The 57671-nt window shown below is 32.6% G+C and carries 58 protein-coding genes, 1 pseudogene and 1 other annotated feature; of the genes and pseudogenes, 53 read left to right on the top strand and 6 right to left on the bottom strand.

Going from position 1 to position 57671, the window contains the following annotated elements:
• The first annotated feature begins 170 nt into the window (after nucleotides 1-170).
• The 12 genes from EP747_RS20780 to EP747_RS20725 all read left to right on the top strand — a co-directional run bounded on the left by EP747_RS20780 (nucleotide 171) and on the right by EP747_RS20725 (nucleotide 13855).
• The gene (locus EP747_RS20780) at nucleotides 171-2444 is read left to right on the top strand and encodes an AAA domain-containing protein (protein ID WP_129691971.1); all 2274 of its coding nucleotides are present in this window, start codon (nucleotides 171-173) and stop codon (nucleotides 2442-2444) included.
• 96 nt (nucleotides 2445-2540) lie between these two features.
• The gene (locus EP747_RS20775) at nucleotides 2541-3716 is read left to right on the top strand and encodes an amino acid deaminase/aldolase (RefSeq protein WP_129691970.1); all 1176 of its coding nucleotides are present in this window, start codon (nucleotides 2541-2543) and stop codon (nucleotides 3714-3716) included.
• Complete coding sequence (locus EP747_RS20770; protein ID WP_129691969.1) at nucleotides 3704-5011, top strand: D-arabinono-1,4-lactone oxidase; 1308 nt, start codon at nucleotides 3704-3706, stop codon at nucleotides 5009-5011. The genes EP747_RS20775 and EP747_RS20770 overlap by 13 nt, the downstream gene beginning before the upstream one ends.
• Before the next feature lie 416 nt (nucleotides 5012-5427).
• Complete coding sequence (efeO, locus tag EP747_RS20765; protein WP_129691968.1) at nucleotides 5428-6276, top strand: iron uptake system protein EfeO; 849 nt, start codon at nucleotides 5428-5430, stop codon at nucleotides 6274-6276.
• A gap of 1 nt (nucleotide 6277) precedes the next feature.
• Nucleotides 6278-7528: an iron uptake transporter deferrochelatase/peroxidase subunit gene (gene efeB, locus EP747_RS20760; protein WP_129691967.1), complete on the top strand. Its 1251-nt coding sequence runs from the start codon at nucleotides 6278-6280 to the stop codon at nucleotides 7526-7528.
• Between the two features lie 9 nt (nucleotides 7529-7537).
• Nucleotides 7538-9250: an FTR1 family iron permease gene (locus EP747_RS20755; protein WP_129691966.1), complete on the top strand. Its 1713-nt coding sequence runs from the start codon at nucleotides 7538-7540 to the stop codon at nucleotides 9248-9250.
• Between the two features lie 243 nt (nucleotides 9251-9493).
• On the top strand, nucleotides 9494-10012 hold the full coding sequence (gene msrA / locus EP747_RS20750; protein ID WP_129691974.1) for a peptide-methionine (S)-S-oxide reductase MsrA: 519 nt from the start codon (nucleotides 9494-9496) through the stop codon (nucleotides 10010-10012).
• A 116-nt stretch (nucleotides 10013-10128) separates the two neighbouring features.
• A complete protein-coding gene (locus tag EP747_RS20745) occupies nucleotides 10129-11568 on the top strand; it encodes an MDR family MFS transporter (protein ID WP_129691965.1) in 1440 nt (479 codons plus the stop codon).
• Nucleotides 11569-11593: 25 nt separating this feature from the next.
• Nucleotides 11594-12529: an EamA family transporter RarD gene (gene rarD / locus EP747_RS20740; RefSeq protein ID WP_129691964.1), complete on the top strand. Its 936-nt coding sequence runs from the start codon at nucleotides 11594-11596 to the stop codon at nucleotides 12527-12529.
• A 36-nt stretch (nucleotides 12530-12565) separates the two neighbouring features.
• On the top strand, nucleotides 12566-13042 hold the full coding sequence (gene ybaK, locus EP747_RS20735) for a Cys-tRNA(Pro) deacylase (RefSeq protein ID WP_129691963.1): 477 nt from the start codon (nucleotides 12566-12568) through the stop codon (nucleotides 13040-13042).
• Nucleotides 13043-13064: 22 nt separating this feature from the next.
• Nucleotides 13065-13325, top strand: coding sequence for a DUF1294 domain-containing protein (locus EP747_RS20730; protein ID WP_097977681.1), 261 nt, complete (start codon nucleotides 13065-13067; stop codon nucleotides 13323-13325).
• 230 nt (nucleotides 13326-13555) lie between these two features.
• Nucleotides 13556-13855: an SMI1/KNR4 family protein gene (locus EP747_RS20725; protein ID WP_129691962.1), complete on the top strand. Its 300-nt coding sequence runs from the start codon at nucleotides 13556-13558 to the stop codon at nucleotides 13853-13855.
• Nucleotides 13856-14123: 268 nt separating this feature from the next.
• Here EP747_RS20725 and EP747_RS20720 read toward each other — a convergent pair whose 3' ends face one another.
• On the bottom strand, nucleotides 14124-15347 hold the full coding sequence (locus EP747_RS20720) for an MFS transporter (protein ID WP_129691961.1): 1224 nt from the start codon (nucleotides 15345-15347) through the stop codon (nucleotides 14124-14126).
• Nucleotides 15348-15659: 312 nt separating this feature from the next.
• Between EP747_RS20720 and EP747_RS20715 the strand changes: the two genes are divergently transcribed.
• The 6 genes from EP747_RS20715 to arsC all read left to right on the top strand — a co-directional run bounded on the left by EP747_RS20715 (nucleotide 15660) and on the right by arsC (nucleotide 18214).
• Complete coding sequence (locus EP747_RS20715; protein ID WP_129691960.1) at nucleotides 15660-16259, top strand: GNAT family N-acetyltransferase; 600 nt, start codon at nucleotides 15660-15662, stop codon at nucleotides 16257-16259.
• Nucleotides 16260-16524: 265 nt separating this feature from the next.
• A complete protein-coding gene (locus EP747_RS20710) occupies nucleotides 16525-16842 on the top strand; it encodes an ArsR/SmtB family transcription factor (RefSeq protein WP_129691973.1) in 318 nt (105 codons plus the stop codon).
• 59 nt (nucleotides 16843-16901) lie between these two features.
• Complete coding sequence (locus tag EP747_RS20705) at nucleotides 16902-17336, top strand: ArsI/CadI family heavy metal resistance metalloenzyme (protein ID WP_129691959.1); 435 nt, start codon at nucleotides 16902-16904, stop codon at nucleotides 17334-17336.
• Nucleotides 17337-17363: 27 nt separating this feature from the next.
• Nucleotides 17364-17633: an aquaporin gene (locus EP747_RS24980; protein ID WP_235832955.1), complete on the top strand. Its 270-nt coding sequence runs from the start codon at nucleotides 17364-17366 to the stop codon at nucleotides 17631-17633.
• Between the two features lie 4 nt (nucleotides 17634-17637).
• Nucleotides 17638-17799, top strand: coding sequence for an aquaporin (locus EP747_RS24975; protein WP_235832954.1), 162 nt, complete (start codon nucleotides 17638-17640; stop codon nucleotides 17797-17799).
• A 13-nt stretch (nucleotides 17800-17812) separates the two neighbouring features.
• Nucleotides 17813-18214: an arsenate reductase (thioredoxin) gene (arsC, locus tag EP747_RS20695; protein WP_129691958.1), complete on the top strand. Its 402-nt coding sequence runs from the start codon at nucleotides 17813-17815 to the stop codon at nucleotides 18212-18214.
• Nucleotides 18215-18271: 57 nt separating this feature from the next.
• Here the strand turns inward: arsC and EP747_RS20690 are convergent, their stop codons facing one another.
• Nucleotides 18272-18469, bottom strand: coding sequence for a cupredoxin domain-containing protein (locus tag EP747_RS20690; RefSeq protein ID WP_129691957.1), 198 nt, complete (start codon nucleotides 18467-18469; stop codon nucleotides 18272-18274).
• 133 nt (nucleotides 18470-18602) lie between these two features.
• Between EP747_RS20690 and EP747_RS20685 the strand changes: the two genes are divergently transcribed.
• The 13 genes from EP747_RS20685 (at nucleotide 18603) to EP747_RS20625 (ending at nucleotide 28367) form a co-directional block, all read left to right on the top strand.
• Nucleotides 18603-19019, top strand: coding sequence for a tetratricopeptide repeat protein (locus tag EP747_RS20685; protein ID WP_129691956.1), 417 nt, complete (start codon nucleotides 18603-18605; stop codon nucleotides 19017-19019).
• A 12-nt stretch (nucleotides 19020-19031) separates the two neighbouring features.
• Entirely contained in the window at nucleotides 19032-19451 is a 420-nt protein-coding gene (locus EP747_RS20680; protein WP_129691955.1) for a hypothetical protein, read from the top strand.
• A 180-nt stretch (nucleotides 19452-19631) separates the two neighbouring features.
• A complete protein-coding gene (locus tag EP747_RS20675) occupies nucleotides 19632-20024 on the top strand; it encodes an Imm50 family immunity protein (RefSeq protein WP_129691954.1) in 393 nt (130 codons plus the stop codon).
• Nucleotides 20025-20194: 170 nt separating this feature from the next.
• A complete protein-coding gene (locus EP747_RS20670) occupies nucleotides 20195-20383 on the top strand; it encodes a DUF4304 domain-containing protein (RefSeq protein ID WP_165347188.1) in 189 nt (62 codons plus the stop codon).
• Nucleotides 20384-21099: 716 nt separating this feature from the next.
• Nucleotides 21100-23058, top strand: coding sequence for a fructose-1,6-bisphosphatase (locus EP747_RS20665; protein WP_129691952.1), 1959 nt, complete (start codon nucleotides 21100-21102; stop codon nucleotides 23056-23058).
• A gap of 358 nt (nucleotides 23059-23416) precedes the next feature.
• Nucleotides 23417-23812, top strand: coding sequence for a transcriptional regulator SpxA (spxA, locus tag EP747_RS20660; RefSeq protein ID WP_129691951.1), 396 nt, complete (start codon nucleotides 23417-23419; stop codon nucleotides 23810-23812).
• 124 nt (nucleotides 23813-23936) lie between these two features.
• Complete coding sequence (locus tag EP747_RS20655; protein WP_129691950.1) at nucleotides 23937-24350, top strand: RrF2 family transcriptional regulator; 414 nt, start codon at nucleotides 23937-23939, stop codon at nucleotides 24348-24350.
• A gap of 126 nt (nucleotides 24351-24476) precedes the next feature.
• Nucleotides 24477-24812, top strand: a complete 336-nt coding sequence (locus tag EP747_RS20650) for an IDEAL domain-containing protein (RefSeq protein ID WP_129691949.1) — start codon at nucleotides 24477-24479, stop codon at nucleotides 24810-24812.
• Between the two features lie 261 nt (nucleotides 24813-25073).
• Complete coding sequence (locus EP747_RS20645; RefSeq protein WP_129691948.1) at nucleotides 25074-25574, top strand: GNAT family N-acetyltransferase; 501 nt, start codon at nucleotides 25074-25076, stop codon at nucleotides 25572-25574.
• Nucleotides 25575-25720: 146 nt separating this feature from the next.
• Nucleotides 25721-26014, top strand: coding sequence for an antibiotic biosynthesis monooxygenase family protein (locus EP747_RS20640; protein WP_129691947.1), 294 nt, complete (start codon nucleotides 25721-25723; stop codon nucleotides 26012-26014).
• Nucleotides 26015-26214: 200 nt separating this feature from the next.
• Nucleotides 26215-26688: an SMI1/KNR4 family protein gene (locus EP747_RS20635; RefSeq protein WP_129691946.1), complete on the top strand. Its 474-nt coding sequence runs from the start codon at nucleotides 26215-26217 to the stop codon at nucleotides 26686-26688.
• Nucleotides 26689-26803: 115 nt separating this feature from the next.
• Entirely contained in the window at nucleotides 26804-27607 is an 804-nt protein-coding gene (locus EP747_RS20630; protein ID WP_129691945.1) for a nucleotidyltransferase domain-containing protein, read from the top strand.
• Nucleotides 27608-27872: 265 nt separating this feature from the next.
• Complete coding sequence (locus tag EP747_RS20625) at nucleotides 27873-28367, top strand: GNAT family N-acetyltransferase (protein WP_129691944.1); 495 nt, start codon at nucleotides 27873-27875, stop codon at nucleotides 28365-28367.
• A gap of 98 nt (nucleotides 28368-28465) precedes the next feature.
• Here EP747_RS20625 and EP747_RS20620 read toward each other — a convergent pair whose 3' ends face one another.
• Nucleotides 28466-29638 carry an alanyl-tRNA editing protein gene (locus EP747_RS20620; RefSeq protein WP_129691943.1) on the bottom strand — a complete coding sequence of 391 codons (1173 nt, stop codon included), beginning with the start codon at nucleotides 29636-29638 and terminating at the stop codon, nucleotides 28466-28468.
• A gap of 172 nt (nucleotides 29639-29810) precedes the next feature.
• Here EP747_RS20620 and EP747_RS20615 point away from each other — a divergent pair, with 172 nt between their 5' ends.
• The 4 genes from EP747_RS20615 (at nucleotide 29811) to EP747_RS20600 (ending at nucleotide 33066) form a co-directional block, all read left to right on the top strand.
• On the top strand, nucleotides 29811-30071 hold the full coding sequence (locus EP747_RS20615; protein ID WP_069032479.1) for an autorepressor SdpR family transcription factor: 261 nt from the start codon (nucleotides 29811-29813) through the stop codon (nucleotides 30069-30071).
• Nucleotides 30072-30084: 13 nt separating this feature from the next.
• Entirely contained in the window at nucleotides 30085-30723 is a 639-nt protein-coding gene (locus EP747_RS20610; RefSeq protein ID WP_129691942.1) for an SdpI family protein, read from the top strand.
• Between the two features lie 124 nt (nucleotides 30724-30847).
• Nucleotides 30848-32470 (top strand): ABC-F family ATP-binding cassette domain-containing protein, encoded by a 1623-nt coding sequence (locus EP747_RS20605; RefSeq protein WP_129691941.1) that lies wholly within the window; start codon nucleotides 30848-30850, stop codon nucleotides 32468-32470.
• A gap of 137 nt (nucleotides 32471-32607) precedes the next feature.
• Complete coding sequence (locus tag EP747_RS20600; RefSeq protein ID WP_129691940.1) at nucleotides 32608-33066, top strand: YkvA family protein; 459 nt, start codon at nucleotides 32608-32610, stop codon at nucleotides 33064-33066.
• Nucleotides 33067-33133: 67 nt separating this feature from the next.
• On the opposite strand, the gene EP747_RS20595 is transcribed toward EP747_RS20600, so the two are convergent.
• Complete coding sequence (locus tag EP747_RS20595) at nucleotides 33134-33610, bottom strand: nucleoside deaminase (RefSeq protein ID WP_129691939.1); 477 nt, start codon at nucleotides 33608-33610, stop codon at nucleotides 33134-33136.
• A 408-nt stretch (nucleotides 33611-34018) separates the two neighbouring features.
• Between EP747_RS20595 and EP747_RS20590 the strand changes: the two genes are divergently transcribed.
• Nucleotides 34019-35191, top strand: coding sequence for an alpha-hydroxy-acid oxidizing protein (locus tag EP747_RS20590; protein ID WP_129691938.1), 1173 nt, complete (start codon nucleotides 34019-34021; stop codon nucleotides 35189-35191).
• A gap of 68 nt (nucleotides 35192-35259) precedes the next feature.
• On the opposite strand, the gene brnQ is transcribed toward EP747_RS20590, so the two are convergent.
• A complete protein-coding gene (brnQ, locus tag EP747_RS20585; protein WP_129691937.1) occupies nucleotides 35260-36594 on the bottom strand; it encodes a branched-chain amino acid transport system II carrier protein in 1335 nt (444 codons plus the stop codon).
• Nucleotides 36595-36806: 212 nt separating this feature from the next.
• Here brnQ and EP747_RS20580 point away from each other — a divergent pair, with 212 nt between their 5' ends.
• Both EP747_RS20580 and EP747_RS20575 read left to right on the top strand, forming a co-directional pair.
• Nucleotides 36807-37559, top strand: coding sequence for an ABC transporter ATP-binding protein (locus EP747_RS20580; protein WP_129691936.1), 753 nt, complete (start codon nucleotides 36807-36809; stop codon nucleotides 37557-37559).
• 1 nt (nucleotide 37560) lies between these two features.
• Nucleotides 37561-39087: an ABC transporter permease/substrate-binding protein gene (locus tag EP747_RS20575; RefSeq protein WP_129691935.1), complete on the top strand. Its 1527-nt coding sequence runs from the start codon at nucleotides 37561-37563 to the stop codon at nucleotides 39085-39087.
• Nucleotides 39088-39535: 448 nt separating this feature from the next.
• On the opposite strand, the gene EP747_RS20570 is transcribed toward EP747_RS20575, so the two are convergent.
• On the bottom strand, nucleotides 39536-39724 hold the full coding sequence (locus tag EP747_RS20570) for a hypothetical protein (RefSeq protein ID WP_129691934.1): 189 nt from the start codon (nucleotides 39722-39724) through the stop codon (nucleotides 39536-39538).
• Between the two features lie 262 nt (nucleotides 39725-39986).
• Between EP747_RS20570 and ilvE the strand changes: the two genes are divergently transcribed.
• From ilvE to EP747_RS20495, 15 genes and pseudogenes are all read left to right on the top strand, one after another.
• Nucleotides 39987-40877, top strand: coding sequence for a branched-chain-amino-acid transaminase (ilvE, locus tag EP747_RS20565; RefSeq protein WP_129691933.1), 891 nt, complete (start codon nucleotides 39987-39989; stop codon nucleotides 40875-40877).
• Nucleotides 40878-40883: 6 nt separating this feature from the next.
• Complete coding sequence (gene ilvD, locus EP747_RS20560) at nucleotides 40884-42551, top strand: dihydroxy-acid dehydratase (protein ID WP_129691932.1); 1668 nt, start codon at nucleotides 40884-40886, stop codon at nucleotides 42549-42551.
• Nucleotides 42550-42786, top strand: a binding site (T-box leader). (Overlaps the previous gene by 2 nt.)
• An 84-nt stretch (nucleotides 42787-42870) precedes the next feature.
• Nucleotides 42871-44574 (top strand): acetolactate synthase large subunit, encoded by a 1704-nt coding sequence (ilvB, locus tag EP747_RS20555; RefSeq protein WP_129691931.1) that lies wholly within the window; start codon nucleotides 42871-42873, stop codon nucleotides 44572-44574.
• Entirely contained in the window at nucleotides 44574-45089 is a 516-nt protein-coding gene (gene ilvN / locus EP747_RS20550) for an acetolactate synthase small subunit (RefSeq protein WP_025671139.1), read from the top strand. The genes ilvB and ilvN overlap by 1 nt, the downstream gene beginning before the upstream one ends.
• A gap of 39 nt (nucleotides 45090-45128) precedes the next feature.
• Complete coding sequence (gene ilvC / locus EP747_RS20545) at nucleotides 45129-46139, top strand: ketol-acid reductoisomerase (protein WP_129691930.1); 1011 nt, start codon at nucleotides 45129-45131, stop codon at nucleotides 46137-46139.
• Between the two features lie 3 nt (nucleotides 46140-46142).
• Nucleotides 46143-47264, top strand: a pseudogene (locus EP747_RS20540) (2-isopropylmalate synthase); the annotation flags it as partial.
• 41 nt (nucleotides 47265-47305) lie between these two features.
• Nucleotides 47306-48373, top strand: a complete 1068-nt coding sequence (gene leuB, locus EP747_RS20535; protein WP_129691928.1) for a 3-isopropylmalate dehydrogenase — start codon at nucleotides 47306-47308, stop codon at nucleotides 48371-48373.
• The gene (gene leuC, locus EP747_RS20530) at nucleotides 48370-49764 is read left to right on the top strand and encodes a 3-isopropylmalate dehydratase large subunit (protein WP_129691927.1); all 1395 of its coding nucleotides are present in this window, start codon (nucleotides 48370-48372) and stop codon (nucleotides 49762-49764) included. Before leuB ends, leuC begins: the two co-directional genes overlap by 4 nt.
• Nucleotides 49742-50317, top strand: a complete 576-nt coding sequence (leuD, locus tag EP747_RS20525; RefSeq protein ID WP_129691926.1) for a 3-isopropylmalate dehydratase small subunit — start codon at nucleotides 49742-49744, stop codon at nucleotides 50315-50317. Before leuC ends, leuD begins: the two co-directional genes overlap by 23 nt.
• A 196-nt stretch (nucleotides 50318-50513) precedes the next feature.
• Nucleotides 50514-51362, top strand: coding sequence for a DegV family protein (locus EP747_RS20520; RefSeq protein WP_165347186.1), 849 nt, complete (start codon nucleotides 50514-50516; stop codon nucleotides 51360-51362).
• An 858-nt stretch (nucleotides 51363-52220) separates the two neighbouring features.
• Nucleotides 52221-53225, top strand: coding sequence for a zinc-dependent alcohol dehydrogenase family protein (locus EP747_RS20515; RefSeq protein ID WP_129691924.1), 1005 nt, complete (start codon nucleotides 52221-52223; stop codon nucleotides 53223-53225).
• Between the two features lie 187 nt (nucleotides 53226-53412).
• On the top strand, nucleotides 53413-54561 hold the full coding sequence (locus EP747_RS20510) for an acyl-CoA dehydrogenase family protein (protein WP_205753858.1): 1149 nt from the start codon (nucleotides 53413-53415) through the stop codon (nucleotides 54559-54561).
• A 29-nt stretch (nucleotides 54562-54590) separates the two neighbouring features.
• The gene (locus EP747_RS20505) at nucleotides 54591-55742 is read left to right on the top strand and encodes a thiolase family protein (RefSeq protein ID WP_129691923.1); all 1152 of its coding nucleotides are present in this window, start codon (nucleotides 54591-54593) and stop codon (nucleotides 55740-55742) included.
• Nucleotides 55743-55772: 30 nt separating this feature from the next.
• Nucleotides 55773-56543: a 3-hydroxyacyl-CoA dehydrogenase gene (locus tag EP747_RS20500; RefSeq protein ID WP_129691922.1), complete on the top strand. Its 771-nt coding sequence runs from the start codon at nucleotides 55773-55775 to the stop codon at nucleotides 56541-56543.
• Nucleotides 56544-56998: 455 nt separating this feature from the next.
• Nucleotides 56999-57568: a GNAT family N-acetyltransferase gene (locus tag EP747_RS20495; protein WP_129691921.1), complete on the top strand. Its 570-nt coding sequence runs from the start codon at nucleotides 56999-57001 to the stop codon at nucleotides 57566-57568.
• Nucleotides 57569-57671: the final 103 nt, after the last annotated feature.

Below are 57671 nucleotides of genomic sequence, written 5' to 3'. Positions count from 1 at the left end.
AATAAACTGTATGAACTAGTGTATGATTAGTAAATTACTATATAGTTATAGTTAAGGAGCGTTTGTTTGTTAAAATGATGACCCAAAATTTAAGGGAACTCATTAACGCAAAATAGATGACTAAAGAGAAATCATTAAATATCAATTTCAAGATTATTAAGGTGAAATAAATGATTGTAAATACACTAAATGACGTAAATAAATTAATTACCGAATGGCAAGCTGCAATTGAAGCGGAACGAAATTATTTGAAATTTCATGGTGGGAGAAGTTATACCCTTTCTAAGGGAACTCCACTATACCAAATTGGACAAAGTACGGTTATTTTGTTTACGATTTATGCAGAAATTTTTGTCCCTGAAGGAACGCCGGTTCGCATAAAAATAGAAAATCAAGAGTATCAAGGTGAATTATTGTCATTTAAAGGCTCTCAAGTTGAAATCAAAATTAATGAAAGAATTACCTCGATGATTCCATATGCTGAGCTTTTTAATGAACCATGGGAGTTACTAGATCAATTAATTGAAAGACTTGAGGAAATAAAAGATTATCGTAGTAAACAAAAAAGAATCATGAAGCTAATGAATGCTGATTCTACTGCTAAACATTTAAGTAAAATGAAGAAAGAAAGTTCAACAAAGCAAGAGCTAATTTATCGTTCGTTTTATAATGCAACAACATATATTTGGGGGCCACCTGGTACTGGAAAATCTTATAATTTAACTAATATTATTTTAAAACATTACGAAAAAAATAAGTCAGTTTTAGTAATTGCACATTCTAATGCTGCAGTAGATGTATTAATGAAAAATGTAATTCATGAATTGGAACAGAAAAATAAATGGAAAAGTGGCGAAATTGTCCGTTATGGTTATACAAAAGATGAAGTATTATTACAACACGAAGATGTCCTTTCTTCAAAGCTTGTTGAGGTAAATGGAAGTATAAATCAATATGAGTTGGAAAATTTAGATGAACGAAAGCACTCAATGCTAAGGAAAGCTAGAAGAGGTGCTGCTTCAAAAAAAGAATTAGACGATTTAAGTAAAATTCAAAATAAGTTAAATAAAATTCGAGGGGAAATTCGTGAAAAAGAAAAAGAATTGATTGATCAAGCAAAAGTGATTGGAACTACTTTATCTAAATGTTCAATTGATCCCTTAATCTATTTACGTCAGTTCGATTTAGTTATTGTAGATGAAATTAGTATGGCATATACACCACAAATTGCCTTCGCTTCGACATTAGGGAAACGAATTGTTGTATGTGGAGATTTTAAACAATTACCGCCAATTGCATCATGCTTTCATAATGAAAATGTGAAAAAGTGGTTACAGGAAGATTTATTTCATCATACTGGTATTGTCCAAAAAATAGAAAATGGTGAACCATTAATTAATTTAGTTTTACTGAATCAACAAAGAAGAATGCATCCGGCCATATCTGGATTTACGAATAATGAAATCTATCATTCGTTGGTATTTGATCATCCATCTGTTAAAAAAAGACAGGAAATCGCAAAACATAGACCATTTCCAATGAAAGCAAATAGTTTAATAAATTCACAATTTCTAAAAACCTATGCTTTAAAAGATTCAAATACGAATTCTAGATATAATTTAGGGTCTGCGATTATTGCAATTCAATGTATTCTTTCAAGTATAGTAGATGGGGTCAAGTCAATTGGAATTGTTACACCATATAGAGCACAGGCAAAGTTACTTACGGCACTCCATAAAGAGATTATCGGCAAAACAAAATACCGAGAATTACCAATACAAATCGCAACAGTTCACCGATTTCAAGGAGCGGAGTGCGACGTAATTATTTTTGATTCAGTTGATACGAAACCACAATATTCTCCTGGATTACTATTAACAGATCAAAACAGTGAAAGACTAATTAATGTTGCTTTGACTAGAGCACGAGGCAAATTTATTCATATTGCAGATATTCCATTTATAAAAAGTAAGACAAATTCAAAAAAGACGATTAATAAGTTAATTCATTTTCAAATGGATAATGAATACAAAGTGAGTAAAGAAGAGTTTGAAAAGGTTTTTTCAAAGAGTATATCAAAGAGGTTAAGATTGTTTTCAAATGATTCAATAGACCTGAAAAATGAATTAGTAAATGATCTAAAAAATGCTAAGAAAAAAATAATTGTCTCCATGCCAAATTTATCTGAAATGTCTTTGGAAATTCGAAAACTTATCAATGAAGTTGAGATCCCTATTCTCTTTATAAGTGAAGCTCTTTTTGAAAATCAAAAAAATAGAAGTTTTATTAAAAAAGATCAAGTTCAACCTTTCATTATGATTGATAATGAACTTTTATGGTATGGAATTCATTTGTCACATGTTAGTTTAAACCAATCAAATAGCTCCGCGAGATTGAATTGTCCTTTAACGTGTCAAATTTTAAAAGGATTTATCGACTATTAAAAGTTACATAGAAAGTATTCTATGTAACTTTTTTTATTCTTATTAAATAATTTTCAGCATAAATTAAAAATAAAATGCTACGGGATAGGTGAATAAATGGTCGATCGATCGGTATTTTCTAAATTGTCTATGCCATGTGCTTTTTTAGATTGGGATGCGTTTGTTCAAAATGTGGATGATATTGCAACTAAATCAAACGGTAAGAAAATACGAATTGCTACAAAATCAATTCGTAGTGTACAAGTTTTAAAATATATTTTAGAGAGCAATGATTGTTATGAGGGTCTAATGTGTTATAACCCCCATGAAGCAGCTTTTCTTGCTGAAAATGGATTTGATAATTTATTAATTGGTTATCCAACAGTTGATGTAACAGGATTAAATAAAATTGCATTACAAATAAAAAAGGGTAAAAAAATCATTTGTATGGTGGATCAGACTGAACAGATTAGTATGATTGAAAAGATCGCAGTAAAAAATGAGATTGTTATTCCACTTTGTATCGACATAGACATGAGTACTTCATATTTTGGATTTCATTTTGGGGTAAGAAGGTCACCAATTAAAGAAACTAGAGATTTAGTACCGTTACTAACACATATATTGCAATCCTTGAATGTACGCTTGGAAGGAATTATGGGATATGAGGCACAAATTGCAGGTGTTGGTGATGATGCAAAAAATAGGGTTTTGAAAAATAAAATAATCCAGTTTTTAAAGACGAAATCATTAGGTGAAATAGCGAAAAAAAGAAGAGAAATTGTTAAATACATTGAAAAAGATGGCTACCACCTTGAATTTGTAAATGGAGGAGGTACTGGAAGTCTTCACTCGACGACAAAGGAAAAAGTGGTTACTGAAGTAACAGTAGGCTCAGGATTTTACGCTCCAACATTATTTGATGAATACAGAAGTTTTCAATATCAACCAGCAATTGGCTTTGCTTTACCAATCATTCGAAAACCAGCAGATAAGATTTTTACATGCACAAGTGGAGGGTTTATCGCTTCAGGTACTGTAGGAAAAGAAAAATTACCAACTCCATATTCCCCAGATCATTGTACTTTATTGCCGCTAGAAGGTGCTGGTGAAGTTCAAACCCCAGTTTTTTATTCAGGTCATGAAGATTTAAAAATAGGAGAAGCAATTTTATTTAGACCAAGTAAGTCTGGCGAAATTGCTGAGCGCTTTTCTCATTTATATGTAGTAAGTAAAAATAAGATCATCGACCGGTTCTCAACATACAGAGGAGATAGGGGGTGCTTCCTATGAAAAGTATGTTATGGAAAAACTGGTGTGGAAGTGTAAAATTTAATCCGAATCAAGTATTCTATCCATCATCGATTGAAGAAATTGTTAATCTCGTTAAAAAAGCTAACTCGGAAAATAAGAAAATAAGAGTAGTAGGTTCAAGTCACTCTTTTACTCCCCTAATTTCAACAAACGACTATTTAATGACACTAGACAATTTAAATGGAGTTATTTCCATCAACAAAGAGGAACAAATTGCCGAAGTTTGGGCTGGAACTAAGCTTGAGCAATTGGGAAATGAATTATACGAATCAGGTTATTCGCAAGAAAATTTAGGTGATATTAATGTTCAATCGATTGCAGGAGCATTTTTAACGGGTACACATGGCACAGGTATTGATCACGGAATTTTATCTACACAAATCGAAGAGATGACAGTAGTATTACCATCAGGTGATCTATTAGATTGTTCAAAGACAAAAAATACAGATATTTATAGGGCACTTGGCGTATCTTTAGGTTTACTAGGCATCGTTGTTAAATTTAAAATTAGAATAAAGCCTGCTAAAACGTATCGTTATGAGAGTAAAAAACTATTGATTGATGAAGTTTATAGTAATCTACCAAATTTGAAAAAAGAAAATGAACATTTTGAGTTTTACTTATTTCCTTATTCTGAGAATGTTCAAGTAAAGGTAATGAATGAAACTAGAACGAAGAAGCATTCATTTAAATTTGAGAAATGGAAGGTAGCCACCATTGAAAATAAAGCATTCTGGTTATTAAGTGAATTTAGTAGAAACTTTCCAAAAAGTAGTTCTCAAATTAGTAAAATAAGTGGTAACAGTGTTCCAAATTCAAGGATGGTCGGACCGAGCCATGAATTATTTGCAACGACTCGAAATGTAAAATTTAACGAAATGGAATACAGTATTCCAGCTCAATATATGAATGATGCAACCTTAGAAATACAAGAAGAGATAAAAAATAAACGATTTAACGTCCATTTCCCAATCGAATGTCGATTCGTAAAAGGAGATAATTTTTTAATAAGTCCTGCCTCGATGCGAGATTCAGCCTATATCGCAATCCATATGTATAAAGGAATGCCTCATCAAGAATATTTTAATAGAATAGAAGAAATCCTTCAAAGCTATAATGGTAGACCACATTGGGGGAAAATGCATTCTATGAATTTAGAAAAACTAAATCACTCGTATCCATCATTATCTAACTTTCTTACTATTCGAAGTCAATTAGATAAGAATAATATTTTTGTGAATGCTTATTTAGCGAAATTATTTAAGATTGAATAATTGAATATTGGTTTAAGTCTTGCTTTATAAGGTTTTAGTTATTTATATCTTAATTATATAAGAGGTAATATTAAAAAGTACGAACATTAAGTGAAGGTAATTGGAAAATTACTTCTTCGTTGAAAAAGTAGCAGGAGTTCTTATGTTTTTTATAGAGTTAATGGCTCGATGTGTTAAAGATTATTTTTAAAATTTGAATAAGTTGATTGGAACGAAAGGGGATCGACTCCTATGGGAAATGCGGGAAGCCTGAGCCCCCTCCTTTTCAACAACATGAAAATGACTGAACAAGCTTCAGTCATTTTTTTTTTGAAATTCTAATTGAAAATATTTATCAATTGTATTATGATTAGTACTGAAAATAGTTATCAATATCACTTACATATATTTAAATTAGATTTTTCGGGGGTATTTTCATGAAAAAGCAAACTACAATGATCGCAATTTCTCTTGCTACAAGTTTAATGATGGCAGGTTGTGCACAAAAAAGTGAAGAAGCTAGTAACGTAAAAAAAGAATCAAAAGTAGAAGCAAAAATAAATTTAGATTCAGAGATTAATAATTATAGAGATTTCGTTGTATCTCAAACGGAAGAGTTCGTAGCAAATACACAGAAGTTCGTTGATGCAATTAATGCTGGAAACATGGCAGAAGCAAAACGTTTATATCCAATTAGTCGTTCATATTACGAAAGAATTGAACCAGTAGCAGAATCATTCGGTGATTTAGATCCAAAAATTGATGCACGTGAAGGTGATGTACCTGCTAATGAATGGACTGGTTTCCATAAAATTGAGCAAGTTCTTTGGGTTCAAAATACAACAAAAGGTCTTGAAAAATATACAGATCAACTTATGAAGGATGCAAACTACTTAAGAGCAAAAGTAGAAACAGCTGAAATTGATCCAGTATTATTTGTAACAGGTCCTGTGGAATTATTAAATGAAGTTTCATCTTCAAAGGTTACAGGTGAAGAAGAACGATATTCTCATACTGATTTAGCTGATTTTGCAGCTAACGTGGAAGGTTCAGATAAAATCGTTCAATTATTATCAGATAAATTAAAAGCTAAAGATGCTGATTTAGCTTCAACAATTGAAACTAGATTTAATGAATTAATGACAACTTTAAATACTTATAAAAAAGGTGATCAATACGTTGATTACAAACAGTTAAAAGAAGATGAAGTGAAAAAATTAGCTCAACAAGTAGATGCATTAGCAGAACCGATTTCTCAAGTTGGGTCAACATTAGGGGTTAAATAATATGAAAAAATTAGAAACAAATAAAGTTTCTAGAAGAGATGCATTAAAACTTATAGGAGTTGGTGGAGCTGGTATACTTATTGGTGCAACTGGAATTGAAGCAGCTTCTGAAAAGGTAACTAATTTCTTTTCACCAGCTAAAGCGGATGCAAAAGAGATTCTTCCGTTTTATGGTAAAAAGCAGCAAGGTATTACAACTCCTGCTCAAGATTTTATGTATTTGGCGTCATTTAAACTAGAAACTACTTCAAAAGCAGATGTCAAAACAATGTTTAAAAAATGGACGGAAGCAGCGGCTTTAATGAGTGAAGGTAAGGAACTAGGTGATTCTGAATTTCCTTCATCTCCACCAATTGATACAGGTGAAGCAACAGGTTTACAACCAATGAAGCTTACGTTTACATTTGGAGTTGGCCCTTCATTTTTTGACCGATTATCAATTCAATCAAGTAAACCATCTCAATTAAAAGATTTACCTCATTTCCCTGGTGATGATTTAAGAGAGGAATGGAACGGTGGAGACATCGTTGTTCAAGTTTGTGCAAACGATCAACAAGTTGCTTTTCATGGCGTAAGAAACTTGATTCGAATTGGGCGTGGAACTGTTACTTTAAAATGGATGCAGCACGGCTTCCAACGTTCATCTGGAGCAGATCCATCCGGAAGTACACCTAGGAATCTAATGGGTTTTAAAGACGGTACTGGAAATCCAGATACAAAAGATGAAAAAGAAATGAATACACATATTTGGGTACAAAACGGCGATGGTCCAGCTTGGCTAACAGGTGGTTCATATCTAGTTGCAAGACGTATTCGTATCCGTGTTGAGGAATGGGATCGTAGTTCATTACAAGATCAAGAACAAACATTTGGACGTCACAGAGCAACTGGTGCACCGATTGGTGAAAAAAATGAATTTGCAAAAATAGATTTAAAGAAAACAGATGATAATGGGAAATTATTGATTCCCGCAGATTCACATGTTGCCTTAGCAAAAGGAAAAGGAAAAATTAAAATTTTAAGAAGATCTTATTCATATACTGACGGACTTGATATTCAAACGGGAAAATTAGATGCAGGCTTACTATTTGTTAGTTTCCAAAGAGACTTAGAAAAACAATTTATTCCTTTACAAGATAGATTAGCTAAAATGGATTTATTGAACGAATACATTGAGCATAATGGTAGTGCAGTCTTTGCATGCTTCCCAGGGGTTAAGAATGGAAGCTATATTGGTGAAGGATTACTCTAGGTGAATTGCATGAAAAAAAATATACTCTTAATAGCTAGTTTACTATTTTTTAGTTTAATATTTAGTCCATTTCATAAAACATTTGCTGAAACTGATATTCAAGAACAAGTACTTTCACATATTGGTAACTCATTAACAGAAGTTAAAAATGGTGAAAAAGATAAAGTAAAAACAGATTTATTAGCGATTAAAGATTTAATTAAAAATGAGAAAAAAACTTCAAAATTAAATAAACTTGTTGACCAAGCGATTAAAGATATTGATCAAAATGAACTTGCAACAATTAAAGATGATATTCGCGGGGTAGCTTTTGAAACTGAAAAGTGGATAGAAAATACGAATGATAAAAAAGATCTTTCTCAAATTAATCTTACTAAACTAGTATCTCATTTAAATAATGTTAAAACTTTATCAAATGAATCGAATTGGGCAAAAGCACAATCAGAGTATAAGCTTTTTGAAATTGAATGGTCTAAAGTAGAAAATGATATAAGAAAAGCAAACAGTGGTTTTTATGGTTCAATCGAAGCAAATATGATTACTTCAAGGTCAACTTTGTTTACTGAAAATCCTTCAATTACTAAAGTAAATGATTCTTTTACTAAGTTAATTGATGTATTGAATAATCCAAGTAGTGACTCAACAAAAGAAGTAAGTATTGAGAAAGCAATTAAATTACTAAATCAAACAATCAATTATGTAGAATCAAATGATACAGAGAAAGCACAAACTACATTTAATGAATTTATACAAGATTGGCCTTATGTTGAAGTAATGGTTCAATCAAATTCAATGGAATTATATAAGAAGATTGAAAATGATACATCCATTGCATTAACTCAGTTAACTGAAAAGCCTAAATCTGCTACAACTATGAAAACATTAAAAGAAATTCAAAACAATTTAAACTTGGCTACGAAGAAAACATCTTATACTATGTTTGATGCAGGGACAATTGTATTTCGTGAAGGTTTAGAAGCTTTAATTATTATTTCTGCTTTACTAGCCTTAGTGTCAAAGGGTAAACAAGAATCGGCACGTAAGTGGATCTTTGTTGGTGGTGCTTTTGGTATTCTAGCTAGTTTAGTAGCCGGTTTATTATTCCAGTTCTTATTATCAAGAATCTCAGCTGGAATTAGTAATCAATTAATTGAAGGAATCTCTGGTCTTATTGCTGTTGTTTTCATGTTAACAGTTGGGTTATGGTTGCATAAACAATCTCGTCAACAAGAATATGGTAGTAAGATGAAAGCAAAGGCAAAAGCAGCTATTGCAGGTGGTGGTATACTTTCATTAAGCTTACTTTCATTTTTTGCAGTATTTAGAGAAGGTGCCGAAACGGTCGTATTTTATATCGGTATGAGTTCCTCAATTACAACGAAAGAATTGATTACTGGTTTTGCAGGTGGAATCATCATACTTGTTTTAATTGGAATCTTCATCTTAAAAGGAAGTAAATTTATTCCGTTAAAGCCGTTTTTTACAATCGCAAGTTTATGTATTTATTACTTGACGTTTAAATTCATTGGTCAAAGTATTCATGCATTACAAGGAATTGGCTATTTGCCTGACCATATGAGTACTATTTTTCCAACAATACCTAAATTAGGGATCTATCCTTCCCTAGAAAGTATCATTCCACAACTAATTTTATTACTATTTGTCATTTGGTTGTTCGTTGGAACAAAAATCAAAAACAATAATAAATCAATTGCTGCTTAAAGCAGTATAAGAAAACAGACATAATTGTCTTTCAAATAGACAATTTATGTCTGTTTTTTATCGTCGTTTCAGCTTAATAATAGTTCAATCAGATTGACGGAATTCATTTTATAAAAAATTGGAAAATTATGAGCTAAAATATTTAAAAATTCTTTTAAAAGAGATAAGATAAGATTAAAGAAATACAAGGGTTTTACATAATAATATTATGTAAACTAGGTAATGTAAGGAGGATTTAAAATGATTCAAAAAGCTACATTTGCAGGTGGTTGTTTTTGGTGTATGGTAACACCGTTTGAGGATTTACCTGGTATACATGGTATTGTTTCAGGTTATATGGGTGGAGAATTAGAAAACCCTACTTATGAAGAAGTTAAAAAGGGGACTACTGGTCATTATGAAGTAGTTCAAATTACGTTTGATGATGAATTATTTTCATACAAAAAACTATTAGAATTATTTTGGCCGCAAATTGATCCAACAGATCCGGACGGTCAATTCCAAGATAGAGGTTCACAGTACCGAGCTGCAATCTTTGTTCATAATGATTCACAGCTTAAGGAAGCAATGGAATCAAAAGAACAATTAATTGAAAGTAATATTTTTAAGAAACCGATTGTAACGGAAATATTACAAGCAACTACTTTTTATGAGGCTGAAGAATATCACCAAGACTATCATAAAAAAAATCCAAAACACTATAAAGAAGACAGAGCGATGTCTGGTAGAGACGAATTTATTGAATCAAATTGGAAAAAGTAGGCAGGGAAATAATAGAAGCTCCATTAGAGCTTCTATTATTTTTAAGGAAGCATAGGAATATTTATCTATTCTAAAAAATTTCAATCCTTATAACTACTCTCGAATGGAGGTATAATATGGAAACAAATCGGAGGTTAGTGACGATTGGGTTGTTGGTAGCTGTTACATTGTCTGCTATTGAAGGAACAATCATTACAACTGCCACGCCTACCATCACTACAGAATTATCTGGTGTTAGGTTGATGAGTTGGATTTTTGCAGCTTATATGTTGGCAATGACGGTAACGACACCGATTTATGGGAAGCTATCCGATTTATATGGTCGTAAAAACTTATTAATGTTTGGCATCATTTTGTTTATTTTAGGTTCAGTTTTATGTGGTTTTTCACAAAATATGGCTCAATTAATATTATTTCGTACAATTCAAGGGCTAGGTGCTGGAGCTGCATTACCCTTAACGATGACGGTAATAAGTGATCTGTATCCATACCAAGAAAGGGCAAAAGTGCAAGGGTATATTAGTGCAGTATGGGCAGTTTCAAGTGTAATTGGTCCGTTAGTTGGAGGCTTTTTTGTAGACTTCATTTCTTGGCGTTATATCTTTTTTATTAATTTTCCATTCGGAATCATTTCTATTATTCTATTTTGGAAATATTATCATCAAAAAATTGACCGTAAAAATACAATTTCAATTGATTATTTAGGGTCCATTCTTTTTATCTTAAGTACTTTATCTGCTTTATATGCTTTAGTTGTAGGAGGAGAGCAACATAACTGGACTTCTCCAAATTTATTATTCCTTTTTGCATTTGCAATCATTTTATTTGGGTTATTTCTTTTTATTGAAACAAGAGCAAAGGAACCATTATTACCACTTTCTTTATTCAAAATCCGTCATTTAGTAGTAACATATGCAGCAATGTTTATTGCACATGCTCTTCTAATCTCGATCGAGGTATATTTACCTGTTTATAATCAAAGTGTATTTGGATTAAGTGCGACACAGTCAGGATTAATGTTAATTCCTCTTTCATTCGCTTGGACATTAGGTTCTTTTTTATCTGGTCGTTTCATTAAGAAAATGAAAGCAAAAAATATTATCCTATTAGGGGCTCTCTTATGTATTATCGGTGCTTTAGGGATGAACTTTTTCCATGATTCGAAAATATTAATTTATCCATTTAATGCATTTTTAGGTCTTGGCTTTGGATTATCTTTTCCAATTTATATGATCCTAATTTCATCTGCTGTAGGAATGAACCAACGAGGTATTGCAATTGCTGCGAATTCCTTTTTAAATACTTTTTCGCAAACAATTACGGTTGCTGTTTTAGGAACCATTTTTACGATTAAGGCATCCAAAGTATTAAATGGTCAAAAATTAGTTCTAAATGCTCATAATCAAATCAATCATTTATCAACAGTAAAAGCTGTAACTGCTGGTTTTGAAATCATCACTTTATTTATGGCGGTATTTAGCATTATTACATTTATTTTCGTCTTATTTTTACCGTCTGAACAAACTGAAGAAAAAAAGGTTGAAATTGCACACTAATATAGAAAAAGAAAGCTGGGAGAGAATGAACAACAGACTTAAAGGGATTTTGTACGGTGTTCTTGCATATGTGGTATGGGGTGTTTTACCAATTTATTGGAAACTAATTCAAGATATTTCTCCTTTTGAAATATTAACACATCGTATTATATGGTCTTTTGTTACGTTAATACTTTTCATACTTCTTACAAAAAAATTAAAGCAATTTAAAATTACTTGGAAGCAAGTTGTAAGTAATAAAAAAGTATTAGTTTCTATGATTGCTGTTTCACTATTAATTAGTACCAATTGGTTAATATATATTTGGGCGGTCAATTCAAATCATATACTTGATGCAAGTTTAGGCTATTATATTAATCCTTTAGTTAGTATTATACTTGGTGTAATCGTATTGAAAGAGTCACTGTCAATTTGGCAAATCGTTTCAGTTTGTTTAGCAACAATAGGTGTTGGATATTTAACAATTATGTCAGGTACATTACCAATCGTAGCAATACTATTATCTTTAACATTTGCCTTTTATGGATTATTGAAAAAGATTTTAAATATCGATTCTTTTTTAAGCCTTACAATAGAAACATTATTAATTTTTCCAGTAGCCTTACTATACTTTGGTTTCCTAGCTTATAAAGGCCAAGCAGGACTTGTACAAAGTGCACCAATTGAGCAATTATTAATAGTAGGTGCTGGTTTAGTAACAATCATTCCTTTATTATTTTTCGGGAAAGCAGCACAATTAATTCCGTATACTTATGTTGGATTTTTGCAATTTATATCACCAACAATTAGTTTATTAATTGGGATTTTATTATACGATGAAAGTTTCTCAAAGAAAGACTTTATCTCATTTTCATTTATTTGGTTAGCTTGTGTCGTATTTGCGGTCTCAACTACACCGTTTATGAAATCCATTGAACAAAAACTTAAAAATCGAAATAAGAAGCAATCAATATCTGCCTAAAAATATATTATTTCTGTAGCATTGAAAGGAGTAAAAATGGCTGTAAGTAAAACGAATGCAATGAGAATGTTAGATTCAAAAAAAGTTAGCTATACAACCTTAAATTATGATTCGAATGATGGAAAGATTGATGGGGTTTCTGTAGCAAATAAAATAAATAAAGATCCTGAATTAGTATATAAAACCCTTGTATCAATCAGTCAATCAAAGGCGATTTATGTATTTGTCATACCAGTCGAAAAAGAATTAGATTTAAAATTAGCAGCAAAAGCTGCTGGAGAAAAGAAAGTAGAATTATTACCAGTGAAAGACCTTTTAGCAAGTACAGGATATGTTCGAGGTGGTTGTTCACCAATTGGAATGAAAAAGCAATACCCTACTTTTATTGAAGAATCTGTTAATAATATAGAAGAGATTATTGTTAGCGGTGGAAAAATAGGTATACAACTTCAATTGAATGCAAAAGATTTAATACAAACAACTCGTAGCAAAATAGCAAAAATTTCAAAATAAACGAGTGTTATGAGGGATCCAAATGGTAGGGTATTTTATGTTTTATTTAGTAATCGTAAACATTGTTTCATTCGCAATTATGGGAATTGATAAGTCTCGGGCAAAAAGAAAAGCATGGAGAATTCCTGAACGCATATTATTTTTATTTGCAATTATCGGAGGTTCGATCGGTTCTATTTTAGGAATGTATTATTTTAAACATAAAACAAAGCATCCAAAATTTGTTTTTGGTTATTGGATCATCCTATTTATCCAATTTGTTATCTATTTTTTCTTCCTGTAATTTAGTGGGATAGTCTTACCTTAATTGTATAAAATATTTTTATGACAATTTAAGGAGGCGAAAGAAATGGGACGTGGAAATGGTGGAAGAAAAAATAACGCAAGTCAAAAACAACCAAACTACGAAGATAAATCAAATTTATCTGAATCAAAAAAAGCACAAAAGTAAAACAGTTAGCCTGTGATCACTTGGGTGATACAGGCTTTCTTATTGGAAGTGGGGAATAAAAAATGCAAAACGAATGGTTTTCCAGAATTAAAGGAATAGGTATAGATGAAGTCTCAAATGAAAATATGACGATCTATTTTATAAAAGAAGAAGATATAAATGAGGCTAAAAAGGACTTAAGTAAAAAAATACAATGGCCAGACAATTGGTTAATAATTGGCTTCGATGACGAAACGGATGATGTCATTTTTATCAACGAGGAATCAGGGGAAGTATGTACTGCCTATGAATTTGAACGAAAATGGGAAGTCGTTACACTGTATTCAAGTTTGAATGAATTTTTAGCTGCATATGGATATTGAATTTTAATAAAAACGAGGGTGTTCCAAAAGTGTAATAATATGGGACCCCTATTTTTATGGGTAGTTATGTGTAATCTGCAAATAAGTAATCTATCTGTACAAATAAATGATGAAAAGCTACAAAAGAACAGCGGACTGCAAATAAAATCTGAAAATCGCTGTTGAGATACACCCGACTACGTCAATTAAGAAAGCTTAAAAATAAATAGTAATGAAAAAGAGGAGCCTCTGTGTCAGTTAATCTGACTTTTGAGACAGCCTCTTTTAATTACATGGATATGTTTTGAGTTTCATTCACTAACTCTGCTTTAGTATTTTTATCTTTATACAATAATCTAGCAAGGATTAAGAGAGAAACCGTTCCGAAAATTAAAACCATATATTGTAAACCAATTGTATCTAAAAATAGACCTGTACTTAAAAGGACAATCTGAAATGTTACCCTGTCATACATACTTCTAAATGAGAAAAGTCGACCATGGTATGATTTGTCAATTGAAGTTTGGAAAACAGTTGAACAAACAGGAAAGAAGCAACCAACTGAAAATCCAAAAATTGCAAATGAGATAAGTGTCATCCAATGGTGATCTGCAAAGAAAAGTGATAGCTGAGCAAAAGCTACTAAGGAAGTTGAAAAGTATAATAATTGTTTATTCGTATACCTTTTTGTTAATCGTTTAATGACAAATGCTCCAATCATGAAAGAGATACCTTCACTTGTATAAATTAGCCCTTTAATTGAAGGATCATGTTGAATATCACTTATTTCGATTACCATTAAATTAAATCCACCAAGGAAAAGTACTGGCACCAGGTTTAAGATAAATAAATTTAAGATTGTTGGACTATTCCTTATAAGAGCAAATATTTCAGCAAATCCTTTATTAGCTTTAGATTTTTTTGTTTTTTCTACATTCATTGGTTTGATCGTAGATTCTTCAATTCGTAAAAAGAACGTCATTAAAAATAAAAATGCATATGCTAGCATACTCATTCCGTATACATTTGTGAGACTAGTTGATACAACTAAAATACCACCAATTGAGGTTCCGGCAATTCTTGATATTGTAGAAATATTCATATGAATCCCATTTAAAGTTAATAACTGTTCGTTTTTTACAATCATTGGTATTACAGCTTGAAGCGATGGGAAGTAAAATGCAGCAGAAATTTGCAGCATAACTAAAAATAAGACCATGAAAATAATACTTCCGTATTGTATTGCAAAAAACATAAGAATCACACTTAATGTTCGACCTAAACCACTAATTAATAAAATTTTCTTCTTTGAATATTGATCAATTAACCGTCCAGCCAACGGACCAACAAAAACTCCTGCTAATAAACCGAAAAAAAGAATTAACGATTTAAAGAAATCAGAAGGTACATGTTTTTGCATAAATTCCAAATTTCCGATAATTCCGAACCAAAGACCTATACCGGCTCCAAATTCACCGAACAAAACGATCCAAACGTTTCGGTTTTTCCACATAAAAATTTCTCCCCACTCAACCTTAATATAATTCGACAAAAACTATTATCTCATCAATAGTTAAAAAAGACTATGTAAAATCAAAATAAAATAGAAAAAGTAGAATATAGGTTTTGATTAATTTTGTTGTTGAGGTGCTTGTTTAACTAACTGGCAGATTAGTTGAATAAGGAATGTTAAAATAAAGTTAAAGAATAAATTGTTTTTCAAAAAGGAGGAATCAAATGAGGGAAATATCTTCGGTAGAAGAAATGATTTTTATAGTATACAGAATTCTTTAAGAAATAAACTGGAGAAGGTGAAGGTAATTGTATGATTAATTATAAAGGGACACCTATGATTGAAACAAAAAGGCTTATTTTAAGGAAAATCGAAATGAATGATGCAAATAGAATGTTTGACTACATATTCTCAGATCATCGCGTGATGGATAATTTGATCAAAGGACCACATGAAACGATTTCCGAAACAATCAATCGACTAACTGAAATTACTAAACAGTATGAAAGTGATAAGTTTTGTTATTGGGGAATTGTCCTAAAGGAAAGTAGTGAATTAATCGGAACGATTGACCTTTATAATATCAATGAAGATACTGAAAATTGTGAAGTCGGATACGACTTAGGCTTTAATTGGTGGAATCAGGGCTATGGAACAGAAGCTTTACAGGCAGTTGTTGAATTTGCATTTCGTTTTATGAATATTCATAAGATATCGGCAACACATAATATCGATAACCCTGCATCGGGTAAAATAATGTTAAAAGTAGGGATGGAGCGAGAAGGCATTATTAGACATATGGTTCGAAAAAATAATCAATACAAGGATTGTGGAATCTATGGTATTCTCCACCAGGAGTACTTACAAAAGAATTTGTCTAATCAAACACCAATATTAAACGAAATAGAATAAACGTCTTTTTCTCGAAATTTCCGTTTCAAACGAAGTAGCAACTTATGTAAATATTAAGGAATTCTTATTCAACTAACGCATCTTTAGTTGAACAAGATGAGTTACTTCGGTAGCTCATTTTTTATTCAACTATATGGCAGATTAGTGCTATAAGGTTTTTGAAACTAAATCAATTTTTTTGATTAATATGTTGCATTTATTTATTCAACTGGCATATACTTAATTCATCAAGAAAATTTGATGAAGGAGAAAACACATGACTGAGATGACACAACAGTTCCAGAAATATGAGCAGAAGTTTAAAGCGTTAGCTGATCAGAAGCGTCTGGAGATCATGTATGAGCTTTGCCAAAGAGGAAGTACATGCGTATGCGATTTAACCGAAGCATTCGATATGACACAATCAAAGCTTTCTTATCATTTGAAAATCTTACTGGATGCAGGGCTCATTGTAAAAGAGACAAAAGGTACATGGAGCTATTACGATTTGAACGACACAGAAGTCAACAGCTTGCTATCAGAAGAGCTATGTTGTATTTTCCGAAAATCAGGTAACGGTAACAGTAGCAATAATTGTTGTTAATTTTTTTTAATCATTAAATCAAATTTTTTTGATTAAACAAATTAAGGGAGGAATTCTGTATGAAGTATGTTCATGTAGGGGTCAACGTTACAAATTTAGAGGCATCAACGGCGTTTTATCAAAAAGTATTTGGTGTATCACCTGTGAAAGTAAAAGAAGGTTATGCGAAATTTCTATTAGAAAATCCAGGACTGAATTTCACACTGAATGTTCGCGATCAAGTTGAGGGGAATCAAGTGAATCATTTTGGTTTCCAGGTCGAAACAGCTGAAGAAATAGTCGCTCACAAGGAAAGATTAGAAAAAGAAGGTTTCTTCGCACGCGAAGAAATAAACACAACGTGTTGCTATGCCGTTCAAGATAAGTTTTGGGTAACGGATCCAGACGGAAACGAATGGGAATTTTTCTTCACGAAAGCAGATAGTGAAGTCCATAGCATCAAAGATGAAAGTTGTTGTGTAACAACAGATTCTTCATCGAGTCAATGCTGTTAAAAAGTCAATTTTAATTGGGGTATCGGCTTGAGAAAGAAATTAACCGCAGAATTTTTAGGAACATATTTTTTAGTATTTGCTGGAACAGGTGCTATTGTCATCAATACGTTAACCAACAGTTTAACGCATGTAGGGATTGCCTTCACGTTCGGTCTGGTCGTCATGGCTTCAATTTATACCTTTGGGCACGTATCAGGTGCCCATTTTAACCCAGCTGTGACGATTGGTTTTTTCATTCATGGTGACCTAACAAATATCATTTGCAGGGGTTGCAATTGGTGCAACTGTTGGACTTGAAGCCATGTTTGCAGGACCCATTTGTGGGGCATCAATGAATCCTGCACGATCAATTGGTCCAGCAATCATATCCGGTACAACACACTCTTTATGGATTTATATTGTTGCAACCATTTTAGGAGCAAGTTGTGCAGCAATTATTTATCGAATACTTCACGAAAACTAAAGGAGAATACAATATGGCTAACAAAACAATTTACTTCTTATGCACAGGAAACTCTTGCCGTAGCCAAATGGCTGAAGCGTGGGGTAAAAAATATTTAGGAAACGAATGGAATGTCCTTTCAGCTGGAATCGAGGCACATGGCGTAAATCCAAATGCGATTAAAGCAATGGACGAAGTTGATATTGATATCCGTACTCAAACATCAGATGTAATTGATAATGAAATCTTAAATAACGCAGATTTAGTTGTGACTTTATGTGGTCACGCAAATGATGTGTGCCCTGTGACACCTCGACATGTAAAACGAGTTCACTGGGGATTTGATGATCCTGCTGGTCAAGAATGGACAGTGTTCCAAAAAGTACGTGATCAAATTGGTGAACGTATTAAACAGTTTGCAGAAACAGGAGAATAAATTAAAAAATTGCCTGGCGAAAAAACTAGGCAATTTTTTTTTATTAACTTCAGTTATTTATTTGACAGTAATTGTTCCTTTAAACATACCCATTCCGCATTCATAATGATAAACGCCAGGTTTCAAAGGTTTAATATGAACGTAGTTGTCAGCATTTTTGTTTAAAGAAAGGTTCAAGTTAAGTTCTTTTAATAAAATGATACTTGCACAAACATCATCTTTTGCTGTTTCAAAATTAATAATGGCTGGTTTCATGCATTAGTTGAACAACTTGATCGGCTGTTTAGTCGATTTTTTTTATTCAACAAAATGGCAGGATAGTTGAATAAGATTTTTTTGAAAATTACCTATATAATTAAAATATAGCTAGTGTTCAAGAGGAGGACTTATGGAAATTAATGATGAAATCTATGATAAAATAGTTGAACTTTCAGAGGAAGGTGATGCTTTATTTGAAGCACAAGATTATGTTGGTGCCATTAAGAAATACAAAAATGCTTTAGAACTAATACCTGACCCTAAATATATGTGGGAAGCAAGCACTTGGGTACTTACCGCACTAGGTGATGTGTATTTTCATCTTGAGGATTATCACAAAGCAAAGAATTATTTTTATGATGCTTTTAATTGTCCTGAAGGAATGGCAAATCCTTACATACTACTGAGATTGGGTCAGAACTTATATGAAACCAATGAAGAAGAAAAGGCAAAGGAATATTTGTTGAAAGCATATATGTTGGAAGAACATAGCATATTTGAAGAGGAAGAACCAAAGTATTTAAAGCTTATACAAGAGCTAATATAGGGGGAATTAAGATTGAAAATATCAAATCTTGAACTTGAACAGAGGATATCTTTACTATCTGATAAAAGTAACCAGGAGTTCGATTTAGGAAACTACGAAGACTCAATTAAATATCTTGAAGAAGCCTGGGATGCTTTACCCGAACCAAAAGGTATCTATGATGATAGTTATCATTTTGCTTTTTATCTAAGTGAGACCAATCTCCTGATTAATAATTTTATTGAAGCTAAGAAATGGGCAGAAGTAATTTATAGCTGTGACCTTGATAGAATCGACACTGGGCAAAGAGAATTTCTATCAGGAAAAGTAGCTTATGAAATGGGAGATATAAGCACTGCTAGAAGATACTTTGATTTAGCAAATGAAAAATCTGAGGGTAGATGTTTTATAGATGAAGATAAGAAATATGTAGAATTTTTTAAACGAAAGTAATACAGCTGTATGTAAGTTATTTCTAAATTGTAGCTGTTCTTATGCAACTAACGCATGCTTTAGTTGAACAACTTGATCGGCGTATAGTTGATTTTTTTTATTGAGCTAATGGCAGTTTAGTTCAATAAGAAATGGTACTATAGAGTAATGAATAGGTAATAAAAGTAGGGGAATAAAATATTGTGGTATTTAAATTTAGAAAATAATTTATTTCTTACTAATTTGTATAATGAAGTTCCTGAATTAAAAAATATAAAAATTGAAAAAATCAATATCGTTGATGGAGGTCGTAAGGTAACATTATGTTTCGATATGCCATATTACGTTGAAAATCCTCCTAAAAAGTGGGTTAATTTGGGCAATAACACATTTTGGGTTGAATTAGATTTTTATGAAATAAATGAATTAGAAATAAAATCTATGAAAACAATGGAGAATTGTGATCTTGAAATAAAGTATGTTGAAAATAGTTTTATTATCAATATCACAGGAACGGTTAATGCAAGTATAAAAGCTGAATATGGCTATATTCAAAAAGTTGAGGGTTACATAAATACCTTAAATATTGATTAACACTTATGCAACTATCGCATGCTTTAGTTGAACAACATGATCGGCTTAATAGTAGATTTTTTTTTTGTAACTAATGGCAGTTTATTTCAATAAGACACTTAGGTTTCATTATGATAAATTATTATATATGAATCGTTACACAGGATTTCATCCAAGGAGAAAATATGAGTATGCAGAATGAGTTAAATCAAATAGTCAAAGAAACAATTGCACCTTTATTTAAAGAAAAGGGATTTAAGAATAAAGGAAAAAACTTTGCTAAAATATTTCCTGACTTTGCTTGGACTGTTAATATCCAATCATCTAAATGGAATACAAAAAATGAGGTAGAGTTTATATTTAATACGGGAATTTACTGAGAAAAAGTCTATACCACTTTATCTGAATTGAAATCCCCAACATTTCCATTAGAATTTTTTTAAGCCTCAATAAAAAAAATCGACTATATAGCCGATCATGTTGGCCAGTGGCTACTTTTTTTTGAGGTAAACAGCAAAAATCCCCCAAGTTATAAATAGAAATATTAAGGTATAATTAAAATGAAATTATATAAAACAATATATTTTTAATCTTTAAACTAGTATCTTGGAATTATGGATATAAGAGATTTATTTAAAATTAATGGAGAATTATATGAATTATACTACCTATTTATTTGTTGCAATTGTGATTAATGCTTTAGCCATTTTTTGTTTTTTTATTTTAGACAAACAAAATAATAATAAGCGAATTAACAAAAATAAACAGATAGAGCACAAATAATTGAAATACAAAAATTTAAAAAGAATTCTATAAAAGCCTGCAAGTGAAAAGGAATTAATAACTTTAATACCTGCCTGAGACAGTGAAACGATTTAAAAGGAGAGGATGCCTCTCCTCTTTTGTAATTAAATGAAGATTATTCAATTATTACCAGTTATTATTATCAACTTTGAGTGGTCAGTACATTTTGTTGAGGACAATTTATATAATTACTATTATAAAATACAATCGAGTTTTCTTTCATCATATAGGTATTAAGCCTAATCTTCGAGAGAAAAATAAATGAAGAAATTATAAAGGAGATACCAAAAAGTTGAACATAAAATACTTAGATTTACTGGCTCATAAATATGATAGTGAAGAAAAAGTGGTAACTGAGATTATTAATCTTGAAGCCACCCTCAATCTGCCAAAGGGAACAGAGCATTTTGTCAGTGATTTACACGGGGAATATCAAGCTTTTCAACATGTGTTAAGAAATGGTTCGGGTAGAGTAAAAGAGAAAATAAGAGACCTATTTCAAGATGAACTAACTGATACAGAAATTAATGAATTTGCGACATTAGTTTATTATCCTGAAGAAAAATTAAAGTTAATTAGAGATAAGTGTGTAAATAAACAAGAATTACAACAATGGTACACGGAAACCATTGACCGTATGATAAAGTTAATTTCTTATTCCTCAACTAAATATACACGCTCAAAGTTACATAAAGCATTGCCTCAAGAGTTTGTTTATATAATAGAAGAGCTACTTTACAAAATTGATGAATCTACAAATAAGAAACAATATTACTCAAAAATAGTCCAGCAAATTATTTTTCTTGGTCAGGCAGATAAGCTCATTACAGGTCTGGCATATTCTACTCAGCGGTTAGTAGTTGACCATCTTCATGTCGTGGGTGATATTTATGATCGCGGACCTGAACCTGATAAAATTATGGATACTCTAATTAATTATCATTCTGTTGATATTCAATGGGGAAATCATGATGTCCTATGGATTGGTGCCTTTGCTGGATCAAAGGTTTGCCTAGCTAATATTATTCGTATCTGTGCTCGATACGACAATTTAAATATAATAGAAGACGTGTATGGAATAAATCTTATACCACTTCTAAATCTTGCGGATAAGTACTATGAGGACAATCCAGCGTTTAGACCGAAGAGCAATTCGGATAAAAAAAAGTCTGATCATGAACTTTTGCAAATCACTAAAATCCATCAAGCAATTGCAATTATTCAGTTTAAGCTTGAACTGTCAATCATAAAGAGACGCCCGTATTTTAATATGTCAGAAAGGCTTTTGCTTGAAAAAATTAACTATGAAAAAAATGAAATAACAATTAATGGGAAAACATACCCATTAGAAAATACTTGCTTTGCAACCATTAATCCAGATAATCCTAGTGAATTATTAAAGGAAGAAGAGCAAGTCTTGGACAGACTATTATTTTTTGTCCAGCATTCAGAAAAGTTGGCCAGACATATGAATTTTCTCATGAAGAAAGGCAGTCTTTATTTGAAGTATAATGGGAACTTACTAATACATGGATGCATCCCAATAGATGAAAAAGGAAATATGGAAAAAATGGTAATTGAAAATCATACCTATGCAGGTCGTGATTTACTTGATATTTTTGAACATTATTTACGACATGCTTTTGCACATCCTGAAGAGACGGATGATCTCGCAACAGATATGGTCTGGTATTTATGGACAGGAGAATATTCATCATTATTTGGGAAAAGAGCAATGACGACCTTTGAAAGGTATTTTATTAAAGACAAAGAAACCCATAAAGAGATTAAGAATCCCTACTACCATTTACGCGAAAAAGAGGAAATCTGCAGTAAAATTTTAGCAGAAATGAATCTTAATCCTAACGTAGGTCATATAATAAACGGCCATACACCTGTTAAAGAAATAAAAGGAGAGAATCCAATTAAAGCAAACGGAAAGTTGATTGTCATTGATGGAGGATTTTCCAAGGCTTATCAATCAACAACTGGTATTGCTGGATACACTTTATTATATAATTCCTTTGGTATACAACTTGTCGCCCATGAAAAATTTAATTCAAAAAAAGATGTTCTACTAAAAGGGTCAGATGTTTTATCAGTCAAGAGATTGGTGGAAAAAAAACTCGAGAGAAAAAAGGTACTAGAAACTAATGAAGGAGAGCGATTATTACAGGAAATATCCGTTTTAAAAAGTCTGTTGGAAAATCGCTATAGGAGCTTAGATCAATCATTACAATCTAATGATTAAAGACTTTATATAAGCATAAACGCAATATGCCATGACCTTTATTAAATCATAGTTAAGCAGCGGAAATACTGAATGTGGAAAACAATACAAACTCAGGTGTTAAACTTAATTTAGTAAGAAGATCATTATATTGATGGTCTTCTATTTTATATTTATAGAAGAGTAATTAGTACAAGTAGAAAATACACCCCCTATTTAAGCTCTAAAAAATATAGTTGACACTCTTAACTGTAAATAATAAAATTACAGTATACTCATTTAAATTGAGTATGGAGGTCAACCTAATGATAATACATTATTTTTTATCTCAACTGTAATTTTTTTTATTACATTTTAAATATAAGGAGTGTGTAGAAGAATGGTGAATCTATATGTAACACCAAGTTGTACATCTTGTCGCAAAGCAAAAGCATGGCTAGAGGAACATCATATTGATTATCGTGTTAAAAATATTATGAATGAATCACTTACACTTGAGGAGATTAAATCTATTCTTCGTATGACAGAAACAGGTACGGAAGAGATTATATCGAATAAATCAAAAACGTTTCAGGAATTAAATATAAATATTGAATCGCTACCACTTAATGAATTATATAAATTAATAATAAATAATCCCAAAATGTTACGCATGCCAATAATCTTAGACGAAAAAAGATTACAGGTTGGTTATAATGAAGATGAAATTCGTAGTTTTCTTCCTCGTAAGCTACGAACATTCTCATACATTCAATCACAAAAAGTAGCTAATTAATATTAATACTGATCGAAAAAAATGTCAGTTTTCTTGACAAGACAATCTGTAACACATAGTATTACAGTACTAAATAATATCATCGAAGTATATTAAGAAATTAGTGATTTTTAGGAGGCAGGCCATGAATAGTGATTTCACTCTTGCCATTCATAGTTTAACTTATCTTGCACTGCAGCCGGATCGGATGTCTACAAGTGATGAAATATCAGAGAGTGCTTGTGTTCATCCAGTACGTATTCGTAAAGTGCTTAGTTTGTTAAAAAAGCATGGATTTATAAAATCGAAAGAAGGAACTGGTGGTGGATTTATATTTGCCTTAGATTTAAATGAAGTTAATCTATGGGATATTTATATGATCACCTCTGAGGGGGCATTACAGCCGAAGTGCCCTGAATCAAATGAAAAGTGTGTTGTTGGGGCAAATATGCAAAATGTTCTTTTTAATATTTTCATAGGTGCAGAAGAACATCTTGGGGGATATTTAAAACAATACACTATTAAGGACATTGTCTATCATATCAATAGTGAAAAGTGAGCAGCTAAAAAAGTGAAGGCTTGGCCTTCTTTTAATCGAAATGTAATAAAAAAAATTACAGTTCGAACGAAGTGCTGTTATGATCACAAATTTTTAACTTATAACATTAATTAGAAGGTGGAAAAAATGAACTTAAATAAAGATTCTATTTTAAAAACAGGTGACTGGGTTAAAGGTAATTCAATCGATGGGGAATTAGTAATAGGTTATATTGAATCACTTACTATTCTTGATGAAATAGTAAAGGTAAATGTAATAACTTCAGATAATAAAACGACAGTTGGGAAAACCATTAACATGCAAAATAAAAACGTAAAGAAAATGCCTGATTCGAAAGTGACAAACAAAGAACAGATTCGCTTTCTAATTGACTTGGCCCTCGCAACGGGGGATGAGGATTGGTTTAAGGAGCTATCTTCTCAGTTAAACTCCATGAGGGAACTTGTTAATGGTGTAAAATAGGGGTCTTGAATCGATGATCGATCAGATTCTTCATGGATGGAAAATGATATTTTTAAGTGCTCCAAAAGTAATAACCTTTAGATTAAAAATAAAAATATAAATTTATCCTAAATAACGTATGTTTTGTTGAAGAACACGAGTTGCTTGCAGCTCGTTTTTTTTTGAAGTAAATGGCCGTTTTGTTGCATAAGAAAGGGAATACGATTTTCTTTATAGAATATAATTATTGATTATGAATCATTACATAAGGCGGGAAATTAAATGAACATTAGAGAAATCAAACTAGACGATGCAGAAAATTTTGTCCAACTAATTAAAGAAGTTGAAAATCAGGCTGATTTCATGCTTTATGGGGCTGGAGAAAGAAATATTACGGTTGAGAAACAACGTAAACAGTTAGAAGTTATTGAGAAATCACCGAATTCAACCATATTTGTTGCTGAGGATTCTTCTGGAATATTAGGCGGTTATGCGTTTGCGATTGGGAGTAATGTGATAAGAAAAAAACATTCGGTCTATGTTGTAATTGGAATCTTAGAGGAATATACAGGTAAAGGTATTGGTACTAAATTATTTCAAAACATAGAAGAATGGGCAATTAAACATAGTATTTCAAGATTAGAACTGACTGTTGTAAAACAAAATGAAGCAGGAGTAAGTTTATATAAAAAGATGGGGTATGAAATTGAAGGAACAAAAAGGAACTCATTAATAATAGACGGTAATAGTTTTGATGAATACTACATGTCTAAATTATTATAATGAGTTCTTATGGAACTAATGCATGCGATAGTTGAACAACACTGAGGTGCTGAACGATCAGTTCCTTTCTCACTTTCTTGAAGTAAAGATTAATAAAAGGGCTCTTAAAAAAGTAAATTGATTAACTTATGAAAAGGGGATTTTATATGATATTGGAAGCCGTTATGCTACAAGTTAAGGAAGGTATGGAAGAGGACTATGAAGAAGCATTTCGTGGGGCATCCGAAATAATTTCTTCAATGAAAGGCTACATATCTCACGAATTACAGCATTGTATGGAAGTAAAGGGGAAATATTTACTACTAGTTCAATGGGAAACATTAGAAGACCATACAGTTGGATTTAGACAATCTAACGAATATCAAGAATGGAAAAAGCAATTACATCATTTTTATGATCCATTTCCGACTGTTGAACATTTTAAAAGGGTTAAACTTTAGTAAGTCATATTCAACTACTTGGAGGTACGATATAAACTTCCATTCACTGTGGTGAATCTGAGCTAACGCATGCGATAGTTGAACAGCAATTGACTGCTTCTATGGTCTTTTTTTATTGCACTAAATGGCAGTATAGTTCAATAAGAAAATCAGAAATTGATATGATATATTAATAATAATTAGACATATGGGGGAGAATTATGAGTTGGTCAAATTACGAAAAAGCAATAGAACTACTTGAGCAAAATAAAGAAGAATGTGATTTTGAAGGTCTGCGTTCAGAAGATTTAATAGAAAAAGCAGAAACTATATTAGATATTAAATTTTCAAAAATATATCGCCATTTTTTAATTAATTATGGTGCTGGAAATTTTGGGATGCAAGAAGTATTTGGTGTAATTCATGATGATTTTCTAAACTCAGGTGTTCCTGATGCTATATGGTACACAATGATTGAACGAAGAGATTCACGTTTATCAGATAATTATCTTATTATTTATGATACAGGTATTGATGAAGTATATTGTTTAGACTTTAATAAACTAAATGGAGAAAACGAACCTGCTGTTGTATCTATTAATTTGGGAATAGACTTTAGTGAACAATCAATAGAACTTATTGCAGATGATTTTGGCGATTTCTTATTAGAACTAATTCAAGGGGAATTAGAATAATTTAAAATAACACATGCGTTAGTTGTTTATCGTGAATCGTAATAGCGTCTTTTTTATTGAAGTAAAGGTTAGTATAACGAAAGTGTAACGACTAATGCAGCGGAGGGAGGTAGAAATGGGGAGTCTACAAGCTGGATATGGGCTAGACCGAGATGGGTACATTATAAGTGATGTATCTTTGGTCAAGATTGATAATGCCTACTTTCCGTGCCTACGGGAGTCTGTTGAGAAGATAGCAATATTGTTTCCACATCTATTGCATAGTATCTATGTATATGGCAGCGTTGCAAGAGGTGAAGCTGTGGTAGTTAAGTCAGATCTGGACCTTTTAGCAATGTTTAATGGTACGTTGAGTGCCGAGGAGTTGGCGCAGTTAAAGATCCTTACTAAAGCATTGTCTCAAAAGTATCACTCTTTGGTTCGAGATGTTGGCATAGCTGTTGTAAATTACGATTATGCGGTGGATCCGGCGAATTACTACGAACAAGCATTTCTTAAGGAAATCTGTGTTTGTGTCCACGGTGAAGATCTTCGAGAACGATTCGGTCCTTACAAACTCACATCAGAGATAGCGATAAGTTTTAATGGAGATATTCGCGAAGTTCTGACTCGGACAATAAGCTGGTTAGAAGTAGCTTCAAAAGAGGAGTTTAAAACACTTATACAAAGCTTTGCTCGCAAGCTCATTCGAACATACTATTCAATGGTAATGGAGCGATCTCAGATTTGGACGACACGACTCCACGAGCAGTCTGAGGTTTTTATACACTACTTTCAACATAAGGAACCTATTATTCATACCTTGCAGAAATGGATTGTGGACCCACCGACCAACCGAGAAATAGTACTAAAGCTCTTTAAAAGCGAGGGTAAGTGGGTTACTTCTAACTTCGAACGTGAAGCCCGTATCCCCTCTTGAACTTGTACAAAAAAACTTATTTTCTAAAACTAGAAAATCAATTAATAGATAAAAACAAAAACTTATGCAACTACCGCATTATTAGTTGAAAAAAATGATCGGCGATTCGTCGGTCATTTTTTATTGTACAATTTAACACTTTAGTTAAATAAGAAAAAAGGACATCTCGAACTCTATATTGAATAAAGTGGTAACAGTGATATGAAAGAGAAGTAGCTATATTGAAAACAGTAAAGTGTTAATATTTTAAAGGCGGTGTAAATTGATGAACAGCAGTCCTATTGTGAAAGAATACTCTAATGATTTTCAAGCTCAAGTAGTAGATTTAATTCTTGATATTCAGCAACAAGAGTACAATATAAAGATCACCAAGGATGACCAGCCTGATTTGTTTACTATAGAAGATTTTTATCAGAATGGAAACGGGAACTTTTGGATGGCTCTTTATGGCGATAAAGTAGTTGGTACAATCAGTCTTTTAGACATAGGGAATCAACAAGTTGCGTTAAGAAAGATGTTTGTCGATAAAGAATACAGAGGTGCAAAATTTAATACTGCAAGTCTCTTATTAAATAATGCTATTAAATGGGCGAAAGAGAAGTCAATAAAAGCAATTTATCTTGGGACAACCCCTCAATTTTTAGCAGCTCATCGATTTTATGAAAAAAATGGATTTACAAGAGTAGAAGTTACTGATTTATCTGAGAATTTTCCAGTGATGAAGGTCGATAAAATATTCTATAAGTATTCGGTTGAATAGATATAAAAGAAAATTATATAGCGCAAAACAAAAAAGAACAACGGTGGACTTTTGCAGTCCGTCGTTGTTCTTTTGAACATATAAATATAATGTTAGCCTTAGAGGAGAAGAAGACGTTTTAAAGTATTTTCTGCTTCGTTTAATTGGATTGAAGTTTCAAAAGTAGCTTGTGCTTGCTGAGCACCGCCGCCTCCTTTTCCTTCAACCTGTTTTAGTAAATTTTTGATTAATTCTCCACAATGCACATCATTTTTCAACTGATTAATTAGCAATAATTTTTGCTCTTTTATGCTTGAAAAAACAAGTAATGAAGGTTTTTTTGCTTGAATTGCCTTTGCGAGTAATTGTAAGTCTTTTACTGATTCTTCTTCAAATGTTTTGATAATGATATCATTTGTTGCATTTAAAAGTAACTCGTTAGAGATTGAGTTAAAAATCGTTTCTTTCATTTTCTCGATTTCTTTTTGCGCTTCTTTTAATTCGTTAATCGTCAATTCGACTTTATCCTTAACTTGATCAGTATGTGTATTAAATAATTGATTAATATTTGATAATGTTTTACTAGTCTTTTGAACTTCTTCTAGTGCTCTATAGCCACATTTAAAATGAAGTCGAGTAGTTTGTCTTACTTTTTCAGTTTTAATTAATTTGATTAATCCAATTTCACCCGTTTGTTTTACATGAGTACCACAACAAGCAGATAAGTCTGTATGTACTATCTCAACAATTCGTATGTTGTCTTCAACCTTTGGTAATTTGCGTAGTTGAAGTGCATTTAATTCTTCTTTATTTACGAAGTATGTATTAATTTCAATATTTTCAAGAATTTTTTCATATACTGCTCTTTCAATTTGATTTAATTGTTCAGCAGAAAGAGAAGGTGTATCTAAATCAATCGTAACTGTCTCTTTTCCTAAATGAAAACTTACTGTAGGTATATCGAACAGTTCAATAATTGTTGCTGAAAGTAAATGCTGGCCGCTATGATGTTGCATATGATCAATTCTACGGTCCCAATTTATTTCACATGTTGCTTCTGTTGTATCCGGTCTTGCTTTTAAGACATGGATTACTTCTTCATCATCTTCAATTAATTCAACAATTTCGATTCCATTAATTGTACCGAAATCTGATGGCTGCCCGCCACCTTCAGGATAAAATGCAGAATCCTCAAGTTTGATATGAAATAATGAATCAACTTCTTTAATTTCAGTAATTTTAGTAAACCATTTTTTTAATGAGGGGTGTTCATAATATAGTTTATTTGCCATGATAATACCTCTAATCTTTTAATTTCCTAGATTTGATGTTTAATTTAAATGATATAGAAACGAAATAAAAACATAAAATAATCTATTTCTAATCTTAGCATAATTGACAATTAGACCAATAGAATTTAGTATTTAGTTAATTAACTAAATACTAATTCTAGAGGTGTGAAATGTGAATGAACTATTTAAAGCATTATCGGATCCAACTCGAAGGAAAATTTTAGATTTATTAAAAGAGAAGGATTTAACTGCTGGAGAAATCTCAGAACAATTTGATATGTCAAAACCTAGTATTTCGCAGCATCTTAAAATATTAAAGTCAGCTCAGTTAATTCAAGATGAAAAGAAGGGTCAATTTATTATTTATTCTCTAAATATGACGGTTTTCCAAGAAATTATTAGTTGGGCATATAGTTTTAAAGAAAATAATTGAGAGGTGACTTATTTTGAAGAAGCATATCATTGCAATTTTACTATTAATTTGTTCACTTGTATTATGGATGATTAACTTTCATGATTTACCAAGTCAACTACCTGTCCACTGGGATTTTTCAGGTCATGTTAATAATTACGATTCAAAAATGCAAACGTTTATCGAGCTACATGCAATCATGCTTTTCGTTTATTTATTGCCAATTGTAACTCCGAAGATTGATCCAAGAAAAGAGAATTATAAGTTATTCCAAAGAAGCTTATATTTTATGGCAACAGGGATTTTATTTGTTTTCTTTTTAATTAATATGAGTGTTTTATTTTATGGATTAGGTTATAACGTTCACATCGGCTCGATGAGTTTTCTCTTTATTGGCCTTTTGTTTATGTTTCTTGGAAATTATATGCCTCATGTTCGTTCGAATTATTTTATTGGCGTCCGTACACCATGGTCATTAAGTAACGAAAATGTTTGGAAAAAAACACATCGCGTAAGTGGAAGATTATTTATGATTATTGGTTTATGTTTCTTACTGCTTTATTTTATACCAGTGAGTGACAAGAGAATAATTGTCATTCCATTGATTATATTATTAGTTGGATTTCCAACTATATACTCATATATTGCCTTTAAAAAGGAAATGAAAAACTAAATTATGCTGTTTTTTTACAAAATTTGGTGATTGTTTTTGAATTTATTTTAGAAAAAATTTAATTTCCTTTTAAAATATGGTATTGTAAAGAGTAGAGCAAAAGAGTTGGAGGAATAAAATTAAAATGATTACAGTTTCTAATGTTAGTTTGCGTTTTGCGGACAGAAAATTATTTGATGATGTTAATATAAAATTTACACCAGGTAACTGTTACGGTTTAATTGGTGCTAATGGTGCGGGTAAATCTACTTTTATTAAAATTTTATCTGGTGATATCGAGCCGTCTACAGGTGATGTTATTGTAACGCCAGGTGAGCGCCTTGCAGTATTAAAACAAAACCAGTTTGAATATGAAGAGTTTGAAGTTCTTCAAACAGTTATTATGGGTCATACTCGTCTATACGAAGTAATGAAAGAAAAAGATGCAATCTACATGAAGGAAGATTTCACTGAAGAAGATGGCATGAAAGCTGCAGAACTTGAAGGTGAGTTTGCAGAGTTAAATGGTTGGGAAGCAGAATCAGAAGCTGCGATTTTATTAAAAGGTCTTGGCATTACAGAAGACTTACATTATAAAAAAATGGCTGAATTACAAGCAGGCGAGAAAGTAAAGGTTTTACTTGCTCAAGCACTATTTGGTCAACCAGATATTCTTTTACTAGATGAGCCAACGAACAACTTAGATCTTAAAGCTGTTCAATGGTTAGAAAACTTCTTAATTAACTTTGAAAACACAGTTATCGTTGTATCACATGACCGTCACTTCTTAAATCAAGTATGTACACATATGGCTGATTTAGATTTTGGTAAAATTCAACTTTATGTTGGTAACTATGATTTCTGGTATGAATCAAGTCAATTAGCTCAAAAATTAATGTCTGATGCTAATAAGAAAAAAGAAGAGAAAATTAAAGAACTACAAGGATTTATTGCTCGATTTAGCTCAAATGCTTCAAAAGCAAAACAAGCTACTTCACGTAAAAAACTTTTAGATAAAATTACGCTTGATGATATTAGACCATCTTCTCGTCGTTATCCATTCGTTGGATTTACGCCGGAGAGGGAAGTTGGAAATGATTTATTAACTGTAGAAGGAATTACAAAAACAATCGATGGTGAAAAAGTACTAGATAATGTACGTTTTACTGTAAACAAAGGCGATAAAATTGCGTTTGTTGGTAAAAATGACGTTGCAATTTCAACTTTATTTAAAATTTTAATGGGTGAAATGGAGCCAGATACTGGTTCATTTAAATGGGGTGTAACAACTTCTCAAGCATTTTTCCCTAAAGATAACTCTGAGTTCTTTGAAAAAAGTGATATGAACTTAATCGAATGGTTACGTCAGTTCTCTCCACAAGATGAGTCTGAAAGCTTCCTACGTGGTTTCTTAGGTCGTATGCTATTCTCAGGAGAGGAAGTAATGAAAAAAGCTTCTGTTCTTTCTGGGGGAGAAAAAGTTCGCTGTATGCTTTCAAAAATGATGTTAAGTGGAGCAAACGTATTAGTATTAGATGACCCTACTAACCACTTAGACTTAGAGTCAATTACGGCATTAAATAATGGGTTAATCGCCTTCAAAGGTACTGCATTATTTACATCTCATGACCATCAGTTCATTCAAACAATTGCAAACCGTATCATTGAAGTGACACCAAACGGTTTAGTTGATAAAGAGTGTACTTATGATGAGTTCTTAGAGAACAAGGATTTACAAAAGCAAGTAGAAGAATTATATAAAAAGTAATTCCATATATACAGGCCTTTCACGATGAAAGCAAATATTTGTGAAAGGAATGAAACCACTAATCAATTGATTAGTGGTTTTTCGTACTTTCATCTTGTTTTCATATTTGTTAAACTATAAAAAAGGGAGGAGAAAAAATGTCTGAGTTAAATGAAAATAAGTTTTTTAAAAAGTATTTAAAGAAAGCTTCTTCCTATTTAGGAAATAAAGAAAAATCAACGAATTTATTGAAAAAAGCAGCTAAGCTGGCACCAGATAAAAAAGGTGCGTTAGGTGAAGCTTGGGAAAAAGTAAATTTATTTATAGATCTATTTAAATCATATATTAATGGCAGTTATAGAGATATTTCCACAAAATCAATTTTGACAGTAATCGGAGCATTAATTTATTTTGTTAGTCCAATCGACGCAATACCAGATTTTATAGTCGGTTTAGGCTTTTTAGATGATGCAACGATTTTAGCGTATACATTTAAACAAATTAACAAAGATATTGAAAAGTATAAAATTTGGAAAGAAAATAATAATGAAAAAGATGGTTTATCAAATTTAGTGGAAATTGTAGAGTCAGAACAAGATCATGAGTTAAAAGATTAATATTTATAAAACAAAATTAAAAAAAGGTTGCCCATTATTTAGTAATGAGCAACCTTTTTTATACTGATTAATAATGTACATGGTTTTCTTCTTTTGACCAAACAATGAAAGGGTTTTCAATATCTTTGACTTTAATCATAATTTGTTCACTAGGTATCGTTCGATCTTCATATGGCAATGAAAGTTCATTATAAATATGTGCATCATCAAATCCAATTTTTGCAGCATCATCTTTTGTATAAAAATAATATATTTTTGAAATTCTAGACCAATAGGCGGCACTTAGACACATCGGGCATGGTTCACAGCTAGTATATAAGACAGCATCCTTTAATAAATATGTACCTAAATTTTGACATGCGTTTCGAATTGCTTGGACCTCTGCATGTGCAGTTGGATCATTTAAAGTTGTGACACCATTTACTCCGGCACCAATTACTTTTCCATCTTTGACAATAACTGCTCCAAAAGGCCCGCCATTCTTATTTAATAAGTTTTCGTAAGCAAGTCTTACACTTAATTTAATCCAATCAGAGTGATTCAAACTAACACCACCTTTATTGTAATAAGGGCAAAAGGTATTAACTTTTATTTAATCTCTTAAATTAATATAAATAATCATTCAATCAAATTGTTTAAAAAGTCGATTTTCCATTCTTTAAATCAACCATTAAAATTAAAAAGGGTATCTTACTTATTTGTACACTCTATTACAGTATTTAAGAACATATTTAATCCATAAAGAGTAAGAAAATTCATTCCTTATAAGAACAATATTAATAGAGTAATATTATTCAAATAAAAATTTTTAATATAAAAGTAAGTGCTAAACGAGATAGGAAATCTTATAAATATTCAAAATGTCGAATGATTTATTAAGAAAATTAAAGGAGATATTTGAATCGAATTAGAATATGTAAACGGTTACAAACTTTTTAAGGATGTGTTTCGAATGAAGAATTTCGGAAATTATATTCAATTGCAAGTGTATAGTAGTGGGAAAAAAAGTGAGATTCCTGTTAGATTTGAGGATTTAGAAAAGTTAGCACAAGATCAATTAGAGGAAGGACCTTATTATTATATAGCAGGGGGCGCTGGTAGTGAGCGCTCGATGAATGAAAATCGATTAGCATTTGATAAGTGGAAAATTGTACCGCGAATGTTACGTAATGTAGCTGAGCGTGATATTAGTATAAATTTATTTGGTAAAACATATAACTCGCCAGTTTTATTTGCTCCAATTGGTGTTCAGTCGATTGCACATCCAGAAGGGGAACTTGAAGCTGCTAGAGCAGCAGCGGAATTGAATATTCCATACATAACTAGTACTGCATCAACTTACTCATTAGAAAAGGTTTCAAGTGTTTTAGGAGATTCACCTAAATGGTATCAATTATATTGTAGTAGTGATATGGAAATAGCAGCAAGTATGATTAAACGTGCTGAAGCAAATGGTTACGAAGCGATTGTTATTACGCTTGATACTTCGATTATGGGCTGGAGAGAAAAAGATATTGAAAATGCATATTTACCATTTTTACAAGGGCAAGGCATTGGTAACTATTTAGAGGATCCTGTGTTCCGTTCAAGATTAAATAATTCACCTGAAGAGGATCCACAGTCAGCAATTCTATTATGGACAAGACTCTTTGGCAATCCTGCATTAACGTGGGAAGATTTAGCATTTTTGCGAGATCAAACTAAATTACCAATTTTATTAAAGGGAATTTTACATAAGGACGATGCGATGCTTGCGCTTGAATATGATATGGATGGCATCATCGTTTCGAATCATGGTGGTAGACAGGTTGATGGAACAATTAGTACTTTAGATGCATTAGAGAGTATTTGTAGTGAATTAAAAGGCAGATTACCAATTTTAATGGATAGTGGCATTAGAAGTGGATCAGATGTATATAAAGCATTAGCAATCGGTGCTGATGCAGTATTAATTGGTCGACCGTATATGTATGGCCTAGCTCTTGCTGGTAAAAACGGGGTAGTCCAAGTAATGAAAAATATTTTAGCTGATTTTGATTTAACGATGGCTTTATCCGGACAAAAAAGTATTAGTGAATTAAAGCCATCTTTATTAGTGAAAGAAAACCTTAGTAAACATTTTTAAAAATTAAAAAGAGCGATCTCAAGAAGTGCTTAGACTAATGAGCCGCTCTTTATTTTTTGAAAATTAAATTAAGCTGCGTTCTTTACTTCGGTATATTCTTTAACGAAAAACTTCTCCATAATACATCCAATTACAAAGCCGATTAAACCAGGTATTACCCAACCGAATCCTTTATTTTGCATTGGAATAATCGATAATAATTCATTTAGTCCGTTATTTAAAAATGATGAATTGATAATCTCGATTAAGCTATAAATTCCAACAAACAAAATTGTTATTAAATAAACAGGTCTACCTTTAAATGGTAATTGATCGTTTAAAAGTGCTAGTACAATCAGTGCAATTGCCATTGGATATAAAAGACCTAATATTGGAACGGATACTTTTAAAATTTGTGTAAGTCCTAAATTTGCTACGAAGCCACTTATGAAACATAATAAGATTGCCCATTTTTTATAAGTTAGTTTAGGGAAAATACTATTAAAATATTGAGAACATGATGTGATTAAACCAATACAAACACTTAAACAGGCAAGTGTAAAAATAAGTCCTAAAACAATCGTTCCACCATTTCCAAATAATTGATTCATGACTGTCGTTAAGACGATTGCTCCATTGTCTATATGTCCAGTAATCGTTGCTGAAGCACCTAAATAGCCAATAATAAAATAAGTCATCGATAATAATAATGCACAAATTAAACCGAAAATAATTAAATACTTAATTTGTAATTTTTGATTTGTAACGTTTAATCTTTGAAAAATATTTATGAAAACAATCCCGTAGATTAATGCACAAATCCCATCCATTGTTTGATAGCCATCTAAAATTCCTTGTGAGACAGGATTAGATTTGTATGTTAAGGATGCATCCTTAAAACTAGATAAGTCTGTAAACATTGCTTTGATAAAAACTATTAAAATTAGGATTAGTAAAGCTGGAGTTAAAATTTTACCGAATCTGTCAACTAATTTTGAAGGTGATTTAGCAAACCAATAAACGATACTAAAAAACACAATCGTATAAACTAATAGCCCAATTGGAGAAACAGCCAGACTTTCAGACAAAAATGGTTTAACACCCATTTCATATGCCAGACTACTAGCTCGTGGAATAGCAAGTCCAGGTCCGATTGACAAGTAAATTGCCATTGGGAAGAGAAGTGCAAAAATAGGATGTACTCTCTTAACTAGCGTATCAAAATTACCGGATTTTGCTATTGCAATAAATGCTAAAATCGCAATTCCTGCATCCGAAATAATAAATCCAATAATTGCTTCCCATACATTCTCTCCGGCTGCTTGTCCTATGTATGCTGGGAAAATTAAATTACCAGCACCGAATAACATCGAAAATAACATAAATCCAATAAACATAATTTCTTTTTTTGTTAAAGTATTCAAACAATTCACCTCAATCATAGTTGCATTTTAAAAAATGATTTTCTCATTTTACCAAAAAATAACTCTATTTACTACAAAATCTTTTAAAATTCTTAAAATTTTCATAAATGATGAAAAAAAATTTCTTTTGTCCTAATTTTTATTACTTAAAGCATAAGAAAACTTGTCCTCTAACTATATATACTTATAGGCTTTTTTAAGGGAGGACTAGAATGATCCAATTTCAAGATATATCTTTTAGGTTTTCAAATGGAAAAAGTGCAGTTCAGGATTTATCTTTTTCAATTCAAACAGGTGAATGTTTTGTTTTAATTGGCCCAAGTGGCTGTGGAAAAACAACAACAATTAAATTAATAAATAGGTTAATTAAACCAACTGACGGTGAACTTTTTTATAATGAAAAAAACATTAAAGATTATGATGAACATAAGCTGAGGAGAGAGTTTGGATATGTACTTCAACAAATTGCACTATTTCCCCATTTGAATGTTGAAGAAAATATTTCAATCGTACCGGAATTAAAAAAATGGAGCAAAGCACAAATAAAAGAGCGCACTCGAGAATTATTAGAATTAGTAAAATTAAATCCTTTGGAATTTAGTAAAAGACCAGTTTCAGAGTTATCTGGGGGTCAACAACAGCGGGTAGGTGTAGCGAGGGCTTTAGCAGGGGATCCAAACCTGTTATTAATGGACGAACCATTCAGTGCATTAGATCCGATTACAAGATTACAATTACAAAAGGATCTGAAGCAATTAAAAACAAAGATTAATAAAACGATCCTTTTCGTTACTCATGACTTAGACGAGGCATTTTATTTGGGAGACCGTATTGGGATCATGCACGATGGTGAACTAGTTCAAGTAGGTACGAAGGACGAAATTTTAAATAAGCCAGTCAATCCTTTTGTTGAACAATTTATAGATAATTATCGTGGTAAAGCTGTTGTAAAGGAGGGAATATAAGATGATTCTCGCTTCATTTACAACAACTCTTGCAAATAGAAAGGAACAATTATTAACGGCTTTGTTAGAGCATATTCAAATTTCAGTATTTGCACTAATAATTGCAATAATTCTAGCTGTCCCGATTGGAATTTACTTAACGAAGAAGAAAGTTCTATCTGAATTAGTAATTGGAACTACAGCAGTTATTCAAACAATACCTTCATTGGCGCTGTTAGGGATTTTAATACCATTAGTCGGTATTGGAAAGATTCCAGCGGTAATTGCGTTAAGTGTATATGCATTATTGCCGATCTTGCGAAATACATATACCGGAATTAAAGAGATTGATCCGATCCTGTTAGAAGCAGCAACTGGATTAGGAATGAACGGTAGACAAAGACTTTTTAAGGTTGAATTACCATTAGCATTACCAGTTATTATGGCAGGAATTCGAACTGCGATGGTCATAATTGTCGGAACTGCAACAATCGCTGCTTTAATAGGAGCTGGAGGTTTAGGTAGTTTAATATTATTAGGAATCGACCGAAATGATATGAATTTAATCATTTTAGGGGCAATACCATCAGCACTTTTAGCAATTATATTTGATTTTATTTTAAGATTAATAGAGAAGAGGAGTTTTAAGAGTTTTTCATTAAGAATTATAACTGCTAGTTTTATTTTATTAGCATTATTATTTTCTCCATTAACAATTAAATCTTGGAATAAAACAGACCTAGTGATTGCTGGAAAACTAGGTGCTGAACCAGAAATAATAATGAATATGTATAAATTAATGATTGAGGATGAAACGAATCTATACGTTGAAGTTAAGCCTAATTTTGGTAAAACAACATTTGTGTTTAATGCATTAAAAAAAGGTGACATTGATATTTATCCAGAATATACAGGTACAGTCATTTCTACATTTTTGAAAGAAAAAGCAGTTAGTAATGATGCAAATGCAGTATATGAACAAGCTGCTGAAGGTTTAGCAAAAAAGTATAATTTGAGCTATTTGGAACCTATGAAATTCAATGACACTTATGCATTAGCTGTTCCAGATCACATTTCAAAACAATTTGGACTCGAAACAATTTCAGATGCAACCAAAGTAGCAAATCAGTTAAAAGCAGGTTTCACTTTAGAATTTACAGATCGTGATGATGGATATTTAGGATTACAAAAATTATATGGATTGAAGTTCCAAAATTTAAAAACGATGGAGCCAAAATTGAGATATGACGCAATTCAAACGGGCGATCTCTCAATAATCGATGCGTATTCAACTGATAGTGAGCTCCAAAGTTATAACATGAAAGTGTTAATCGATGATAAAAATTTATTCCCACCGTATCAATGTGCACCACTTCTCAGAAAAGAAACACTTAAAAAGTATCCAGAAATCAAAAACATTTTAAATAAATTAAAAAATAAAATAACTGATGATGAAATGCGAGTAATGAATTACAAAGTAAATGTAAGTGGAAAATCTGCCGAAAGTGTTGCTAAAGAGTTTTTGAAGGATGAGGGTTTACTAAAATAAAAGAATTGGACTGTCTTTTTGGTCAGGGGAACTGATCTAAGCGGTCCTTTTTTTGTTGAAATACACTTGAACGTAAGGCCCTGTTCTTTCACACAGTTAATATTTTCGATTTTTTTAGATATTTAGGAGATTTGTAGTGACTTATTATTGGTTTAAATAGAATTAGTGGGAAATTGCTAGTTTTCACTTTAAGAGAATTAACTTATGAACAGTTTTTGGGGTGAAATACTTTAACTGGTATGGGTAATTTTTTATCTTAATTGCACTTTTGATAATTTTAATTGCAGTTTTAACAAATTTAATTGCAGATTCACTAATTTTATTTGCAGTCCGCCGTTTATTTGCACTGCCCTAAGCTTTATTTGCACTTCAGACTAATTAATAAAAAGAGGGTTGCCTAAAATGGGCTACCCTCTTTTTTGTTATCATACGATAAGAATTTTAGTTTTTAATCATTATAGGCTCCAGTTAACATCTCACTTACGAAAGAATCATTTTCCCATTCTTCATAAGAGAAATCTATTGAATACTCCTGATCGGATTTTTCGTCTTTAATCTGAATGTCAAAATGATTACTCATTACTTTCAACACTTCATTGATTTCGTTAACAGTCCCATTAATTTGTAAAGTAGCCATTTTTACTCGCCTCCGATTTTAATTTACAGAAAATTCTGTATAAATTAATCATATGATAATCCTTTTAAATAAATTTTTCAAGAGTAAAATTTTGTCGAAAAATTATTTTGAAAAAATGTAAAGGTTTTCATTGTTGATTTACCAATATTTATACGATTTTTGAATAAAATATGAATTTTAAATTTTCTAAAAACTTGTTGATTAATTTCTCAGATTGGAATAAAGTAAGTACAAATATTTTAACTCTTGAGGAGGATTAACCGTGACAGAGCAACAGATTTTTTTAAATGGTGAATTCGTTCAAAAACAAGATGCAAAAGTTTCTGTATATGATCATGGATATCTATATGGAGATGGAGTATTCGAAGGGATTCGCGTTTACGATGGCAATGTATTTCGCTTAAAAGAACATCTCATTCGATTATATGAATCAGCAAAATCAATTTTATTAACAATTCCTTATTCATTAGAAGAGTTAACACAAATTGTAGTTGATACAGTAAATCGAAATAATTTACATAGTGGTTATATTCGACTCGTCGTCTCAAGAGGTGAAGGGAATCTTGGATTAGATCCAACTTCTTGTCCAAGAGCAAATGTAGTTGTCATTGCTGAGCAACTAGCACTGTTTCCACAAGAACTATACGAAAATGGTATGGAAATTGTAACAGTAGCAACGAGAAGAAATCGAAGTGATGTATTAAATCCACAAATTAAATCTTTAAATTACTTAAATAACATATTAGTAAAAATTGAAGCTAAACTAGCTGGTGTTCAAGAAGCACTAATGCTAAACGATCAAGGCTTTGTAGCTGAGGGTTCAGGAGATAATGTCTTTTTAGTAAAAGGGAATAGGTTAATTACTCCTCCAAGTTCAGCAGGTGCATTAGAAGGAATTACTCGTAATGCAATTATGGAATTAGGTGACACATTAGGTTACGAAGTTGAGGAAAAATTGTTTACTAGACATGATGTTTATGTTGCCGATGAGGTTTTCTTAACAGGAACAGCAGCCGAAGTAATTGGTGTATCTAAGGTAGATGGACGTGTGATTGGTGATGGAAAACCGGGACCAAATACACAAAGATTATTAAAAGCATTTCGTCAATTAGTAGTTGAAGATGGAGAAAAAATTTACGTAAAACAAGGGTGATAAATTGTGCGAAGTGACATGATCAAAAAAGGAATCGACCGTGCGCCGCATCGTAGCTTATTATTAGCGGCAGGTGTTAAAGAGGAAGATTTTAATAAACCATTTATAGCGATTTGTAATTCATATATTGATATTGTTCCAGGTCATATTCATTTAAGGGAAATGGCTGATGTTGTAAAACAAGCGATTCGAGATGCTGGTGGAGTTCCATTTGAGTTTAATACGATTGGTGTCGATGATGGAATCGCAATGGGGCATATCGGAATGAGGTATTCTTTACCAAGTAGGGAAATCATTGCCGATGCAGCCGAAACTGTAATTAATGCACATTGGTTTGATGGAGTATTTTATATGCCAAACTGCGATAAAATCACACCCGGAATGCTAATGGCAGCTGTTCGTACAAATGTACCAGCAGTTTTTGTATCAGGTGGACCAATGGCAGGGGGACTATCTAAAGATGGAAAGGCTCTCTCTCTTGTTTCAGTATTTGAAGGTGTAGGTGCCTTTAAATCAGGAAAAATGAGTGTAGAAGAATTACTCGATATTGAAAAGTCAGCATGTCCTACATGTGGATCATGTTCTGGAATGTTCACAGCAAATTCAATGAATTGCATTATGGAGATGCTTGGTGTAGCACTACCGTATAACGGGACAATACTTGCAACTAGTAAAGACAGACATCAATTAATCCGTGATGCAGCTTTTCATCTAATGGATTGCATTGAAAATGATATAAAACCAAGAGACATTATTACAAAAGAGGCAATTGATGATGCGTTTGCACTAGATATGGCAATGGGTGGATCGACAAATACTGTTTTACACTTAATGGCCATCGCAAATGAAGCAGGAGTTGAATACGACTTAAAGGATATAAATGACGTAGCTAGAAGAGTACCTTATTTATCGAAAATTAGTCCCGCCTCTCACTATTCAATGCATGATGTTCATTTAGCAGGTGGTGTTCCAGCAATTATTAAAGAACTTACTACCATACCTGGAGCAATCAATAGTGACCGCATTACAATTACGGGAAAAACTTTATTCGAGAATGTGCAAGAAGCTACAATCTCCAATAGTGAAGTGATTCGTAAAAAAGAAAATCCTTATTCACAAACAGGCGGATTATCAATCTTACATGGGAATCTAGCCCCAGATGGAGCAGTTATTAAAGTAGGTGCAGTTGACCCTTCAATTCAAACATTTATTGGTGAAGCAATTTGTTTTGACTCACACGATGAAGCAGTTGAAGCGATTGACAAAGGTCTCGTTCAAGAAGGGCATGTCGTTGTCATTCGATATGAGGGTCCAAAAGGTGGACCTGGCATGCCTGAAATGCTTGCACCAACTTCTTCAATTGTCGGAAGAGGTTTAGGAACAAAAGTTGCGTTAATTACAGATGGTCGTTTTTCGGGTGCTACTCGAGGAATTGCAATCGGACATATTTCTCCAGAAGCGGCTGAAGGTGGACCAATTGCATATATTGAAGACGGCGATGAAATCATAATCGATCTTTTATCAAGAAGTATTACATTATCAATATCTAACGAAACGTTAGAATCTCGTAAAACATCATATAAATTACATGAACCAAAAGTTAAAACGGGTTATTTAGCAAGATATGCAAAGTTAGTTACTTCTGCTAATACAGGCGGAATATTAAAAATATGAAAAAGCAATGAAAGAGAAAAGTAGTTATGAAAAGGATCTTCAGAGAGTCGGTGGCTGGTGTGAACCGATGACCTTGATTAATGAAACTCACTCTTGAGTGTCAAGCTGAATTAATTTGTAATGTAAGCTTGAACGTTGGTCACGTTATAACCAGATTTTGGTTAGCCAAAATCCCAAAGTTAGGTTATTAACCTAAGAAGAAGGGTGGTACCGCGAAAAGTCTTTCGCCCCTTCAGCATCTGCTGAAGTGTGGAGTCATGGCTTTTTTTATTGCGAATAAATGGGTAAATTTTATCCGAAAATGGAGGGAAAAGTAGAAATGAGTCATCATTCGATGAGAACTCTGTCAAAAGAATTGTCAGGTGCAAATTTACTAATTGATGCTTTGAAAAATGAAAATGTTGAAATGATTTTTGGTTACCCTGGAGGGGCAGTATTACCATTATATGATGCACTTTATGATGCTGATATTCCTCACATTCTAGCAAGACATGAACAAGGGGCCATCCACGCTGCAGAAGGTTATGCACGAGTAACTGGTCGTCCAGGAGTTGTAATCGCAACAAGTGGTCCAGGTGCAACAAATGTAGTTACTGGTTTAGCAGATGCGATGATGGATTCATTACCACTAGTTGTTTTTACTGGTCAGGTTGCTACAAATGTAATCGGAACGGATGCCTTTCAAGAAGCAGATGTTATTGGAATCACAATGCCAGTTACAAAACATAACTACCAAGTGCGTAATGTAGAAGATGTCCCACAAATCGTAAAAGAAGCATTCCATATTGCTTCAACAGGCCGTCCAGGTCCAGTCGTCATCGATCTACCAAAAAATATGATGGTTGAAAAAGGATTGAAAAAAGACGAAATAGAAGTTCATTTACCAGGTTATCAACCGACATATGAGCCAAATTATATTCAAATTACAAAGTTAATAGGAGCAATTGAAAAAGCTAAAAAACCGGTTGTATTAGCTGGAGCAGGTATATTACATGCAAAAGCAGCTGATGAGTTTACTGAATTTATTAAAAAGTTCAATATCCCAGTTGTAAATACGCTTTTAGGGCTAGGTGGATTTCCAGCAAATGAGGAATTATTCCTTGGAATGGGGGGCATGCACGGAACTTATACAGCAAATATGGCAATGTATGAAAGTGATTTACTAATTAACATCGGAGCAAGATTTGATGACAGGTTAACGGGTAATTTAGCACACTTTGCTAAAGACGCGATTGTAGCACATATCGATATAGACCCTGCCGAAATAAACAAAGTTATTCCTACAAATATTCCAATTGTTGGATGTGCTAAGGAAGTTCTGAAAGTTCTATTAAAACAAAAAGTAGATAAACAAAATCATAGTGAATGGTTAGAATTGCTTAAAAGTCGTAAAGAGGCCTTTCCTTTACAGTATGAACCAAGTAGAGAAGTTATTAAGCCACAAACTGTCTTAACTTTACTCCATTCGATTACAAATGGAAAAGCGACGATTTCCACAGATGTAGGTCAACATCAAATGTGGGCAGCTCAGTATTATCCTTTTGTTGAACCACATAAATGGATCACATCAGGTGGACTTGGAACGATGGGATTTGGATTACCAGCTGCAATTGGAGCACAATTTGCAAAGCCTGATGAATTAGTTGTAGCCATCGTAGGTGATGCCGGATTCCAAATGACATTGCAAGAATTGAGCATGATCAAGGAACATAATTTACAAGTTAAAATTTTAATTTTAAATAACGCAGCTTTAGGAATGGTAAGACAGTGGCAATCAGCCTTTTATAATGACCGCTTCTCTAGTTCTCTATTAGACTGCCAACCAAGTTTCACAAAACTTGCAGAAGCCTATGGCATTAAAGGGATCACAATCTCAGATCCAAATTTAGTTGAAAGTCAATTAAGAGAAGCAGTTGAATTTGATGGGCCAGTATTAATTGATTGTCGAATTCATCAAGCTGAAATTGTTACACCAATGGTTCCACCTGGTAAAGGAATTCATGAAATGGAAGGGGTGAAATAATGAAACGAGTCATTACATCGACTGTATTAAATAACAGTGGCGTACTTAACCGAATTACAGGAGTGATCTCGAGAAGACGCTTTAATATCGAAAGTATTTCTGTAGGACATACAGAGCAAGATCATATTTCAAGAATTACGTTTGTCGTACATGTAGAGGATTTACAACAGGTTGAACAATTGATTAAACAGCTTCACAAGCAAATTGATGTGATAAAAGTAGCAGATATAACCGAAGAATCAGTTATTGCTAGAGAACTAGCCTTAATAAAGGTGAGTACAAATGCAGCTACAAGAAATGAAATTTATAGTCTAATTGAACCATTTAGAGCCTCGGTTATTGATGTAAGCCGTGATCAGATTGTCGTTCAAGTAACTGGTACTTCTGATAAGGTAGAGGCTTTGATTGAATTATTAAGACCTTTCGAACTAAAAGAAATAGCTCGAACAGGTGTAACCGCATTTACTAGATCTGCTAAACATAAGGAGCATGCTCAAAAGCTACTCTCTTATTAAATAAAAATATAAAACTAAAAATATTGGAGGAATTTGAAAATGGCTAAAGTATATTATGGTACAGACGTGAAGGAAAATGTTTTAGTAGGGAAAACGATTGCAGTAATTGGTTATGGTTCACAAGGTCACGCACATGCTTTAAATTTACATGAAAATGGTCATAAAGTAGTTGTTGGTTGTCGTCCTGGTAAATCATGGGATGCTGCAGCAAATGATGGACTACATGTAACTACGGTTGCAGAGGCTTCAAAGGCAGCAGACGTAGTAATGATTCTATTACCAGATGAGCATCAACCAACAGTTTATAAAAATGAAATTGAACCGTATCTAGAAAGTGGTAATGCGCTTGCGTTTGCACACGGATTTAATGTTCATTTTAATCAAATTGTTCCTCCTGCAAATGTTGATGTATTTTTAGTAGCTCCAAAAGGTCCAGGACATCTTGTTCGACGTACTTTTGTCGATGGTGCAGCGGTTCCAGCATTATTTGCTGTATACCAAGATGTAACAGGCGAAGCAAAAAATGTAGCACTTTCTTATGCTGATGGAATTGGTGCTACAAGAGCGGGTGTTCTTGAAACATCATTTAAAGAGGAAACTGAAACAGATCTATTCGGAGAACAAGCGGTACTATGTGGTGGTGTAACTTCTTTAGTAAAATCGGGATTTGAAACATTAGTAGAAGCAGGTTATCAGCCAGAAGTAGCATACTTTGAGTGTTTACATGAGTTGAAGCTAATCGTTGATTTAATGTACGAAGGCGGAATGAGCTATATGAGATACTCAATCTCTGATACTGCACAGTGGGGTGATTTCGTATCCGGTCCTAGAGTAGTTGCGAATGAGTCAAAATTAGCGATGAAAGATATTTTAGCAGAAATTCAAGATGGTACGTTTGCTAAAGGCTGGATTAACGAAAATAAAAATGGTCGTCCAGTATTCAATGAAATTAATGAAAGTGAAAAACAACATCAGTTAGAAGAGGTAGGAGAAAAACTTCGTGCAATGATGCCATTTATCCAAAGAAAAGAAAAAGTCGAGGTGAAATAAAAAATGAGTAAAATTCAGTTTCTTGATACAACATTACGTGATGGCGAACAATCTCCTGGGGTTAATTTAAATCGATTTGAAAAGCTCGAAATTGCAAGACAACTAGAAGCTTTAGGTGTTGATATCATTGAGGCTGGTTTTGCCGCTTCCTCAGAAGGTGACTTTTTAGGTGTTCAAGAGATTGCGAGACAGATTCGTTCTGTCTCCGTCTCAAGCCTATCTCGCGCAAAAGATTCAGATATTAAAACAGCATGGGATGCGTTAAAAAATGCTGCAGAACCGAGACTTCATATTTTTCTTGCAACAAGTGACATTCATATGAAATATAAATTAAACATGACGAGATTAGAAGTTTTGGAAACTGCTAAACATTGTGTGCAACTTGCAAAATCCTTTTTTCCAAAAGTCCAAATTTCAGCTGAGGATGCATGTCGTACTGATCGAGCATTCCTTGCCGAATTCGCAGAGACTGCTATTAAAGCAGGTGCAGATGTGATTAATATTCCGGATACTGTCGGTTACACAAGTCCTTCAGAATACTATGATCTATTTAAATATTTACAAGAAAATGTACCGTCTTATCATAAAGCAATTTTTTCTTGTCACTGTCATGATGACTTAGGAATGGCAGTAGCGAATTCTTTAGCTGCTATACAGGCTGGAGCAACCCAAGTTGAATGCACCGTAAATGGAATTGGGGAAAGAGCAGGAAATGCAGCACTAGAAGAAATAGCCGTTGCACTACATATTAGGGAAGATGTTTACCGGAAAAATACTAATTTACGATTACAAGAAATTACGAAGACAAGTGAACTTGTTAGTCGTCTTACAGGTATGGTTGTCCAGAAGAATAAAGCAATTGTTGGTACAAATGCATTTGCTCATGAATCAGGTATTCATCAAGATGGCGTACTAAAAGAACCAACAACATATGAAATTATACCCCCTTCATTAATTGGACTTTCTACAAACTCATTAGTATTAGGGAAACATTCAGGACGTCATGCTTTTACAGACAGATTAAAAGAACTTGGATTCAACTTTTCAACAGAAATTATAAACGAAGCGTTTATTCAATTTAAAGCTTTGACAGATTCAAAGAAAGAAATTACAGATGCAGATTTATTAAACATTATTAGTAAGTGGAGCAAAAAGGAGGTTCTAAAATGAAATTAAAGATCGCATGTCTTCCAGGAGACGGAATCGGACCAGAAATTATGAATTCAGCTGTACAGGTTTTAGAACAGATTGCACAATATTATCAACATGACTTTACTTTTTCAACAAATTTATTCGGAGGTCACGCGATCGACGAAACAGGCACTTCATTACCGAAAGAAACATTAGATAATTGTTTAAATTCGGATGCCGTATTATTGGCAGCAGTAGGCGGACCAAAATGGGATCAAGGTGTTGAACGGCCAGAAAGTGGCTTATTAAGGTTAAGAAAATCACTTAATTTATACGCAAACATTCGACCAGTCGATGTATATGATGAACTTGTAAATCATTCTCCTTTAAAATCTGAACAAGTAAAAAATGTAAGCTTTGTTGTCGTTCGAGAATTAACAGGCGGAATTTATTTTTCCGAACCTCGTTTCCATAATGAGAATGAAGCAACGGATACTCTTTCCTATACTAGAGAAGAAATTGAACGAATTGTAACATATGGATTTGAGTTAGCAAAAACTAGAAAAGGCAAACTCACATCAGTTGATAAAGCGAATGTATTAGAATCTAGTAAACTTTGGAGAAAAATTGTAAATGAACTAAGTTCAAACTATCCAGAAGTAGAAGTTGAGCATATTCTTGTTGATGCAGCCGCGATGGAGTTAATTCGAAACCCAAGAAGGTTTGATGTAATCGTTACTGAAAATTTATTTGGGGATATTTTAAGCGATGAAGCTTCGATGATTACTGGTTCATTAGGAATGCTACCTTCTGCAAGTAGATCTGGAAAGGGTCCTTCATTATATGAACCAATTCACGGTTCAGCACCAGATATCGCAGGACAAAATAAGGCTAACCCTATTGCAATATTAAGGTCAGTTTCGATGATGCTTCGCGATTTTAACTTAGTTGATGAAGCAAACTCAATTGAAAACGCGATTGTTAATTCAATAAATAATGGCTTTTTAACTGGTGACCTAGGTGGTAAAAGTTCAACGATTGAATTTACAGAACAAGTAGTAAAGGAATTACAATTTCAAACAGTTGGAGGTACTATTCGATGAAACAAACATTGTTTGATAAACTTTGGCAAAATCATGTTGTAACTGGTGAAGTAGGTAAACCCCAGCTTTTGTATATCGATTTACATTTAGTCCATGAGGTAACTTCTCCGCAAGCTTTCGAAGGATTGAGATTATCCAATCGAAAAGTAAGAAGACCAGAATTAACCTTTGCGACAATGGATCATAATGTACCAACAAAAAATCAATTAGTCATCACTGACTTAATTGCAAAACAACAAATGGATACTTTAAGAAATAATTGTCAGGAGTTCAATATTCCATTAGCAGATATTACGGATGAGGACCAAGGCATAGTCCACGTAATTGGACCAGAACTTGGATTAACTCAGCCGGGAAAAACAATTGTATGTGGAGATAGTCATACATCTACCCACGGTGCATTTGGTGCTTTAGCTTTTGGAATTGGAACAAGCGAAGTTGAACATGTTTTAGCAACACAAACTTTATGGCAAGTTAAGCCGAAATCAATGGGTGTGAAACTTGATGGAAAGCTTCCAAAAGGTGTATATGCTAAAGATATCATTCTTCATTTACTAGCAACTTATGGTGTTTCAATGGGAACTGGATTTGTCATTGAGTTTTATGGTGAAGCAATTACAAATATGTCAATGGAAGAGCGAATGACTTTATGTAATATGGCGATTGAGGGTGGAGCAAAAGCAGGATTAGTTGCTCCTGATCAAAAAACTTTCGATTATTTAAAAGGTCGAAAATATACAATAAATTCATATGATGAAAAATTAGTAGAATGGAAGAAATTATATACAGAAGAGGGAGCAACATTTGATAAAACAATTGAAGTGGATGTAGCAACCCTTGCACCATACGTTACTTGGGGAACAAATCCTGGAATGGGTGTAAGAATTGATGAAGTCCTTCCAAAAGCCAAGGATGAGAACTACGAACGAGCATATGAATATATGGGATTAAAGCCGGAAATCACACCTAAAGAGATTCCAGTTCAACATGTATTCATTGGTTCATGTACAAATTCTAGATTGTCAGATTTAGAGGAAGCGGCAAATTATCTTAAAGGAAAGAAAGTAAAATCTGATGTTAGTGCATTAGTTGTTCCAGGATCAAAAAAGGTTCGAAATGCAGCGATGGCAAAAGGACTACATAAAGTCTTTATAGAAGCAGGATTTGAATGGAGGGAAGCTGGTTGTTCAATGTGTCTAGCAATGAATCCAGACCAAGTACCAGCTGGAGAACATTGTGCATCTACTTCAAACCGAAACTTTGAAGGAAGACAAGGTAAAGGAGCAAGAACACATTTAGTAAGTCCAGTAATGGCAGCGGCTGCTGCAGTACATGGTCATTTTATTGATATTCGAAAGGAGCAAGCAAATGAAACCGTTACGTACGCATAAAGGCACAACTGTATCAATTATGTTAGATAATATCGACACAGACCAAATTATTCCAAAACAATATTTAAAGCGAATAGAACGAACTGGCTTTGGTGAATTTTTATTCGATGAATGGCGATATCATGATGATCGCTCACCTAATAAATCTTTTTCATTAAATGATGACGATCGAAAAAATGCTTCAATCTTAATTAGTGGAAATAATTTTGGTTGCGGTTCATCTAGAGAACACGCACCTTGGGCGTTAAATGATTATGGATTTACAATTATTATTGCTGGTAGCTTCGCAGATATTTTCTACAATAACTGTATAAAAAATGGCATGCTCCCGATTGTCTTAAATGATGAGATTCGCTCACAATTAGCTACATTAAGTGGAAATCAAGAAATTGAAGTAGATTTGGAAAAACAAGTCGTAAAAACAATATTTGGGGAATTTGATTTTTCAATCGATCCTGTTTGGAAAGAAAAGTTACTAAATGGCTTAGATGATATTTCGATTACGATGAAATATGAAAATGACATTGAAAAATATGAAAAATTACACGCATAACTAAAAAAGAAGTGTCTTATAAGCTAACTACTTATGAGACACTTCTTTTTAATTGTAAGCAAGAAGTTTATGGAAAATAGGTAATATGCTCCTTTTCTAATGCTAATTTGTCGATTAAATTAATTTAAATGAAAAATATTTATTTGAATATTTAGATTATTTTTTAATAAGATTAATCTAGAGCGAGGTGATTAAATTGAACCTAAAAATAATTGTAGATAGCTCTTCTGATCTTCCAACTGATCTATTGAAAAAATATGATATTTCAGTCATTCCATTAAGAGTCTATGACCAATTAGAAAAAGAGTATCTTGATGGAGTAAATTTACAATCACATGAGTTAATGCAAAGAATGAAAAATGGGGAGAACTTTACTTCATCTTTACCTTCTTATGATGCAATTTATCAAACTTTAGTCTCGTGTAGTACAGATCAAAATTGTGTCTATCTTACTTGCTCAGGTGACTTGTCTGGTACGTATAATTTTGCACAATTAGTAAAACTAGATATAGTAGAAAGCAATCCAAAAGCCTCTATTCATATAATTGATACTAGATCAGTATCACTTGGAATTTGTGTATTAGTTATGGAGTTAATAAAAGGCTTAAATAATAATGAATCATTTGAGAATCTAATGAAACAATTAAATTACAATATAAATAAGATCCAACATATTTTCACGATAGAAGATCTCCAATATTTAATAAGAGGCGGTCGTGTCGGTAAGTTTGCGGGATTTTTAGGTGGAATGCTAAATATAAATCCGATTATGGAAGTTAGCGAAGGGAAATTTAAACCACTTGAAAAGGTACGAGGTCGAAAAAAAGCATTAAATCGAATGCTTGAACTAATGAAGATTCGAAAAGATGCACTCAGTAAAAATGTTGGAGTTGTATATGGGGTAAAAGATGATGTTACAGAACAATTTATTAAGCAATTAAAGGATCTATTAGGTAGTGAACAAATAATTGAAAACTCAGTTGGTTCAGCAGTCGGCGTCCACACTGGTCCTAGTGCAATAGGAATCTTTTTTCTATCAAATTAAAAAACATTTCGACTCTCTAAGTGGTGAGAGTTTTTTTGTTTAGTAAATCTTTCAAATTAAAAAAATATATAAATATAATAAAAAATAGTTTAAAAGGAAATAAAAACACATTCTTGTTGTTTGCAAAGAGACATATTTATTGGAGATAAAACAGGTTTTGACAAATTGAAGTGTAATAATATCAGAAAATTTGTAATTTTTTAACATAAAGATACTTCTATTTTGAATCCAGTAGATTATTCCTGTGGAAATTAATTTTAGTAGGATAGAAGTTTAAGTTACTATTATTTCAATAGGAAAGAACGTTCGAAAAAATAGGGTGATAATAATCTGTAATTAGTGACTATTAGTGGATTGTCGTTTTTAACAACTGCAATTAAAAACGTCAAAAGTGCAAACAAAATATCCAAAACTGCAAATTAGATGATCCAATCTGTATGTAACCTTCAAAATAAGCTTAAAAACTAGTAAATCTTTTAAAATAGTTTTCAATTCTTACAAAAATAGAAGCACTTTGCAAATAAATGACTTGTTTATTATGAATCGAACAAATGAGGATACACACTCTATCAAAGACATAAGAAAGGAATTTCACGTACCGCATTTGTTAGAATAAATATAAAAACACATAATTAATAGATAAAGTAAAACAAAATCCTATTAAAATCTAAAATCCTTCCCTAAAACTCATAAACTATAGCATATAAATCTCAGAATACACCTCATATTTCCCCCACACTCTTTCCTACCTAATCATTTTACTAAACCGTATTTAACTTTTTTGGTAAAATAAAATTGAGTAAGATTTATTAATCGTCTTTTTACATATTTATTTTTTCATGAATAGGAGTGATGTAATTGAAAGCTTATATTTTAAGAGACACTAAAGGGCCAGAGTCACTAAAATTGGAAAATGTTGAGATTGGTACTGTTCATCCGAATGAAGTAGTAATTAAGTTAAAGGCAGCATCATTAAACAGACGTGACTTTTTTATTACTCACGGTATGTATCCAGGGATGAAGTTAGATGGAATTTTAGGATCAGACGGTGCTGGAGTTATTGAGGCTATTGGAGACGAAGTAACGGGGTTTACTGTAGGCGATGAAGTTATCATGAACCCAAGTTTAAACTGGGGAGATCGTGACGATATCAATTCTGATGAATTTACTGTACTTGGAATGCCTTCTAATGGTACATTTGCTGAATTTATTAAACTACCAGTTGAAAATGTTTATAAAAAACCTGAGTATTTGTCATGGGAAGAGGCTGCAGCAATTCCATTAGCTGCACTTACTGCATATAGAGCATTAATTACACGTGGTCAATTACAAAAGAATGATACAGTATTGATTCCAGGTATTGGTAGTGGGGTGGCATTATATGCACTGCAAATTGCTGTAGCATTCGGATCAAAAGTACTAGTTACATCTAGTAGCAATGAAAAAATTGAAAAGGCAATCGAAATGGGTGCGACTGCTGGTTTTAATTATCGGGAAAATGATTGGTATAAAAAGCTTCGTAAAGAATATGGATTTGTAAATCTTACAATCGATGGAGTTGGTGGAGAATCATTTAATCGATTAATTGATTTGACTGCTCAAGGTGGAAGAATCGTATCATTCGGTGCGACAAATGGACCAGTTCCTCAAACAGTATTGCCAAAAGTATTCTTTAAAAATATGGATATTAGAGGGACAACTATGGGAAGTCCAAGAGAGTTTGAACAAATGTTAGCATTTTTTGAAGAACATAAAATTAAACCAATCATAGATCAATCATTTGAATTTACGGATGTCATTAGTGCATTACAAAGAATGGGTGAAGGAAATAATTTTGGTAAGATTACGGTTAAAATTGGTTAATTTGTATTATTTCTATGAGTTTGTCTTCAATCAAAAGAACTGAACTATTCAGTTCTTTTTTTTTTTGCTCCTTGATAAATTATAATTAACATCATATGATTATTACAAATGTAATATTTTAAAAATTTAGTATTTTGAGTATTGTAAGCGTTTTATCGAAGTGATTAAATATTTTGGGGGGCTTATTATGAAACATTCTTACTTAACTAGAGAACATGAAATCTTCCGCACGGCTCTTAGAAAGTTCTTACAAAAAGAAGCTGCACCATTCTATGAAGAGTGGGAACAAAACAAAATGATACCTAGAGAATTCTGGGATAAATTAGGAAATGAAGGATTTTTGTGTCCTTATGTTGACGAAAAATATGGTGGGTTAGGTGTAGATTTTGGCTATTCAGTCATTATTATAGAGGAACTTGAGAAAGTTGGTTCAAGTTTAGTTGGTGTAGCATTACACAATGATATTGTTGTACCATATTTGACTGCTTATGCAAATGAAGAGCAAAAAATGGAATGGTTGCCTAAATGTATTTCAGGTGAATATATTAGTGCAGTTGCTATGACTGAACCAGGTGCTGGATCAGATTTAGCAAATATTAAAACAACTGCGGTAAAAGAAGGAGATTACTATATCGTTAATGGTGAGAAAACGTTTATTACGAATGGTATTCATTCAGACCTTATTATTATTGCCGTTAAAACTGATACGACAATTCGACCTGCTCATAAAGGAATAAGCTTGCTAGTTGTCGAAAAAGATACAGTTGGGTTTTCTAGAGGAAAGAAGTTGAATAAAGTAGGACTTCATAGCCAAGATACGGCTGAATTAATTTTTCAAGATGCTAAAGTACCTGTAAAGAATTTATTAGGAGAAGAAGGAAAAGGCTTCTATTACTTAATGGAAAAATTACAGCAAGAAAGATTAGTAGTTGCTTTAGAAGCATTAGTTTCAGCTGAAGAAATGTTGAAAGTGACAACTGAGTATGTGAAAAGTAGAAAAGCATTTGGAAAATCAATTGCTGGGTTCCAAAATACTCAATTTAAACTTGTAGAATTGGCTACTGAAATTGAAATTGGTCGTACTTTTATAGAGGACTTAATTTATAAGCATATGGAAGGCGTAAATGTTGTTAAGCAAGTATCGATGGCAAAATGGTGGATTACAGATTTAGGTAAAAAAGTAGCTTCAGAGTGTCTTCAATTGCATGGTGGATATGGATATATGGAAGAATACGAGATTGCTAGACGTTTCAGAGATATTCAAATCATGTCAATTTACGCAGGTACAAATGAAATTATGAAGACAATTATCGCAAAACAAATGGGATTAAATTAAATCAGAATTAAAATTGGAGGATCAAATTTATGAGAGAAGTAGTTATTGTTGATGCTTTAAGAACACCTATTGGTAAAAGAGGCGGCAGCTTTAGCGAAACAAGACCTGATGACTTAGCTGCAATTGTACTAAAGGAATTAGTAAGTCGAAATGAATTTGATCCGAAAGAAATTGATGATGTGATTATGGGTTGTGTTACTCAAATTGGTGAACAGGCTGGTGATATTGGTAGAGTTGCTGCTTTATTAGCAGGTCTACCAATTGAAGTGCCTGGTGTTACAATTGACCGTCAATGCGGGTCAAGTCAACAATCTGTCCATTTTGCATCACAAGCCATCTTAAGTGGAGATATGGACATTGTCATTGCAGCTGGTGTTGAAAGTATGACACGTGTACCAATGTTTTCGAATTTAAAAGGATCAAAATGGAATGAAAAACTAACTAATATGTTTGGTGACTTTAACCAAGGAATCTCAGCAGAACGAATAAATGAGAAGTGGAATATCAGTCGAAGTGAGCAAGATGAATTTGCTTATAATAGCCATCAAAAAGCATTAAAAGCAATGAAACAAGGCTATTTTGAAGACGAAATTGTTGCAGTTTCTGTTACTAATCAAGAAGGTGAACTTGTTAAAGTTACGAAAGATGAAGGACCGAGAGAAAACTCTTCAATTGAGAAATTATCTACTTTAAAACCAGCATTTACTGAAAGTGGTTCGGTTACTGCAGGAAATGCAAGTCAAATTAGTGATGGAGCAGCAGGACTCCTTTTAATGAGCAAAGAAAAAGCTCATCAATTAGGATTTAAGCCAAAGTTTCGAATTATTGGGAGAACGGTAGTAGGATCTGACCCTCAATTAATGTTAACTGGGCCAATTCAAGCAACACAAAAAGTTCTACATAAATGTGGTTTAACAATCGATCAAATCGATTTGTTTGAAATAAATGAAGCATTTGCTTCAGTTCCTTTAGCATGGCAAAAAGAATTAAATGTACCATTTGAAAAATTAAATATATTCGGTGGAGCGATCGCATTAGGTCACCCACTTGGTGCTAGTGGTGCAAGGGTTATGGTTACATTGTGTAATGCTTTAGAGAAAACAGGCGGACGTTTTGGATTACAAGCGATCTGTGAAGGCCATGGTATGGCAAATGCAACGATTATTGAGAGATTAAATTAATAACCAACAACAAACTGGGGGATTTAAAAAATGAATATTCGTGATAGTATAGCAATCGTTACAGGTGGAGCATCAGGTCTTGGTGCAGGTACAGTTAGAATGATCGTAGAAAATGGTGGGAAAGCTGCTATTTTCGATTTAAATGAAGAAAGAGCTGCTAGCTTAATTTCTGAATTAGGCGAGGACAATGTTTGTTTTGAAAAAACAGATGTATCTTCAGAGGAGAGCGTAAAAAATTCAATTAGTAATGTTTTAACTAAATATGGTTCATTTAATACAGTAGTAAACTGTGCAGGTATTGTTTTAGCTGAAAAAGTAATTAAAAGAGACGGAATTCATTCATTAGAATCTTTCCAAAAAATCATTAATGTAAACTTAGTTGGTACGTTTAACGTTATTCGTTTAGCAGCTGAACAAATGATTAACAATGAACCAAATGAATTTGGTGAAAGAGGTGTTATTATTAACACCGCATCAGTAGCAGCATTTGATGGCCAAATGGGGCAAGCAGCTTACGGTGCATCAAAAAGTGCAGTAGCTGGAATGACATTACCAATTGCTAGGGATTTATCAAGATACGGTATCAGAGTAATGAGTATTGCTCCTGGTATATTTGAAACGCCAATGTTCGATGTATTACCAGAAAAAGCTAGAGAATCATTAGGAAATATGGTTCCATTCCCATCACGTCTTGGTAAGCCATCAGAATATGCACACTTAGCAAAAAGCATTGTTGAAAATCCAATGTTAAATGGTGAAGTGATCCGTTTAGATGGTGCAATTCGTATGCAGCCAAAATAAGAGTGACATCAAAGGCAGGAAGAGCAGGTATTAACTTGTTCTCCTGTTTTTTTGTTTTTAAATGTTGAATGTACATGAAGATTAAGAGATTATCAAAATATCATAATCGGTAGCTGTGATATTAAAGGTGTCATTTTATTACGATAATAAAGAATCATATCTTAAATCTGCCTATCTCTAATATTCTTCATTTTGAACCAATAGAGGATCTTAGTGTTGAATTTAATAATCAATTTTGTATTGATTTGTTTTCAGATATTATCCTTTCAAAAATACCAGTTATATCAAGGAGAAAGACTGTTTATTGATGATGAAGTTGATTTTGTTATTGATACGGATACTGATCGTATTTAACCTCCAAGTTATTAAACTACCGCATGCATAAGTTGAATATAAGATTTTGAACTTATTTTGGTAATATCTACCGAAATATTATTAGAGAAGGAGCAGATAAGTTGAATAATAATTTGCCATTACGAATTAGACCAATTCATGAAGAAGACTTATTTTCACTTTGGACATTGATGTATAAAGAGAGTTCACCAGAGTGGAAGAAATGGGATGCACCATATTTTGAACATAAAGCTGTCACTTTTGAGGACTATTTGAAAACTAAGGATTCCATTGTTAATCAAGAGGATAGATGGATTGTTGAAGTAGATGGAAAAGTCATTGGAACAGTTAGCTTTTATTGGGAACATAAACCATCTAATTGGCTTGAAATGGGCATAGGTATTTATGATCCCAACTATTGGAGTGGAGGTTTTGGTACAAGAGCTTTAAAACTTTGGATTAATCATTTATTTAATACACTACCTCTTGTACGTGTAGGTTATACAACTTGGTCTGGTAATCATCGTATGATTAAAGTTGGAGAAAAATTAGGAATGACAATGGAAGCAAGATTAAGAAAATGTCGTTTTTATGATGGGAACTATTATGACTCAATTCGTATGGGGTTATTGCGAGAAGAGTGGGATGAATTCTTAAAAAAAGATGGATTAATCGAAGTACAGAAAATATGATAGAAGACATTTAAAAAAATTTTTTCTTCAACTAACAAATTCTTAGTCATAATGAACGAAACGGCATTTGGGTATGGTGAGTTGACAGTTTCGTTCATATCAG

It is taken from the genome of Gottfriedia acidiceleris (assembly GCF_004138285.1).
Taxonomy (GTDB): Bacteria; Bacillota; Bacilli; order Bacillales; family Bacillaceae_G; genus Gottfriedia; species Gottfriedia acidiceleris_A.
Note: the sequence above shows the minus strand (reverse complement) of the source record. Positions and strands in the feature narration are given on the sequence as shown.

Bases quoted from the DNA above. Each gene is read 5' to 3' on its own strand.
- EP747_RS20780 (WP_129691971.1), top strand. From the start codon at position 171: ATGATTGTAAATACACTAAATGACGTAAATAAATTAATTACCGAATGG.
- EP747_RS20775 (WP_129691970.1), top strand. From the start codon at position 2,541: ATGGTCGATCGATCGGTATTTTCTAAATTGTCTATGCCATGTGCTTTT.
- efeO (WP_129691968.1), top strand. From the start codon at position 5,428: ATGAAAAAGCAAACTACAATGATCGCAATTTCTCTTGCTACAAGTTTA.
- efeB (WP_129691967.1), top strand. From the start codon at position 6,278: ATGAAAAAATTAGAAACAAATAAAGTTTCTAGAAGAGATGCATTAAAA.
- EP747_RS20755 (WP_129691966.1), top strand. From the start codon at position 7,538: ATGAAAAAAAATATACTCTTAATAGCTAGTTTACTATTTTTTAGTTTA.
- EP747_RS20745 (WP_129691965.1), top strand. From the start codon at position 10,129: ATGGAAACAAATCGGAGGTTAGTGACGATTGGGTTGTTGGTAGCTGTT.
- rarD (WP_129691964.1), top strand. From the start codon at position 11,594: ATGAACAACAGACTTAAAGGGATTTTGTACGGTGTTCTTGCATATGTG.
- ybaK (WP_129691963.1), top strand. From the start codon at position 12,566: ATGGCTGTAAGTAAAACGAATGCAATGAGAATGTTAGATTCAAAAAAA.
- EP747_RS20730 (WP_097977681.1), top strand. From the start codon at position 13,065: ATGGTAGGGTATTTTATGTTTTATTTAGTAATCGTAAACATTGTTTCA.
- EP747_RS20725 (WP_129691962.1), top strand. From the start codon at position 13,556: ATGCAAAACGAATGGTTTTCCAGAATTAAAGGAATAGGTATAGATGAA.
- EP747_RS20720 (WP_129691961.1), bottom strand. From the start codon at position 15,347: ATGTGGAAAAACCGAAACGTTTGGATCGTTTTGTTCGGTGAATTTGGA.
- EP747_RS20715 (WP_129691960.1), top strand. From the start codon at position 15,660: ATGATTAATTATAAAGGGACACCTATGATTGAAACAAAAAGGCTTATT.
- EP747_RS20710 (WP_129691973.1), top strand. From the start codon at position 16,525: ATGACACAACAGTTCCAGAAATATGAGCAGAAGTTTAAAGCGTTAGCT.
- EP747_RS20705 (WP_129691959.1), top strand. From the start codon at position 16,902: ATGAAGTATGTTCATGTAGGGGTCAACGTTACAAATTTAGAGGCATCA.
- EP747_RS24975 (WP_235832954.1), top strand. From the start codon at position 17,638: ATGTTTGCAGGACCCATTTGTGGGGCATCAATGAATCCTGCACGATCA.
- arsC (WP_129691958.1), top strand. From the start codon at position 17,813: ATGGCTAACAAAACAATTTACTTCTTATGCACAGGAAACTCTTGCCGT.
- EP747_RS20690 (WP_129691957.1), bottom strand. From the start codon at position 18,469: ATGAAACCAGCCATTATTAATTTTGAAACAGCAAAAGATGATGTTTGT.
- EP747_RS20685 (WP_129691956.1), top strand. From the start codon at position 18,603: ATGGAAATTAATGATGAAATCTATGATAAAATAGTTGAACTTTCAGAG.
- EP747_RS20670 (WP_165347188.1), top strand. From the start codon at position 20,195: ATGCAGAATGAGTTAAATCAAATAGTCAAAGAAACAATTGCACCTTTA.
- spxA (WP_129691951.1), top strand. From the start codon at position 23,417: ATGGTGAATCTATATGTAACACCAAGTTGTACATCTTGTCGCAAAGCA.
- EP747_RS20655 (WP_129691950.1), top strand. From the start codon at position 23,937: ATGAATAGTGATTTCACTCTTGCCATTCATAGTTTAACTTATCTTGCA.
- EP747_RS20650 (WP_129691949.1), top strand. From the start codon at position 24,477: ATGAACTTAAATAAAGATTCTATTTTAAAAACAGGTGACTGGGTTAAA.
- EP747_RS20645 (WP_129691948.1), top strand. From the start codon at position 25,074: ATGAACATTAGAGAAATCAAACTAGACGATGCAGAAAATTTTGTCCAA.
- EP747_RS20640 (WP_129691947.1), top strand. From the start codon at position 25,721: ATGATATTGGAAGCCGTTATGCTACAAGTTAAGGAAGGTATGGAAGAG.
- EP747_RS20635 (WP_129691946.1), top strand. From the start codon at position 26,215: ATGAGTTGGTCAAATTACGAAAAAGCAATAGAACTACTTGAGCAAAAT.
- EP747_RS20630 (WP_129691945.1), top strand. From the start codon at position 26,804: ATGGGGAGTCTACAAGCTGGATATGGGCTAGACCGAGATGGGTACATT.
- EP747_RS20625 (WP_129691944.1), top strand. From the start codon at position 27,873: ATGAACAGCAGTCCTATTGTGAAAGAATACTCTAATGATTTTCAAGCT.
- EP747_RS20620 (WP_129691943.1), bottom strand. From the start codon at position 29,638: ATGGCAAATAAACTATATTATGAACACCCCTCATTAAAAAAATGGTTT.
- EP747_RS20605 (WP_129691941.1), top strand. From the start codon at position 30,848: ATGATTACAGTTTCTAATGTTAGTTTGCGTTTTGCGGACAGAAAATTA.
- EP747_RS20600 (WP_129691940.1), top strand. From the start codon at position 32,608: ATGTCTGAGTTAAATGAAAATAAGTTTTTTAAAAAGTATTTAAAGAAA.
- EP747_RS20590 (WP_129691938.1), top strand. From the start codon at position 34,019: ATGAAGAATTTCGGAAATTATATTCAATTGCAAGTGTATAGTAGTGGG.
- EP747_RS20580 (WP_129691936.1), top strand. From the start codon at position 36,807: ATGATCCAATTTCAAGATATATCTTTTAGGTTTTCAAATGGAAAAAGT.
- EP747_RS20575 (WP_129691935.1), top strand. From the start codon at position 37,561: ATGATTCTCGCTTCATTTACAACAACTCTTGCAAATAGAAAGGAACAA.
- EP747_RS20570 (WP_129691934.1), bottom strand. From the start codon at position 39,724: ATGGCTACTTTACAAATTAATGGGACTGTTAACGAAATCAATGAAGTG.
- ilvB (WP_129691931.1), top strand. From the start codon at position 42,871: ATGAGTCATCATTCGATGAGAACTCTGTCAAAAGAATTGTCAGGTGCA.
- ilvN (WP_025671139.1), top strand. From the start codon at position 44,574: ATGAAACGAGTCATTACATCGACTGTATTAAATAACAGTGGCGTACTT.
- ilvC (WP_129691930.1), top strand. From the start codon at position 45,129: ATGGCTAAAGTATATTATGGTACAGACGTGAAGGAAAATGTTTTAGTA.
- leuB (WP_129691928.1), top strand. From the start codon at position 47,306: ATGAAATTAAAGATCGCATGTCTTCCAGGAGACGGAATCGGACCAGAA.
- leuC (WP_129691927.1), top strand. From the start codon at position 48,370: ATGAAACAAACATTGTTTGATAAACTTTGGCAAAATCATGTTGTAACT.
- leuD (WP_129691926.1), top strand. From the start codon at position 49,742: ATGAAACCGTTACGTACGCATAAAGGCACAACTGTATCAATTATGTTA.
- EP747_RS20510 (WP_205753858.1), top strand. From the start codon at position 53,413: ATGAAACATTCTTACTTAACTAGAGAACATGAAATCTTCCGCACGGCT.
- EP747_RS20505 (WP_129691923.1), top strand. From the start codon at position 54,591: ATGAGAGAAGTAGTTATTGTTGATGCTTTAAGAACACCTATTGGTAAA.
- EP747_RS20500 (WP_129691922.1), top strand. From the start codon at position 55,773: ATGAATATTCGTGATAGTATAGCAATCGTTACAGGTGGAGCATCAGGT.